This window comes from Lentzea sp. NPDC102401, from assembly GCF_044765805.1.
GTDB lineage: Bacteria > Actinomycetota > Actinomycetes > Mycobacteriales > Pseudonocardiaceae > Lentzea > Lentzea sokolovensis.
Genome location: NZ_JBIWKS010000021.1, coordinates 55,254 through 112,287, shown reverse-complemented (window position 1 = coordinate 112,287; position 57,034 = coordinate 55,254). Strand labels below are relative to the sequence as shown.

Sequence of the window (57,034 nt, the reverse complement as noted above, 5' to 3'; positions counted from 1 at the left end):
GGGTGACCGCGTCGTCGTACCGGCCGACCTTGCACAGGTTGATCATGCGCTGGCCGTGCACGTAGAACAGCAGACCGGGCACTTCGGGTTCCGGTTCACGGCGCCGCAGCCACCGCCACCCGAGAGCGACGACCACGACCAGCGCGATCAGCGTCGCGCCCCACAGCAGGATCCAGCCCCACGAGACGGACCACCAGAGCGTCCTATCGACATCCACGGATCTCTCTCACCGCCTCCAGCAACGACTTCGCGCCGGCCTCCACGAGACGGCCGCCGCTCGCCTGCGCCACCCGGTCCAGTTCCGCCGTCGAGGCCTCGCCGAACCGGATCGGGAACACCGGCACTTCCCCTCGCCCAACGCGAAGGAACTCGTTCACCGACGGCCCCGCGTTGTTCTCCCCGTCGGTCATCAGCACGACCGCCGTCTCCCCTCGCGCCAACCCCAAAGCGTGGTCCAGCGCGGCCCAGATCGCCGTGTTGTCCCGCAGGTCGTCGGACGCCACGACGGCCAGCAGCGCGTCGAGGTCCTGTTTTCCGCGCACGGTGACCGATCGCTCTTCCAGCACGGTGCCCGCGAACCGGACGATCGTGACCGTCTCGCCGACGTAGAAGCGGTCGAAGCCGTTGAGGGACGCGAACGCCTCCCGCAGCCCGGCGAGCCGCGGGCCTCGCATGGACGTCGAGTAGTCCAGCACGAAGATCACCTGACGGCCTTCGCCCGCGCGGTCGTGGAACAGCAGCAGCCGGTCGATCACCTCCTGGCTGTCCGGGAAGTACAGCGCGGTGCCGAGGTCGGCGCGCAGCTTCTCGTTGCGCACCACGGACGGTTCGACGGGCCGGCGCCAGGTGCGTTCGGCGATCATCCGCTGCGCGTCCGGCGACCGAAGCCATTCCACGACCCGGTCGTAGGCGGCCCGGTGCGCGGGCTCGACCAGCATCAGCGGGTAGTCCGACAGCACGATGCCGTCACGCGGATAGACGATCTCCAACGGTTCCGCCAGACGCCCGGAGGCGTTCAAGGACAACAACTCGGACTCGTGCGCGACCAGTCCGTCCACATCGGACCGACGAGCGAACTCGTCCACGGGGTCCGGTACGTCGAACACCCGCCCCGCGAGGAACCCCTGCAGGCGGTCGCAGCTCACGTCCTCCGGCCGCAACGGCGCTCCAGTGCCTGCGGCCGCCGTCGCGACGCCGATCAACGCGGCCATCCCACCGCCCGACACCCGCGGATCGGCCATGCCGTACCGGAACTGGCCCAGCGCGGCCCGGTCGGCGACGTCCGCCCACGTCGGCCGCTCGCCCAGCACGGCCCGGCTGCCGCGCTTCACGCCGAGCACCACCGGGGACGTCATGACGCTCGACGCCAGCTCGGGTTCGGCACCCCGCAACCGCAGGAACCTGGTGGTGGACAACCACGCCAGGTCGAAGCCCGCGAGCGACCTGCTGGCTTCGACCGTGCCGCGGTGCTCCACCGCCAGCTCGACCCCGGTGGCCTTCTTCAGCTCCGCCAGCACCGGACCGAGGTCGGCCAGTTCGGTGCTCGCCAGCATCTTCAGGCGCACCGGCTCAGGTGTGCTCGACGTGCACGCGGTCAGCAGAAGCAGCAGAATCGCTGCCAGCACCCTCATTTGCAGTCGCCGACGACGTCGAGCATGCGCTCGAAGAGCTCCGCCTTGGGCAGCTCCACCCTGCCCTTGTCACCCGCCGGTGGTTCCGGCAGACCACGGCCCGCGATGTAGGTGCCGAAGTCGTCGGCGGACTCCCCGTTCCAGCTCAGCGAGTGGAACCCCAGCTCGACCGCGCGCCGCCGCAGGTCCGGGTCGTTCATCATCAGTTCGCCGATCCGGTCGCCCTCCGGCGTGAACGAGATCAGCTCGGGCGTGCTCTGGTGCTGCTTCTCCGGGTAGAGCAGCACGCGTTCGGTGTCGAAGGTCTTCTGCCGCAACTGATAGGCGATGTACTGGTGCTCGTAGATCACCGCGATCACGGCGTGCGTCCGGCCCTCCGGCACGAAGTACTTCGGTGCCATGTCCTCGCCCGCCTGCCCCTGCGCGTCGACGAACGGCTTGACCTTCCGCGCCAGCTCCTCCGCGGCCTCGACGGTCTGCGGCGGTTCGTCACCGAAGGCGGTGGCGAAGAAACCGACGAGCGTCGCGCCGGAGTAGGCCTTGCAGGGGTCCGGCGACTGCGCGATGACCCGGTTGCCGTTGGTCAGACCGTATTCGCTCCACCTCTTGTCGGCGAGCTTCGTGAACTCGGCCATCTTGAGGTTGTAGTAGAGCGGTTGCGGACCTTGACCGGCTGGTGTCGCGGCACCCGCTCGCACGAGCGCCTCGGCATACTCGCGGAACGTGGCGAGCACGACCGGGGTGAAGAACGGCCGGTACGGCACCGCGTGCTTGCCCGCCCGGCGGGTCTTCACGTGCTCGTTCGCCACGTGCCCCGAGGGGAAGACGAAGTGGTACGAGTCGAGGTCGGGTTTGTCCGCGAGGTCGCGCGAGCCGATCGGCGTCACGTGCACCTGGTAGCCGCGCGCCATCAGGATGCGCTTGACCTGCTCGTCCTGGAAGAAGTCGCGCTTGGAGGCGAACAACGCCCGCACCACGGTGACAGAACGGAACGGGCCGGTGATGTGCCCTGAGATGAGCAGCACCACCAGCCCGGTCACGAACACCGCCAGCGGCGGGACGAACCACAGCAGGAACCGTCTTCGCGGGTCGACAACCTTGAACTCGGGCTCCCGCACGGCTCCCCCTGGAGTCAGACGATCACGGCACCACCGTCGACGACGAGCGTCTCACCGGTAACGTAACCGCCCGCCGGTGAGGCCAGGAACACAACGGCGGAAGCGAGCTCCTCCGGGTCACCGATTCGCCCGGATGGCAGAGTCGCCTGGATCTTCTCCAGGTATCCCGGCGGGTACTGGTCGGTCATCTCGGAGGCGAAGAAACCGGGGCAGATCGCGTTGACGCGGATGCCCTTGCGCCCGGTCCACTGCTGCGCCAGGTCGCGCGTCAGACCGAGCAGTCCCGCTTTCGACGCCGAGTACGCGGCCTGGGGGATACCGCCGGTCACGAGGCCGAGAACGCTGGAGATGTTGATGATCGAGCCGCCGGACTTCATGACGGCCGCGGCCGCCTGCGCCATCCAGTAGGCACCGTTGAGGTTCACGTCCATGACGCTGAGGAACTGCTCCGGCGTCTCCCGCGAAGCCGGCACCGCCGACGCGACACCGGCGTTGTTCACGAGCACCGCCACGGTGCCGAACTCCGCCGCCTGCCGCGCGACCTCACGGCAGTCGTCGGGCTGCGACACGTCGGCCTGCACGACCAGAGCGCGCCGGCCGGTGGCCTCGACCAGTGCGGCCGTGTCCTTCAGCTTGTCCGCGCGACGAGCCGCGAGAACGACGTCCGCGCCGGCCTCCGCGAGGCCCTTGGCGAACGCGACGCCGAGGCCGGAGGAGGCGCCGGTGACGATCGCGACCTTTCCGTCGAGGCGGAACTTGTCCAGGATTCCCATCTTCGCCAGAAGCCCTTCAGCTCAGTCTTTCCAGGATGATCGCCATGCCCTGGCCGCCGCCGACGCACATCGTCTCCAGGCCGAACTGGGCGTCGCGGGCCTGCATGCCGTTGATCAGCGTCGTCATGATCCGCGCGCCGGTCGAGCCGAACGGGTGGCCCAGCGCGATCGCGCCGCCGTGCACGTTGAGCTTGTCGATGTCGATGCCCAGCGCACGCTGGGAACCGAGCACCTGAACGGCGAAGGCCTCGTTGATCTCGACCAGGTCGATGTCCGAAATGGACAGACCGGCGTGGCCCAGCGCCTGCTTGGTCGCCTCGACGGGGCCGAGACCCATGATCTCCGGCGACAGACCCGAGACACCCGTGGACACGATGCGCGCCAACGGGGTCAGCCCGAGCTCACGTGCCCGCACGTCGCTCATGATCACGACAGCTGCCGCGCCGTCGTTCAACGGGCAGCAGTTGCCGGCAGTGATCGTGCCTTCCGGCCGGAAGACCGGCTTCAGCGACGAGACCGCCTCGTACGTCACCCCGGCACGCGGGCCGTCGTCGGTGGACACCACCGTGCCGTCAGGCAAGGTCACCGGCGTGATCTCGCGGGCGAAGAAGCCGTCCGCGATGGCCTTCTCCGCGAGGTTCTGCGACCGCACGCCGAACTCGTCCTGGTCGTGCCGCGAGATGCCCATCTGCGTCGCGACGTTCTCGGCCGTCTGACCCATCGAGATGTAGTAGTCGGGCAGTTCGCCGTCGAGCCGCGGGTCCGTCCACGGCGCGTTGGACGCAGCCGTGTCCAACGTCCGTTGCTGCGCCACGTCGAACAGCGGGTTGAACGACGGCGCGCCCGCGTGCATGTACCGCGAGACGCACTCGACGCCGGCCGAGATGAACCCGTGGCCCTCCCCCGCCTTGATGGCGTGGAAGGCCATCCGCGCGGTCTGCACGGACGACGCGCAGAACCGGTTGACGGTCGTGCCCGGCAGGTTGTCGTAGCCGAGCTGCACGGCCACGCGGCGCGCGATGTTCTGGCCGTGCTCGTCCTGCGGCTCGGCACACCCGAGGTGCAGGTCGGTGATCTCGGACGCCGGAATGTCGCCCAGCGCGGCCGAGATCACCTGCGTGGCCAGGTCGTCCGGGCGCAGCGAGACCAGAGAACCCTTGCGGGCACGGCCGATCGGCGACCGGGCGGTGGAGACGATGACTGCTTCAGCCATGGAAAACCTCCTACAGGCCCAGGTCGCGGCCGATGAGTTCCTTCATGATCTCGTTGGAACCGGCCCAGATCTTCGTGACGCGGGCGTCCATCCAGGCGCGGGCCACGCGGTACTCGGTCATGTAGCCGTAGCCGCCGTGCAGCTGCACGCAGGCGTCGATGACCTCGTTCTCGACGTCGGCACTCCAGTACTTCGCCTGCGCCGCCTCAACGGGGCTCAGTTCGCCACGCACGTGCTGCATGGTCAGCGTGTCGATGAACGCCTGCGAGACGTCCAGCTTGGTGCGCAGCTCGGCGAGCAGGAACTTGTTGTGCTGGAACTTGCCGATGGCCTGCCCGAACGCCTTGCGCTCCTTGACGTACTCCAGCGTCTCGTCGAAGACGCCCTGCGCGTGCGCCAGGTTCGAGATGGCGCCACCGATCCGCTCCTGCGGCAGGCGTTCCATCATGTAGATGAAGCCTTGGCCCTCCTCGCCGATCATGTGCTCCTGGGACAGGCGCACGTCGGAGAAGAACAGCTCCGCGGTGTCGGACGGGTGCTGGCCGACCTTGTCGAGCTTGCGGCCGCGCTCGAAGCCGGGCATGCCGGTCTCGACGGCGAACAGCGTGATGCCGCGCGCGCCCTTGGACGGGTCGGTGCGGGCCGCGACGACGATCATGTCGGCGGTGTAGCCGTTGGTGATGAACGTCTTGGAGCCGTTGAGGATCCAGTCGTCACCGTCGCGCACGGCGTTGGTCTTCAGCGCGGCGAGGTCGGAGCCGCCGGACGGCTCGGTCATCGCGATGCCGGTCTTGATCTCGCCGGTGCACATGCCGGGCAGCCAGCGCTGCTTCTGCGACTCGGTGCACAGGTCGACAAGGTAGGGCGCCACGACGTCGCCGTGGATGCCCAGCGACGAGGCCACCGCGGCGTTGACCCGGCACAGCTCCTCTGCGAACACCGTATTGAAGCGGTAGTCGTTCGCGCCGCTGCCGCCATACTCCTCGGGGATCTCGAGCCCGAGCAGGCCCTGGCGTCCGGCCTCCAGCCACACGTCCCGGTCGATCACCCGTTGCTCGATGAACTTCTCGACGTTCGGCGTGATCGTGCGCTCGACGAACGCTTTCGCCGACTCCCGGAACGCGGCGTGATCCTCGTTGAACAGCGTCCGCTGCACGACTACCTCCATACTAAGCGGTTGCTTAGCGCTAAGCGCCCGCTTAGCGTGCAGTACGATCCATCACCTGTCAACACGCGAGGAGCCGCCCGATGACGACGACCGGACTGGACGGGTTCTCGCTGCTCGACGAGACCTGGCGCACCGTCACCCCGGACGCCGCCCGCCGGATGCTCATCGCGGCCGTCCAGGCGTTCGCGAGCAAGGGATATCACGCCACGACGACCCGGGACATCGCCTCGTTGGCCGGAATGTCCCCCGCGGCCGTGTACATCCACTACCGGTCCAAAGAGGAGCTTCTGTTCAACATCTCGCTGGTCGGCCACGAGACGTCGCTCGCGCTGCTGTCGAGCATTCAGGGCGACAGTGCGGTCGAGCGGTTGAAGAACGCGGTGGCGGCGTTCGCGGGGTGGCACGCGGAGTTCCACACGACGGCGCGGGTGGTGCAGTACGAGCTCGGCGCGCTCTCTCCCGAACACCACGAGCAGGTGGCGGAGTTGCGCCGGCAGATCGAGCAGCAGATGCGGGCCTACATCGCGGACGGGATCGAAGAGGGCGTGTTCGACGTCCCCGACCTCAAGGGCGCGACCCTCGCGGTGCTGTCGCTGTGCATCGACGTCGCCCGCTGGTACCAGCCGGGCGGGAAGCGGACCCCGGACGAGATCGGCGCGATGTACGCCGACCTCGTCCTGAGGATGGTCCGACCTACCTGACCGACTTCCTGCCGTACACACCGGCCACGAGCGAAACACCGATCGCGGCGACGACGATCTGCACGATCACCTCGATCCAGTCGATGCCCGGCGTGTCCTCCACGCCCAGCAGCCGCGCGATCCACGACCCGATGAACGCGGCCGCGATGCCGACCAGAAGGGTCAGCCAGATCGGGATGGCCTGCTTGCCCGGTGCGAACAGCTTGCCGAGCAAGCCCAGGATCAGACCGATGATGAGCGCGCCGAGAATGCTCTCGATGGTCACGGACGCCTCCTCCCGCTACACCCCGATGCACTCGGGGATCTCGGGAAAATCATCCCGTCACCCGGCAAGATCCGCAGCTCGAGATCGGCGAGCGGTACACCCAGGTGCCGATGACTACCAGCGACTGCCGGAGACCTGGCTCATCCACTGGTTGATCGTGGCGGTCCAGTCCGTGCCGATCGCCTGCTGGTGCGACACGGCGAACCGGCCGTACGCGTCACCACCTGCGCGGAGCAGCCCGGCGCGCTTGTCGGCCTCCAGGATGACGTGCAGCTCGCCCGGCGTCGTGACGAACGTCAGCTCGACCTGCTTGACGCGGCCCGCGAACTGCGGCGGCGGGTAGAACTCGATCTCCTGGTAGAACGGCAGCTGCTGCGGCACGCCGTGGATGCGGCCCTGCTCGTTGTCCGCCTTGGTGAAGCGGAAGCCCATGTGCCCGAACGCCTGGAGCACGGCGTCCTGGGACTGCAGCGGGTGCACCCAGATCGGGTCGAGGTCACCGGGGTCGATGGCGCCGCGGACCTCGAGCTCCGTGCGCAGGCCGAGTTGCATGCCGTGCAACTGCTGGCCGCCCACGACGTTGATCGGGCACTCGAACGGCACCGGGATCTGGAACGGCAGCGAGAGGTTCTGGTGCGGCGCGATCATGATCCGCTGGCCCACGGAGAACTTGTGGAACTCCATGTTGGTGTTGTACTCGTTGTCGCCGCTCTCGACCTCGACGCGGGTGAGCAGCGCCAGCGTGACGTGGTCGACCTCGGCCGGGTGGTCGCCGCCGGCGATGCGCACCTCACCGGACAACACCTCGCCGGGCCTGACGTTGGGGTTCGTCAGCACCGTGTCGACAGTCGGCCCGCCCACGCCGAACGCGCGCATCATCCTCTTGAACACCACTGCGGCCTCCTGAAGCCCTTGCTGTTTGCGGGGAGTCTGCCAACTGGATCGCCCGTTTGCGGCGAAGTGTTCCGTTGACGCCTCAACCCCCCGATCGGTTCCGTGTGGACTTCCGTTCACTTCAGATGGCAACATGCGACCGCCGTCACATACTAAGCGGTCGCTCAGGAGGTTGTCTTGCTGCTCGTCGCCAACCGGGGTGAGGTCGCCGTGCGTGTCCTACGCGCGGCAGCTGACCTGGGGATACGCACTGTGGCGGTGTACGCGGAGGACGACGCTTCCTCGCTCCACGTGACCCTCGCGGACCGTGCCGTGGCACTGCACGGGCCCTCGCCGTACCTGGATGCGGATCAGCTCCTGGACGCGGCCGACGGGTGTGTCGCTGTGCATCCGGGGTGGGGATTCCTGTCGGAGAACGCCGCGTTCGCTCGGGCGTGTTCGGAGCGCGGACTGGCGTTCGTCGGGCCGTCCGCTGACGTTCTGGAACTGCTCGGTGACAAACGGCGAGCACGGGAGCTGGCCTCCTCGCTGGGGATCCCGGTGCTGGACGCGCTGCCCGGCGAGTTCCCGGTGATGGTGAAGGCGGTCGCCGGCGGTGGCGGCAAGGGCATGCGGGCGGTGTACTCCGCCGAGGAGTTGGATGCCGCGGTCGAGGCGTGCCAGGCGGAGGCACTGGCGGCGTTCGGGGTCGGGGACGTCTACTTCGAACGGTTGATGCCCTCCGCGCGGCACATCGAGGTGCAGCTCGTCGGGACGTCGGTGATCGGCGACCGCGACTGCTCGGTGCAGCTACGGCACCAGAAGGTCGTGGAGATCGCGCCCGCTCCCCTGCTGGACCCGTTGCTGCGCAAGGCACTGCACGAGGCTGCTGTCGCTCTGGCTGTCGCGGCGGGCTACACGGGTGTCGGCACCGTCGAGTTCCTGGTGTCCGGGGACTCGTTCGCGTTCCTGGAGGTCAACCCGCGGCTGCAGGTCGAGCACACCGTCACCGAGATGGTGTCCGGAGTGGACCTCGTGCGCACCCAGCTGTTGCTCGCCTGGGGCGGCGACGTGGACTTCACGCCTCGCGACCGCGGTGCGGCCGTGCAGGTGCGGCTGAACCAGACCTCGGGCGGTGTGCTGACGTCGTTCGGGCTGCCGGCCGGACCGGGCGTCCGCGTCGACACGCACGGGTACGTCGGCTACCGGGTCGGGACGCGCTACGACGGGTTGCTGGCGAAGCTCGTGGTGCACGGCGAGGACCTGGACGTGGCGCTGAACCGGGCGCGGCGGGCGTTGGGCGAGTTCCGGGTGGAGGGGGTCTCGACGAACCTGGAGTTCCTCCGCTCGTTGCTCGCGCGCGACATCGTCGGCGCTCCTACCGACTTCGTGGTCGAGGAGCCCGTTTCGGGCATGCGGGCTCCGTTGGCGGGCACGGTGGTGGCTGTTTCGGCGGACTCCGTGGTGCTGGAAGCGATGAAGATGCAGCACGTCGTGCGGGTGTCCGGCGACGTGCTGGTGTCGGTGGGCGACACCGTGTCCGAGGGCCAGGTGCTGGCTTCCGGCGTGGGCGAGTCCACTGAGGACGTCGCCGAGGTGGATCTGGAGTCGGTTCGGCCGGATCTGGCCGAGGTGCTGGCGCGTCACGACTTCGACCGCCCTGAGGCCGCCTCTCGGCGACACGCCCGGGGTGGCCGGACCGCGCGGGAGAACATCGCGGACCTGTGCACGTCGTTCGTCGAATACGGCGGACTCGCGATCGCCGCCCAACGCCAGCGCCGGTCGCTAGAAGACCTGATCGAACGCACGCCCGCCGACGGTCTTGTGGCAGGCATCGGCGTGGTCAACGGCGCACGGGTCGTGGCGATGTCCTACGACTACGCGGTGCTCGCCGGCACCCAAGGCCTGCGCAACCACCAGAAGAAGGACCGGCTGTTCGCACTGGCGCAGCAGGAGAACCTGCCGGTGGTGCTGTTCGCCGAGGGTGGCGGAGGACGTCCCGGCGACACCGACCACAGCATGGTCAGCGGACTCGACTGCGGCTCGTTCCACGCGTTCGCGCAGCTCAGCGGCCAGGTGCCGTTGATCGGCGTGGTGGCGGGCCGGTGTTTCGCGGGCAACGCGGTGCTGCTCGGCACGTGCGACGTGATCATCGCGGTCGAGGGCGCGAACATCGGCATGGGCGGGCCGGCGATGATCGAGGGCGGCGGCCTCGGCGCGTTCCGCCCGGAGGACATCGGCCCGTTGGACGTGCAGGTGCCCAACGGCGTCGTGGACATCGCGGTGGGGTCCGAAGAAGAAGCCGTGGCCGTGGCGAAGAAGTACCTCTCGTACTTCCAGGGCACGTCGGCCGATTGGTCCTGCGCGGACCAGCGCCTCCTCCGCCACGCCGTCCCCGAGAACCGCCTGCGCGCCTACGACATCCGCGCCCTCATCACCACCCTCGCCGACACCGACTCGGTCCTCGAACTCCGCAGCGGCTTCGGCAAGGCCATCGTCACCGCCTTCATCCGCGTCGAAGGCCGCCCGATCGCCCTGATCGCCAACGACCCCAAGATCCTCGGCGGCGCCATCGACGCCGACGCCGCCGACAAGTGCGCCCGCTTCCTCCAACTCGCCGACGCGTTCGACATCCCGGTCGTCTCCCTGTGCGACACCCCGGGGTTCATGGTCGGTCCCGACGCCGAACGCACCGCCACCGTCCGCCATCTCACCCGCATGGTCGTGACGGGCGCCAACCTCACCGTCCCCTTTGGACTCGTGATCCTCCGCAAGGCCTACGGTCTCGGCGCCCAGGCCATGGCGGCGGGCAGCCTCAAGGTCCCGCAGTTCGCGATCTCCTGGCCCACCGGCGAGTTCGGCCCGATGGGGCTCGAAGGCGCCATCAAACTCGGCTTCAAGAAAGAGCTCGAGGCGATCGCAGACCCTGACGAGCGCAAGCAGCGCTACGACCAGATGGTCGCGATGGCCTACGAGCACGGCAAAGCCCTCAACGTCGCCTCGGTCTTCGAGATCGACGACGTGATCGACCCGGCCGAGACCCGCCGCTGGATCACCACGGCGCTGGCCCCCGCAACTTCCCGTTCTCAAGGGAAGAAACGCCCGTTCATCGACACGTGGTGAGGAGAATCCGTGGTCAGCGTCGCCCCTGCGGAACAGAAGACCTTACGCCGGCTCATGGCAGCCGGACTCGTCGGTTCGAGTCTTGAGTGGTACGACTTCTTCATCTACGCGACCGCCGCGGCACTGGTTTTTCCGAAGCTGTTCTTCCCGGAGGCATCGCCGATCGTGGCGCTGCTCCTGTCGTTCAGCACGTTCTGGGCGGGCTTCGTCGCGCGCCCGCTCGGCGGCCTGGTCTTCGGCCACGTCGGCGACAGGGTCGGCCGCAAACCGGCCCTCGTCATCTGCCTCGGACTGATGGCGGCGGCCACGTTCCTCATCGGTCTGCTGCCCACCACGGCGTCCATCGGCGTCGGCGCGCCCCTGCTGCTGGTGCTGCTGCGGTTCCTGCAGGGCATCGCGGTCGGCGGTCAGTGGGGCGGCGTGGTCCTGCTGCTGACCGAGACGGCGGGCCCGCGCAAGCGCGGCTTCGCGGGCACGTTCGGTCAGGCCGGCGTCCCGATCGGTGTGCTGCTGGGCAACGTCGCCTTCATCAGCGCCACGACGTCCCTCTCACCGGAGGCGTTCGCGTCGTGGGGCTGGCGCGTGCCGTTCCTGGCGTCGGCACTGCTGTTCCCGGTAGTGCTGTTCATCCAGCTGAAGGTCGAGGACAGCCCGGTGTTCCGCGAGCTGAAGGAACGCCGTGCGACCGAGCCAGCCGTCGCCGCCGCCCCGCTGACGGAGGTCCTGCGCACCCACCGCAAGCCGATCCTGCTCGGCGCGGGCCTGATGTTCGCCTCCAACGCGATCTTCTACGTGTCGATCGCGGGCGTCCTGTCCTACGCGACCACCACGCTCGGCCTCGCCCGCGAGTCCGTGCTGATCGTCAGCCTGCTGTCGTCCATCGTGAGCATCCCGGTCATCCTCTGGGCCGGCCACGCCTCGGACCGCCTCGGGCGCCGTCCGCTGATCATCGCGGGCACCGTCGGCATGATCGTGTGGGCGTTCCCGTACTTCCTGCTCGTGGACACCGGCTCGCTGGTGTTGATGTTCGTCGCGTCCACGGTCGGAGGCATCGCGTCCTCTCTCGTGTACGGCCCCATCGCCGCCTACCTGGGTGAACTGTTCGAGCCGCACGTGCGGTACTCGGGTGCCTCTCTCGCGTACCAGCTGGCGTCGATCCTGGTCAGCGGCGGCACACCGTTCGTCATGACGGCACTGCTGGGCGCGACCGGGACTTCGATGTCCGTGTCGGCGTTCCTGCTGCTCATGGGCCTGTGCACGCTGGTGTCGGTGATCAAGCTGCCGGAGACGCACCAGCCGGAACGGGCCTGATCAGAGGCTGTGAAGGCCCGATCTAAGAGACAAATCGGGCCTTCACAGTCAAGACCTCTGCGGAACCTCCGGCCGATGCCGTACGTTGGCGCGTCGTGACCACTCTCATGGCGCGCTTCAAGCAGCGGATGCGCAGGTTCGCGCAGAAACCGGGGTCCGTCGACCTCGCCCCGTTCCAGGCCCTGCTCTCGGACGTGGACAAACACGCCGAGACGTTCAAGGCCTTCAGCGACGAGGAGCTGGCGGCACACGCCGAGAAGCTGCGCGAGGAGAGCACGGACACCGAGCTCGTGGCGCTGACCCGGGAGGCCGCCGAGCGCGCCATCGGGCAGCGGCCGTTCGACGTGCAGGTGCTGGGTGCGCTGGGGATGCTGAGCGGCCTCGTCGTCGAGATGGCCACCGGTGAGGGCAAGACGCTCGCGGGCGCCATGGCCGCGGCCGGGTTCGCGATCAAGGGCAAGCGCGTCCACGTGGTCAGCGTCAACGACTACCTCGCCCAGCGCGACGCGGAGTGGATGGGGCCGCTGTACGGGCTGCTCGGCGTCACCGTGGGCTGGATCAACGGCAGCTCGAAGGCCGAGGAGCGCCGCGAGGCCTACCAGTGCGAGATCACGTACGCGCCGGTCAGCGAGATCGGGTTCGACATCCTGCGCGACCGGATCGTCACGAGCCCCGACGACCTGATCGTGCCGGAGCCCGAGGTCGCGCTCATCGACGAGGCCGACTCGGTGCTCGTCGACGAGGCGCGCGTGCCGCTGGTGCTGGCCGGCTCCACCAGCGCGGAGGCGGCCGACCCCGTCATCGCGGACCTGGTGAAGCGGCTGCGGCAGGAGCTGCACTACGAGATCGACGACGAGGAGCGCAACGTCTTCCTCACGGGTGCGGGGTCCGAGGCCGTCGAGCGCGCGCTCGGCGAGATCGACCTGTACTCGCAGGAGCACGTCACCTCCACGCTGTCGAAGGTGAACGTCGCGCTGCACGCGCAGGTGCTGCTGCACCGCGACGTCGACTACATCGTGCGTGACGGCAAGGTGCACCTGATCAACGACACGCGGGGCCGTGTCGCGAAGCTGCAGCGGTGGCCGGACGGCCTGCAGGCCGCGGTCGAGGCCAAGGAGAACGTGCAGACGACCGAGTCGGGCGAGATCCTCGACTCGATGACGGTACAGGCGCTGCTGTCGCGCTACCCGACGCGCTGCGGCATGACCGGTACCGCCGTCGCCGTCGCCGAGACGCTGCGGGAGTTCTACGAGCTCGAGGTGCTCGTGATCCCGCCGAACAAGGAGAACATCCGCGAGGACGAGCACTTCCGCCTCTACGCGACGCTGGAGCAGAAGGAAGACGCGATCGTCGAGGAGATCAAGACCGCCCACGAGAGCGGGCGCCCGATCCTCGTCGGCACGCTGGACGTCGCCGAGTCGGAGCGGATCTCCTCGAAGCTGCGCGCCGCAGGCATCGAGTGCGTGGTGCTCAACGCGAAGAACGACGCCGAGGAGGCGTCGATCATCGCGGACGCCGGTTCGTACCAGCGCATCACGGTCTCCACGCAGATGGCCGGTCGCGGTACGGACATCCGCCTGGGTGGTCACGAGGGCGAGGACCACGACCGGATCGCCGAACTGGGCGGCCTGTACGTGATCGGTTCGGGACGCCACTCGTCGTCGCGCCTGGACGACCAGCTGCGCGGCCGCGCCGGACGTCAGGGCGACCCCGGCGGCTCGGTGTTCTTCTCGTCCATGCAGGACGACCTGATCACCCAGTACGCGCCGGACGCCGAGGATCCGTCCGAAGTGGACAACGACGGCCGGGTGCACGACAAGGGCCTGCTGCACACCTTCGAGCACGCGCAGCGCGTGGCCGAGGGCGTGAACCTGGAGATCCACCGCAACACGTGGCGCTACAACAAGCTGATCGAGCACCAGCGCGACCTGCTGCTCAAGCACCGCGACGTGGTGCTGCGCACGGACGCGGCGTTCGAGAAGCTCGGCGAGAAGGAAGGCGCTCCGGACGACATCGCCGCCGACGCCGCCCGCAAGATCACGCTGTTCTTCCTCGACGACCTGTGGACGCACCACCTGACGTTCCTGTCGGACCTGCGCGAGGGCATCCACCTGCGCGCGCTGGCCCGGCAGAACCCGCTGGACGAGTTCCACCGCGAGGCCATCCCGGCGTTCAACAAGATCGTGCCGGAGTCCTGGGAGCTCACCAGGGAGAAGTACGAGGCGGCCAAGATCACCGACGACGGCTACGACCTCGCCGACGCCGGAGTCAAGCGCCCGAGCTCGACGTGGACCTACCTGGTGCACGACAACCCGTTCGGCTCCGGACTGGAGGAGACGATGAAGGGTCTCGTGAAGATGGTGCGCGGCCAGCGCCGCTGACAGTCAGATCTTCCCCGGGACGACGAGGTCGTCCGCGGGTCTGGCGGGCCGGGGCAACGCCTCGGCCCGTCTGGCTGTTCTGGGCGTGGTCATCTCGTCGGTGAGTTTCCTGATCTCCGCGAGGATGTCCAGGTGCTCCTGCGACGGCGGTGGCCCAACGAGGTTGGACCGGTTGTGCGCCGTCCGTTGCGCGCGCTCGGCCAGAAGCCGGATGCGGCGCAGGTGTTCGTGCTCCCCGTCCGGGAGCAAGAAGTCCGTCTGCTCCATCACCCGTGCCAGCTTTCGCCGTGCACGGGTGAGCAGTCGATCCCCTAGTCGGCTGATTCCAGTTTCTGGACGAGCCACGCGTGGAATCCGCCGATGTGGTGCTCTGAGGGCACCAGCACTCCGCCCTGCGCGTAGGCGCGTGAGGCCATCGCGGGCTGGCATCGCTCGCAGGCTTCGAAGTCCTGCTCGTTCACCCGGTGGAACAGCTCGACCGAGCGAGAGACGTCACGGCCGGTGTCGACGACTTCCTTGGCGTAGAGCCAATCGCACTCGACGATCGTCCGGTCCGCCGCCAGCGGGTACATCCGGTGCAGGATCACGTGGTCCGGCACGAGGTTGATGAACACCTGCGGTTTGATGGTGATGGCGTAATACTTCCTGTCGCGTTCCTCTTCCAGCGCCGAGAGTTTCTCGAATCCCTCGCTGCCGTCGACGGTGAAACCCCTGATCTCGTCACCGAACTCGGCGCCGTGCCCGACGTAGTACTGCGCCGCGTAGCCGTCGGCGAACTCGGGCAGCACCTCGGTGAGCTCGGGGTGGATCGTCGCGCAGTGGTAGCACTCCATGAAGTTCTCGATGATGAGCTTCCAGTTGGCCTTGACGTCGTAGACGATTCGTTTGCCCACGGACAACTGGTCGATCTCGTACCCGTCGATGCCCTCCAGCGAGCCCAGGCGTTCGGTGACGGCACTCAGGACGTCGTCCTCGAAGCTCGGCGGGTCCTCGGCGAGGTTCACCCACACGTAGCCGAGCCATTCGCGCAGATGCACCTTCGTCAGTCCGTACGCAACGCGGTCGACGTCCGGCATTGAGGTGAGATTGGGTGCGGCGATCAGGTTGCCGTCCAACGCGTACGTCCAGGCGTGGTAAGGGCACTGGAACGCCCGTTTGACGCTCCCGGCCTCGTCGACGCAGATACGCGCGCCGCGGTGCCTGCAGACGTTCAGGAACGCGTTGAGGCCGCCTTTGCGGTCACGCGCGATGAGCACGCTCTCCCGCCCGACCTGCACCGTGCGGAAGTCGCCGGCGTTCGGCAGATCGCCCGACTTCACCGCGCAGAACCACATCTTCTCGAAGATGGCCGCCTGTTCCCGCGCGAAGATCGCGGGATCGGTGTAGTAGCGGCCCTCAAGGGTGGAGATCAGGCTGCCGGTCATTCTCTGCCTCTCAGGCGAGCAGGGTCGAAAAGGCCGATCGGGTGCCGCGTGGCCCCGTCGATCACGAGGTCGACGAGGATCTCGCCGACGACGGGCACGAACTTGAAGCCGTGCCCCGAGAAGCCGCACGCCACGGTCACGTCGCGCTCGCGGGCGATGACGAAGTGCCGGTCGGCGGTGTTGGTGTACATGCAGGTCGCGGCGCGCTGGAAGGTGCCGGCGAGGCCGGGCATCGGTGGCCTGGTCGCGGCGGCCATCGCCTCGACCTCGTGGGCGTGCACCGTGCGGTCGATGTTCTCGGGCGTGCAGATCCGCCCGCCGCTGTGGAACGCGACCTTCACCGCGCCGTCGTGCTCGGGGAAGCCGTAGAAGTTCGTGCCGTCCGCGCGGTCCCAGATGTAGATCGGGTGGTCGCGGAAGTCGCCGTCCGGGGTGAAGTAGAACTGCACCTGACGTTCGATCTCAAACGGGATTCCCAGATCCCCCACCAACTCCGGCGCCCACGGGCCGGGACACACGACGACGTGCTCGGCTTCGTACGCCGCACGAGTCGTGGTGACTCCGCCCTCCCCCCAGCTGATCACCGGCTCTTCGAAGTGCAGGTCGGCACCGGCCTGCTGGGCGAGCGCGAGGTGAGCCCGCACGGCCGCTTCCGGCACGACGAAGCCCGCGCCGGGTTCGTACAGCCCGATCTCGTCCGCCGCCGGACGCATCCCGGGGAAGCGCTCGCGGATTTGGGACGCGTCGAGCAGCTCGTGTTTCAGACCGAACTGCTCGACGCTCGCCCGGCTACCCGTGATGGCGCCGCTGGCCGGATCGCCGACGATGACTCCGCCGACGCGGTGGAAGACGTGCTCGCCGCTGTCCCGTTCGATCTGGTCCCACATCTCGTGGGCGCGCAGCAGCAACGGCACGTAGGCGGGGTCCTCGAAGTAGGCCTGCCGCGTGATGCGCGACCCGCCGTGGCTCGACCCGTGCGTGTGCACGGGCGTGAACTTCTCCAGCCCCAGCACCCGTTTCCCGCGCTGGGCGAGCCGGTACGCGGCGGCACTGCCCATGCCGCCGAGCCCGATGACGATGACGTCGTACGTCATCCTCGGAGCCGCTTCATCTCGGGATCGAACAACGGCTCAGGTGCCGGGCGGGCCTTGACCTTCTGGCCGAAGTACTCGATCTCGACCTCGTCGTCGATCTCGCTGGGCAGCCACGCGTAGGCGATGTTGAGGCCCGTCGTGTACCCGTAGGCGGCGCTGGTGACGTAACCGACCGGTTCTCCTTGGTGGAACACGGGTTCGTTGCCCAGCACGACGCTGTGCGGGTCGTCGATCGTGAGGCAGGTGAGCTTCTTGGTCGAGGTCAGGTTGTGCAGCGATCCCTTGCCGAGGAACTCCTTGTCCTGACGCACCGCGAACCCGAGCCCCGCCTCGAACGGGTCGTGCTCGGTCGTCATGTCAGTGCCCCACGACCGGTAGCCCTTCTCCAGGCGCAGGCTGTTGAACGCGCCGCGCCCGGCCGCGATGACCCCGTACCGCTGCCCGGCCTCCCACAGCGTGTCCCACAGCTTCGGGCCCATGTCCGCGGTGGTGTAGAGCTCCCAGCCGAGTTCGCCCACATAGGACAGTCGCAGCGCGGTCACCGGAACGTTCTTGATGAACGCCTTCTGCGCGGTGAAGTACCCCTTCCGCGTGTCCAGGGTGTGCGAGATGTCGTCGACGAGATCGCGGGCCAGCGGCCCCCACAGGCCGATGCAGCACGTTCCGGCCGTGATGTCCTTGACGTACACGTCCTCCGGCGCGTGCCGGGTGAGCCAGTCGAGGTCGAGGTTGCCGTTCGCGCCGACCTGGAACGTCGTCGCGTCGAGGCGCGCGATCGTGAGGTCGCTGCGCACACCGCCCTGTTCGTCCAGCAGCAGCGTGTAGACGACGGCACCGGGCTTGCGGTTGAGGTTGTTGGTCGTCATGTGCTGCAGGAACTCCAGCGCTCCCGGCCCGCTGACCTCCAGTCGTTTCAACGGGGTCATGTCGAACAGCGCGACCCGTTTGCGCGTCACCAACGCCTCGGCACCGCAGATCGGCGACCAGAACCGGCTCGCCCACTCACCCCGTGCGGGCACCTCGGCCACCTCGGGCAGATCGGCGTTGGCCTCGTACCAGTGCGGCCGCTCCCAGCCGGACGCCTCCAGGAAGAACGCGCCGAGCTCCTGCTGCCTGCCGTAGAACGGACTCGTGCGGAGCGGCCGCGGACTTTCCATGGGCTGCAACGGATGCAGCACGTCGTAGACCTCGACGAAGTTCTGGCAGCTGCGTTCCAGCACGTAGTCCGGCGCCAGCTGCACCTGCTCGAACCGGTTGAGGTCGCTCGAGTGCAGGTCCAGCTCGGGCTGCCCGTCGACGATCCACTCGGCCATCGACCGCGCAACCCCGGCGGAGTGCGTGATCCACACCGCCTCCGCGACCCAGAACCCCTTGAGGCCAGGATGTTCGCCCAGCAACGGCATCCCGTCGCTGGTGAACGAGAACAGCCCGTTGAACCCGCGCTCGACCCCTGCCTCGGCCAGCGCGGGAATCAGCTCGACGGCCGCTTCCCACGACGCCTTGAAGTCCTCCTCGGTGAACGGCAGTTCCGAGCCGGTGATGTCCTGGGCGGCGACGGGCATGGGCCGATGCCCGTACGCGCCGATACCCAGCGCCTGGCCGTGCGAGCGGAAGTACAGATCAGCTTCCTGATGCCGCAGGATCGGCTGCCGCGCAAGCGCTTCCGCGTCAGCGTTCACGTTGCCGGTGAACACGTACTGGTGCGCCATCGGCACGAGCGGGACGGTCAGCCCGACCATCTCCCCCAGCACCGGCCCCCACATGCCGGCGCACGACACCACGACGTCGGCCGGGAACACGTCCGACTCGGTCCGCACCCCGGTGACCCGGTCACCCGCGGTCTCGACGGCGACGACCTTCTGCCCGAACTCGAACTTCGCCCCGCGCTCGATCGCCCGCCGCGCCTGGATCTCGGCGGCCTGAACGGGCCTCGCGAGGCCGTCGCTCGGGATCAGGAACCCGCCGAGCAGCTGTTCCCGGTCCAGCAACGGGTGCAGGCGCGCGACCTCGTCGGCGTCGATCAGCCGGCTCCGCACGCCCCACGACGTGGCCCAGCCGTGCCTGCGCGAGAGGTCGGCGAGCCGTTCGGGGCTGGTGGCGATCTCCAGGCCGCCGATCTGGTCGAAGCAGCCCAGAGCGGTGTACTTCTCGACCGTGTAGCGGGCGAAGGCGGTCATGCTGCGGCACGAGTTGGTCTGAAAGACCAGGCCAGGGGCGTGGCTGCTGGACCCGCCGACCGCGAGGCCCGGAGCCTGGTCGAGGACCGTGACGTTGGTGAAGCCTCTGTCGGTGAGCTCGTCGGCCAGCGCGCATCCGACGATCCCCGCCCCCACGAGCACCACGCGAGGCACTTCACCAGGCATCAGGACACCCCTTCGCCGCAGTTGCGAGTGACAGAACTCGTTCCGCTATCTGCAACAAGTTGCGGCCAGCGGGTCCGGCTGTCAATACCGCCGTTCGCGCGATCGAGGAATCCGGGTGTGCGCGAACGGACATGCACCGCACAATCGGGCATGGAGTCGACGACCCTGCACACGATGGCGCGCAGGTACCTGATGAGCCGCAACGGGAAGCTGCACGCCGAGTACGACGCTCTCCCGCACGCCGACCGGAGCCGCTTCGGCAGCTACTCCGAGGAGGAGAAGCGGATCTTCCCCCGGTACAACGTGGTGGCCGCGATACTGCGAGAGGTCGAACGCCTGGACCCCGACGACCTGCCGCCGCCCGCCCGGCTCGCCGCCGCTCTCGCCGCCGCCACGTCGGCGCACTCGGTCTTCACCACCGATCTCGACTCGATCGAGGCGGAGGCGACAGCCGCGGAACGCGACCTGTTCCGCTCGTCGGTCAAGAGCTGGCTGGCCGCGAAGGACCTCGTGGTCGAACCGCTGCCCTACCGGCGCGTGTTCAGCGACGAGGAGGTGGAGGGGTGGCGCCGCAGGCTGGCTGACCGGTGGGGCACGCAGCGGACCATGTGGCATCCGCTGATCACCCAGGACGTGCCGCGGGACGTGCTCGTGGTCGACTCGGCCGCGATGTGGGACGGCAACGGGTTCGAACTGGTCCGCGAGGCCCTCCAGGACGTGGGCCTGCGCCGGGTCGTCGAGATCCGGGAGCACGGCGACCCCGGCTGTCTGCTGGACCTCGACGAGTTCACACCGGCCTACACCGGCGCCGAGGGCATCTGGACCGACGACACGCTCGACTGGATCGCGTACGCCTCGCACGAGTCGACGGTGGCGTTCGGCGGCACGCTCGCCGAACGCCTCCGCACCTCCTGGCCGGACGTCGCCGACTGGACCTGGACCCCCTGGTGGGATCAGCCCGCGAAGTAGCCCAGCTGGGCCGAGAGATCCGCCGCCGCCGACGACATCGTCGTCACGATCTGATCGACCCGTTCCCGCGACAACCGGTACGACGGACCGGAAGCACTCATCGCCGCGACTACCTCGCCGCGATGCCCGCGCACCGGGACGGCCACCGCGTGCAGACCGAGTTCGAGTTCCTCGAAGCACGCCGCGTACCCCTGCGACGCGACCTCCTCCAGTTCCGAGAGCAGTCGTGCGGCATCCACGAGCGTGTTCTCGGTGTAGGCGTCGAGCGGCAACGACGCCAGCCGCTTGCGTTCGTCGTCCGGCAGGTACGCGAGCAGGATCTTGCCGGACGAGGTGGCGTGCAGAGGTGTGCGCTGGCCGATCCAGTTCACGGCTGAGACGGCCGCGGAGCCGCGGGCCTGGGTGATGTTGATGGCGACGCCGGCGTCGTGCACGGCGATGTTGACGGTCTCGCCGAACGTGTCCGCGAGGGTCTGGCAGACGGGCTGGCCGAGCTTGGTGAGGTCCATCCGTCCGGTGGCGGCTCCGGCCAGGCGGACGACCCCGAAACCGATGGCGTATTTGCCTCTTTCACCGAGCTGCTCCACAAGGCCACGCGACTCCAGCACGGAGACGAGTCTGGACACCGTGGACTTGTGCACACCGAGCTCACCAGCGATTTCGGTGATACCGGCCTCACCTTGGGCCAGTAGTTCGAGCACGCTGATGGCTCTGTCCACGGACTGCACCTGAGCTGCCGAGTCGGAGTTGCTCATCGCGCAACAGTAACCGGCAGGCAAAACAACCGGCTGGACTCTTGACGGCGGGTCTCACGAGGCTCACATTGTGTTGCGTCATTCGGAACATGTGCCGCGTCACGCAACGGAGGCCGACGATGATCCGCGCCTGCGCTCTCATGGACCTGCCCCCAGGGGAGGCGGTTCGCATCGTCGGCCCTCATGCGCCGATCGCGGTCTTCAACGCCGAGGGCGCCATCTACGCCATCGACGACACCTGCACCCACCAGGACGCCTCGCTCAGCGAGGGGTGGCTGGAGGGATGCTTCGTGGAGTGCCCTCTGCACGCCGCGAGCTTCGACCTTCGCACCGGCGAGGCGTCTTGTCTGCCCGCCAAAAGACCGGTGAAGACCTATTCCGTCCACGTGAATGATGGAGAGGTCTATGTCGATGTCGAAGTGAACAAGGACGTGGCGTGAAGACGATCGCGATCATCGGCGCCTCACTCGCCGGTTTGAGGTCGGCGCAGGCACTGCGCCAGCAGGGGTTCGACGGACGGCTCGTCATCATCGGCGACGAGATCCATCTGCCCTATGACCGGCCTCCTCTCTCGAAGGACTTCCTCCTCGGCAAGGTCGAGGCGGTGCCTCTCGCGGACCAGGAGGACATCGACGCGCTCAGCGCGGAGTGGCGTCTCGGCGTGCGGGCGACGGGGCTGCTCTCCACCCAGGAGATCGCGCTCAGCGACGACACCACCGTCGAGGCCGACGGCATCGTCATCGCGACGGGCGGCCTGCCGCGCACGATCCCCGGCACGCACGTCCTGCGCACGCTGGACGACGCGATCAAGCTCCGTGAGGCGTTCGGCACCGCGCAGCACATCGGTGTCATCGGCGCCGGGTTCATCGGGGCTGAGATCGCCTCCAGCGCGCGTGCGCTCGGCAAGGACGTCACCGTCGTCGAGGCGCTGCCCACGCCGCTCACGCGCGTGCTGGGGGCCGAGATGGGCACCGCGTGCGGACATCTGCACAGCGACCACGGATCAACGTTGATCACGGGAATCAATGTTGATTCGGTCAACGTTGACGGCGGAATCAACCTCGCGGACGGCCGGATCGTCAACGCCGACGTCGTCGTCGCGGGCATCGGCACGCGCCCCGCGACGGACTGGCTCACCGGTGGGCCGGTCAACCTCGGCAACGGCGTCGTGTGCGACGCGGGCGGCGTGACGAACGTGAAGAACATCGTCGCGGTCGGCGACGTCGCGAACTGCGCGGGGCATCGCGCCGAGCACTGGACGTCGGCGACCGAGCAGGCGCAGATCGCCACCCGCAACCTGCTCGCGGGCGAGACCGTCGCGACGCACACCAACGGCGGCTACGTCTGGTCGGACCAGTACGGCGTGCGGATCCAGTTCATCGGACGGGCGACGGACGACGTTCGAGTGGAAGATGGGTCCATCGAGGACAGGAAGTTCGTCGCGACCTATCGAGACGGTGAGCACCCGGACGACATCGTTGGCATTGTGGCCATGAGCAACGCACGACTTTTCACCCGGCTCCGCAGGAGTCTCAAGTAGGAGACGGTCGTCACGGTTTACGCCCACCGGCGACCGGCTAAACCCCAGTGTCCTTCGTGGACACACGAATCAGGGAGGCAGTCCGTGTCGCCGGTGCGGCAGATCATCAACCCCTTCGACCAGAGCGTCATCACCGAGGTCGAGGAGCAGACCCGCGACCAGGCGATCGCAGCGATCGCCAAGGCACGCCACGCCTTCGACGACGGCGACTGGCAGCACTCCAGCCCCGAACACCGCGCCGCCGTGCTGAACCGCGTCGCGGACCTCCTGGAACGCGACAAGGAGGACATCGCCCGCACCGAGACGCTCGACACCGGCAAGACGCTGGTCGAGAGCCGCATCGACGTGGACGACGTCGCCGCCGTGTTCCGCTACTACGGCAACCTCGCCGGGCTGTTGCACCCGAAGATCGTCCAGGGTGCCCCGGCGGACGTCATCAGCCGCATCGACTACGAACCCGTCGGCGTGTGCGGCCTGATCGCGCCGTGGAACTACCCGCTGCTGCAGGTCTCCTGGAAGATCGCGCCCGCGCTGCTGGCGGGCAACACCCTGGTGGCCAAGCCCAGCGAGATCACTCCACTCACGACGATCAAGTTGTTCGAACTGCTGGCCGAGGCCGGACTGCCGGACGGGGTCGCGAACCTCGTGCTCGGCACCGGTCCCGAGGTCGGCGCTCCGCTGTCGGAGCACCCCGACGTCGACCTGGTCTCGTTCACCGGCAGTCTCGCGACCGGCCAGCGGATCATGGCGTCGGCGGCGAAGACCGTGAAGAAGGTCGCGCTCGAACTCGGCGGCAAGAACCCGAACATCGTCTTCGCGGACGCCGACATCGACGTCGCCGTCGACTACGCGCTCACGGCGGCGTTCTTCCACGCGGGCCAGGTCTGCTCGTCCGGCACGAGGCTCATCGTGCACAGCAGCGTCTACGACGACTTCGTGAACGAGGTCGCGCGCCGGGCGGACCTCATCAAGCTGGGCAACGGTTTCGACGAGGACACCGAGTCCGGGCCGCTCGTCTCCGCCGAGCACCGCGCCAAGGTCGAGAGCTACGTCGAGATCGCGAAGCAGGAGGGCGCGACCCTCAAGGCCGGCGGCAGGCGTCCCGACGAACCCGAGCTGCAGAACGGTTTCTTCTTCCGTCCCACCGTCTACGCGGACTGCACCAGGGACATGAAGCTCGTCCAGGACGAGACGTTCGGCCCGATCATCACGGCCGAGCGCTTCGAGACCGAGGAGGACGCGATCAGGCTCGGCAACGACACCGAGTACGGCCTCGCGGGCGGTGTCTGGAGCCAGGACCTCGACAAGGCGCAGCGCGTCGCGAAGAAGCTCCGGCACGGCACGGTCTGGATCAACGAGTTCGGCCCGTACCTGCCGCAGGCCGAGTGGGGCGGCTTCAAGCGTTCCGGCGTCGGCCGCGAGCTCGGCACCGCGGGCCTGCACGAGTACACCGAGCCCAAGCACGTGTACCAGAACCTCAAGCCTGAAGCCCAGAACTGGTTCGCGCGAAAGGACTCCAGCCAGTGACCGCATATGACTACGTGATCGTCGGCGGCGGAACGGCGGGCTGTGTGCTCGCGGCAAGGCTCACCGAAGACGAGAACGTCACGGTCGCGGTCATCGAGGGCGGTCCCTCCGACGTCGGCGACGAGAAGATCCTGAACCTGCGCAACTGGATCAACCTGCTGGAGACCGAGTACGACTACGACTACCCGACGGTCGAGCAGCCGCGCGGCAACTCGCACATCCGGCACAGCCGCGCGAAGGTGCTCGGCGGGTGTTCCAGCCACAACACGCTGATCTGCTTCAAGCCGCTGCCGCAGGACCTCGACGACTGGGGCCACGGCTGGACGTGGGACGCGGTCGGCCCGTACTACGACAAGGTCCAGCTCAACATCATCCCGGTGGTCGAGAAGGACAGGAACCCGATCGCCAAGGACTTCGTGGCCGCCGCGCGGAAGGCCGTCGACGTCCCGGAGATCGACAACTTCAACGCCGCGCCCTTCGAGGACGGCGTCGGCTTCTTCTCCATCGCCTACCACCCGGAGAAGAACAACCAGCGTTCGTCGGCGTCGACCGCCTACGTGCACCCGATCCTGGACCGCAGGAACCTGACCCTGCTGCTCAACACCTGGGCCGGCCGGATCGAGTTCGACGGCGACCGGGCGATCGGCGTGCACACCGACAAGGGCTACGTCGAGGCGAACAAAGAGGTCCTGCTCTGTGCGGGCGCGATCGACACGCCCCGCCTCATGATGCTCTCGGGCATCGGCGACGCCGAGCACCTGAGCAGCATCGGCATCGAGCCGAAGCACGACCTGCCCGGTGTCGGCGAGAACCTGCTCGACCACCCGGAGTCGGTCATCGTCTGGGAGACCACGAAGCCGTTGCCGGAGAACTCGGTGATGGACTCCGACGCCGGGCTGTTCGTCCGGCGGGACTCCTCCGACCCGCGGCCGGACCTGATGTTCCACTTCTACCAGATCCCGTTCACCACCAACACGGAACGCCTCGGCTACCCGGCGGTGGAGCACGGGGTCTGCATGACGCCGAACATCCCGAGGCCGCACAGCAAGGGCAGGCTGTGGCTGAAGTCCAGTGACCCCATGGAGAAGCCGCAACTCGACTTCGGCTATTTCATGAACCCCGACGGCTACGACGAGCAGACTCTCGTCGACGGCTTCCGGATCGCCCGCCAGATCGCCGAGCAGGAGCCGCTCAAGTCGTGGCTCAAGCGGGAGATCGCACCCGGCCCGGACGTCACGAGCGACGAGGCCCTGTCGGAGTACGGCCGGAAAGCGGCCCACACCGTCTACCACCCGGCGGGCACCTGCGCCATCGGGTCCGTTGTGGACGGTGACCTGAAAGTCATCGGACTCGAAGGCCTCCGGGTCGTCGACGCGTCCGTGTTCCCCACCATGCCCACCGTGAACCCCATGGTCACGGTGCTCATGATTGGAGAACGCGCCGCGGACCTGATCAAGGAGGCGTGAGTGACGGCATCAGCGGAAGACAGGCTCAGGGATCTCGGTTACACCTCGGAGTTCAAACGGGACATGAGTCCCTGGGCGAACTTCTCGCTGGGCTTCACCTACCTCTCCCCCGTGGTCAGCACGTACACGTTGTTCGGCGTCGCCCTCGCCCTGGGCGGCCCGCCGATGATCTGGAGCTTCGTCGTCGCGGGCATCGGCCAGTTCCTGGTCGCGCTCATCTTCGGCGAGCTCGTGGCGCAGTACCCGGTGGCGGGCGGCGTGTACCCCTGGGCACGCCGCCTGTGGGGCAAGCGCTGGGCGTGGATGACCGGCTGGATCTACATGATCGCCCTGCTGGTCACCATCGCGTCCGTCAGTTACGGCGCCGGCCCTTATCTGGCAACGCTTCTCGGCTACACCGCCAACGTCGGCAACACGGTGCTGTGCGCGATCGCGATCATCGTGGTCTCGACGCTCATCAACTACGCGGGCACGAAGGTGCTGTCGTGGGCCGCGATCTTCGGGTTCGCCGCGGAGATCGTCGGGGCGCTCGTGGTCGGCATCTGGCTGCTCGTCGACAACCGCGTCCACGGCCTGGGCGTGCTGTTCGACAGCTTCGGCGCGGGCGGTTCGGGCAGCTACCTGCCGGCGTTCTTCGCGGCGGGCATCATCGGCCTCTACCAGTACTATGGCTTCGAGGCGTGCGGTGACACCGCGGAAGAGGTCAAGGACCCCGGCCGCGTCATCCCGAAGGCCATGCGCCGCACCATCTACATCGGCGGCGCGGCGGCCACGTTCGCGTGCCTGTCGCTGCTGCTGGCGGTGCCGGACTTCGGCAGGGTCATCAGCGGCGAGGACGCGGACCCGGTCACGAACATCCTGACCAACGCGTTCGGCCCGGTCGGCTACAAGATCGTGATCGGTGTCGTGCTGATCTCGTTCCTGTCCTGCACGATGTCGCTGCAGGCGGCCGCGTCGCGCCTGACCTACTCCTACGCCCGCGACAAGATGATCTTCGGGCACAAGGCGCTCGCGAAGTTCAACCCGAAGCGCCACATCCCGCCCTACGCCCTCGCGCTGGCCGGCATCATCCCGGTGGTCATCGTGTTCGCGTCGATGCTGTCCACGAACGCGCTGGACAAGATCGTGTCGTTCGCGACGCTCGGCATCTACCTGGGCTTCCAGATGGTCGTGTTCGCGGCGCTGCGGGCGAGGCTCAAGGGCTGGACGCCGTCCGGCGAGTTCACGCTCGGCCGGTGGGGCCTGATCGTCAACGTCCTGGCGCTCGCGTACGGCGTCGCGGCGATGGTGAACATGGTCTGGCCGCGCACCCCGGACGGCCCCTGGTACGACAACTACGTCGTCATCCTGAGCGGCACGCTCGTGGTCGGCATCGGCCTGGTCTACATGCTGATCGCCAAGCCGTTCGGCCACTCCGACGCGGCGGCGGGCGACGCGGTACCGGTCGCGGAACCGCTAACCCTGCAGGCGAAGTAGGCGCAGGGCGAGCTGCACCTCCAGCACGCGGTCCGGCGACTGCCAGTCGCCGAGCAGCGACGTGACCCGGTCGAGCCGTTGGGTGACCGTGTTGACGTGGAGGTGCAGCTCCGCCTTGGCACGACTCAGGTTCGCGCCGCAGCGGAAGTAGATCTCCAGGGTGTGGACCAGTTCCGTGCCGCGCTCGGAGTCGTAGTCCAGCACCGGGCCGAGCACCGACCGCACGTACCCGGACACGTCCGCGCGATCGCCCAGCAGCACGCCGACGAACCCGAGGTCGTCCATCGTCGCGGCATCCTTCTCCCGGCCCAGCTGCCGCAACGCCTTCAGGCACCGCCGCGCCTCCTCGTAGGCCGCCGCGATGGCCACCGGACCCGCGACCGGCCCGCACGCACCCACGGTCGCGTCCAGCGCCTTCGCCACTTCGTGAGCGATGTCCGTGGAGCGCGACGGCAACGCCAGCACGACGTCCCGGTCACGTGATCCAGCAAGTCCTCTGTGGACTGACGCGTAATGCGTTGCGCCGGAAAGGTTTCCATCCGCGACCAGCACGACGTGCGGATCGGACAGCTCGACACCCACCCGGCGAGCGCGCGCCAGCAGCCCGGCGGCGTCCCTGCCGTCCAGGACGTCGGTGATCAGCTCGCCGCGGACCTTGTTCTCCGCCTCGGCCACGGTTCGGCGCAGCAGCAACAACAACGCCGTCACCACCGCCGACCGCTCGAACAGCCGCCGATCGACGTTCGGCAGGTCCGGGCACCCGGTCAGCGCGATGCCGCCCAGCAGTTCCGAGCCCGCCAGCACCGCGCACACCCAGACGTCGTCGAGCAGCACGGCCCGTCCGTTGGCCCGCACCGCCGGCGTCGGCACGGTGTCGAGCACCTCGACCTGCCCGCCGAGCAACTCCCCCACCGCCGCGGCGACCTCGGCCGAGGAACCGCCGCGCAGCACCAGGTCCGTGAGCCGGTCGTGGGCCTCCTCGGCCCGTTTCATGGCCTCGTTGTGCGACTGGATCGTCGCGAACAACGACGCCGTGTCGATCGCGATGGCCGCGTGGTCGGCCAGTGACTGCAGCAACGCGACTTCCTCGGCCGGGAACTCGCGCGAGGTCCGGTCGGCCGCGTACAGCACGCCGATGACCTTCGAGTCGAGCTTCAGCGGCACGCCCAGGATCGCCGTCAGTCCCTCGTCCCGCACCGCCGAGTCGATCGGCCGGGTGTGGTTGAACCGTGCGTCGGCGAAGTAGTCGGCGGTCGCGTACGGCCGTGCGGTCTGCGCGACGAGCCCGCCCAGGCCTTCGCCGAGGCCGAGGCGGACCTTCTGGAACAACGGGGAGAACGACCCGTCCGTCACCCTCATGTAGGTGCCGGCCGGGTCGTTCATCGACAGGTAGGAGACGTCCGTCCCGAGCAGCGTCCTGGCTCTGCGCACGATCGAGCGGAGAACCGCGTCCGGGTCGCGCATACCCGCGAGCTCGGACGCGGTCTCGAACAACGCCGCCAGTTCGGCCTCACGCCGTCGTGTCACACCCCAACCCTGTCACGATCCTCCAGATCCGCACCACGGGTCTCACGGGACAGAAGGATCGCGACCACCGTGATCACGCACGTGATCACCACGTAGATCGAGATGGGGAACGAGGTGCCGTAGGCCTTCAGCAGCGCCGTCGCGATCAGCGGTGCCAGCGCGCCCGCCGCGATCGACGCCAGCTGGTAGCCGATCGACGCGCCGGAGTACCGCACCCGCGTCCCGAACAGCTCCGAGAAGAACGCCGCCTGCGGCCCGTACATCGCGCCGTGCAGCACGAGTCCGACCGTCGCAGCCACCGTGATCAGCAGCGGGTCCTTGGTGTCGAGCATCGGGAAGAACACGAAGATCCACACACCGATGCCGACCGCGCCCACGAGGTAGATCGACCGCCGCCCGAACCTGTCGGACAGATGGCCCCAGATCGGGATCGCGACCAGGTGCACCGCCGACGCGATCAGCACGGCGTTGAGCCCCACCGACTTCGACAGCCCGAGCCCGGTCGTCAGGTACACCAGGATGAACGCGGTGATCACGTAGTACGACACGTTCTCGGCGAACCGCGCGCCCATCGCGATCAGCACCTCGCGCCAGTTGTGCTTGAGCAGCACGAGCACCGGCGCCTTCTCCCGCACGGGCTCCTTCGCGCGCTTCTCCTGCGCCGCCAGGAAGATCGGCGACTCCGACACCGTCAGCCTGATCCACAGCCCGATCACCACGAGCACACCGGAGAGCAGGAACGGGATGCGCCAGCCCCACGAGAGGAAGTCCGCGTCCGACTGCACAGCCGCGAGGATCGCCAGCACGGCCGTCGCCAGCAGGTTTCCGCACGGCACACCGGCCTGCGGCCAGGACGCCCAGAACCCGCGCCGTTTCGCGTCACCGTGCTCGGAGACGATCAGCACGGCGCCGCCCCACTCACCACCGAGCGCGAAGCCCTGCACGAGTCGCAGCAGTGTGAGCAGGATCGGCGCCAGGATGCCCACCGACGCGTAGGTCGGCAGCACACCCATGAGCATCGTCGCGCCACCCATCAGCAGCAACGACAGCACCAGCAACTTCTTGCGTCCCACCCGGTCACCGAAGTGGCCGAAGACCACGCCGCCCAACGGCCGCGCCAGGAAGCCGATCGCGTACGTCGTGAACGCGAGCAGCGTGCCGTTCAACGGATCCGCGGTCGGGAAGAAGAACTTGTTGAACACCAGGGCGGCTGCCGAGCCGTAGAGGAAGAAGTCGTACCACTCGACAGTTGTTCCGATGAGCGAAGCGCCTACCACTTTTTTGATCATCGACAACTCCTCATTGAGCTGACCAGCCGCCATCGACGGCCAACGACGTACCGGTGACAAAACTGTTGTCGCACAACCACAGCACTGCCGAGGCCACCTCGGAAGGCTCCATCATCCGTTTGACTGCGCTGCGCTGGAGGAAGATCTTCTCCGGAACTTCCGACTCGGGAATCCCGTGCGCTTTCGCCTGGTCCGCGATCTGCTTCTCCACCAACGGAGTCCGCACATAGCCGGGGGCCACGCAGTTGGACGTCACGCCGTGTGGGGCGCCTTCGAGCGCGGCGACCTTGGAGAACCCCTCAAGGCCGTGTTTCGCCGCGGTGTAGGCGGATTTGAACGCGGAGGCGCGAATGCCGTGCACGCTGGTGATGTGGACCAACCGGCCCCAGCCGCGCGCGTACATGTGCGGCAGCACGTGCTTGGTGAGCCGGAAGGCCGCCCCCACCATCAGTTCGAGCATCGCCGAGAAGCGCTCGGCGGGGAACTCGTGGATGGGCGCGACGTGCTGCACGCCGGCGTTGTTGACGAGAACGTCGATCTCGGCGGGCAGGGCGTCGACCGGGTCCATCAGGTCGAGCACGTGACCGGCGCCGCCGAGTTCCTCGGCGAGGGCGAGGACCTTCGGATCTCGATCCACCAGATGGACTTCGGCGCCGGCGGCGGCCAGTGCGCGAGCGCAGGCAAGGCCGATGCCGCTCGCGGCGCCGGTGACCAGCGCGCTGTGACCCGTGACACTCGACATGCCTGGAAACGGTAGGCGTCACGCGGCGTGATCAACATGTGGCGGGCCCACACAACGCCTGGTCACAGGGTGGCTTTAGCCAACATTTAGCGTCTCACTGGCATATCTGGCCGAACGACTGGGTACAGGGGCGTAAGCTCCCGTCACCTGAACGGGGGAAGATCAGCAACAGGGGGCCGCACCATGTCCACAACACCCATTTACGACGACCTCCTGCGCGAGCTCGAGGGCATCGCACAGGAGGCCGGTTCGACCAGCTCGGAGCCCACTCCCGAGCCCGTCAAGTCGTAGGGGGAACCACTACTTCGGAGGGGCGATCAGCTCGGCGGGCACCGGCTGGTCCTTGCTGATCAGGTCGAACAACTCGGACGCCTTCTCCTTGTTCCACTGCACGACCGAGCCCGCACCGGGCACCGTCGGCGTGGATCCGACCGGCACCGTCCCGCTCGTCGCCTCGCTCATGTTGAGCGCGACACTGGCCAGGTGCCACACGTGGTCGTCGTCGTTGACCGACACCGATCCGGACGCCGCGTTCATCAGCGGGATGACGCGGAACGGGTTCGCGAGCGTCGCCGGGCTCTTCACCTTCTCGAAGAGCGCCGACAGGAACTTGCGCTGGTTCTGCACGCGCTGCAGGTCGGCGGTCGCGAAGGCACGGGTCCGCACGAACCCGAGCGCCTGCGGCCCGTCGAGCTCCTGGCAGCCCGCGGGCAGGTCGATGCCGGCCAGCGGGTCCTTGATCGGCTCGTCGAGGCAGATGTCCACGCCACCGACCGCGTCGACCATGTCGGAGAACCCGCCGAAGCCGATCTCCATGTAGTGGTCGATGCGCACGCCGGTCGCACCCTCGACGGTCTGCACGAGCATCTGCGGCCCGCCGAACGCGTACGCCGCGTTGATCTTGTTGCGGCCGTTCTCCGGGATCGCGACGTAGGAGTCGCGCGGAATCGACACCAGCACCGGCTTCGCGGCGCTGTTGTCCGGCAGGTGCAGCATCATGATGGTGTCGGTCCGCCGTCCGGCGGCGTCACCGGTGGCCAGCGCGTCCTTCTGCTCCTGCGTCAGGCCGTCCCGCGCGTCCGATCCGACGAGCAGCCAGGTGGTGCCCGGCGTCTCGGCAGGACGGCCCTCGTAGTCCGGCAGCGCGTTGATCCGCGTCAGCGTCGAGTCGACGTAGAAACCGAATCCGACGGTGCCCAGAACCAGGACGAGCAGCAGCACCAGAATGACGCGTCCCGGACGCCTCTTCTTCTTCATCGGCCGCTGCGGCGGCATGGGACGCCGCGGCTGCTGGTAGCCGTGGTGATACCCAGCGCTCATGTGTCGCCAACCCCGATCCGCTTTAGTTTCGCTTTGCACCTATGGACGCCGTTCGTCCGTTCAGGTTGCGAGGAAACCTACCGGGGTGGCAGCACCAACGCCCGGAAAAGGCGGTCGACCTCGGCAGACGGGTCGTCGGTCCAGCCCGTATGAGCAGGTGAGGTCTGCACGATCGTGCTGCGGGGGGCGGTGAGCCAGCGGAAGCGCTGACCGACCGTCGTGCGGCTGACCGGACCGGCCTCGGGAGTGCCGTCGCACGAGTTGGTGAGGTGCTTCAGCGACGATTCGAGCGTCTCGACGTCGAGGTGCGGGTCCAGCACCCGCAGCCGCTCACCGTCCACATAGGTCTTCGCGCACAAGAAGCCCAGCGGCGCGCAGTAGACGATGACGCCGACGTTCATGAACTCGCCCCGCTCCTGCCGCGGCACCGCCCGCAGCAGCGCGTACTCAAACACGTGCGGCACGCGCGGCCTCCAGCGAGTCGACCCAGCCGCGGTTGTTCAGGCGGTAGGTGAAGAAGTCCTTGTAGCGCTGACGGAGTTCGGCCGGATCGCCTTCCAGCCACTCGTCGGGAACGAGCGCGAGCACCTCGTCGAGCAGTTCCGGCGTGACCTTCGCGGCCAGTTCGGCATCGACTTCGGACAGCGAGCCCGCGTTCGGCAGCATCGCGTGGTCCGACGAGTCGTAGCGGTAGTCCTTGGTCGCTGGACGTTCCTCGCTCCACGAGTAGTGGAAGTACAGCGCGGCGCCGTGGTCGATGAGCCACGGTTCGCGGTGCCACAGCAGCATGTTCGGGTTACGCCAGCTGCGGTCCACGTTGAGCACCAGCGCGTCGAACCACAGCAGCTTCGTCGCGAGCTCGGTTCCGGGGTCGCGCACGATCGGGTTGAAGTCGAACGAGCCGGGCAGGTAGTCGAGGCCGAGGTTGAGGCCGCCGCTGGCCCGCAGCAGCTCCTGGACCTCCTGGTCCGGTTCCGCGCGCGCCAGCTCCGGGTCGAGGTGCACCAGGACGATCTCGGGTATCCGGAAGCCCAGCCGGCGGGCGAGCTCGCCGACGACGATCTCGGCGACCAGGACCTTCACGCCCTGTCCCGCGCCGCGGAACTTCACCACGTACATACCCAGGTCGTCGGCCTCGACCAGCCCCGGCATCGACCCGCCCTCGCGGAACGGCGTCACATAGCGGGTGGCCGTGACCTCCCTCAGAAGACTCACCCGCGCATGATCACACGAACGCCTGCCCGAAGCCGACCCGAATACGGCCGGTTACGAGGTCAACGCCTCGAAGTAGGCGGTCTGACCTGCCTTGTTCGGGTGGTAGGAGTCGGCGGTCGGGTTGGTCAGCGCGTTGATCCACGGCTCGCGCGAGCAGACGCCGTGGTCCGCAAACGCTTCCCTCACGTCCACGTACCGCGCTCCCGCCCGCGCGGCGGCCTCGGCGATCACCCCGGACAGCTCGTCGGCGGCGTCGTTGAGGTCCTGACGCTTCGTCGTGGAGAGCGTGCGGCACCCGTCGACCTGCGTGAACAGCCGCGGATAGCCGAGCACCACCAGTTCGGCGTTCGGCGCGGCGGTTCTGACCGCGGAGTAGGTGGCATCGAGCCTCGCGGGCAGTTCGTCGCGGGCGAACTCCCGGGCCTTCTCCACCCGCTTGGCGCACGCGTTGTCGCTGCCGAGCGTGCAGGTCGTCAGCACGTCGACGAACCCGAGGTCGTTGCCGCCGATGGTGATCGTGACCAGCGTCGTGGCCGGGGTCAGTGCCCGCAGCTGCGACTTGAGCGACTTCGCGGTCGCGCCGCTGCACGCCACGAACTTGAACGACGGGAACTCCTCGCCCCGCAACGCCGGGTAGGCGTTCGCGCTCCGGCGACAGGCCCCGTCCACATAGGAACCGGCGCCCGCCCCGGACGCGTAGGAGTCGCCGAGTGCGACGTACTCCGGTGCGAACGGCGCGGGCGCCAGCAGAGCGACAGCGAGGACTCCAGCCATAAGACCCATGAGAGCCGGAGTACCACTGTGGACGATCGACTAGAAGGGCATTAACCCAGTCGGGTGGGCAGCACGCAGACCGGGATCGCGGTCTGCAGCGCCGTGCCGGACGAGGTGATCTTGCCGGTCGCCTTGTCCACTGTGAACGACGTGACGTTGTTCGAGTTCTGGTTGGCCGCGAACAGCAGCGACCCGGTCGGGTCGAACGTGATGTGCCGCGGGTACTTGCCGCCGACCGCGGTGGTGCCGAGCATCGTCAGCCCGGAACCGCCGACCGCGAAGTGCGCGATGCTGTCATGCCCGCGGTTCGACAGGTAGACGTTCCTGCCGTCCGCGGAGACCAGCACCTCGGCCGGGTAGTTCGTCGGGCTTCCGGACGGCACGGTCCTGAGCACCTGGCCCGGCGTGAGCGTCCCGTTCGCGTAGGCGCAGGTCACGATCGTCGAATCCAGCTCGTTCGCCACGTAGGCCGTCCTGCCGTCCGGGTGGAACGCGATGTGACGCGGTCCGGCTCCCGGCTTGACCTTCGCCTGCGAGACCTGGGTCAGCTTCCCGCCGGTGAACGAGTAGACGAACACCGAGTCCGCGCCGAGGTCGACCGCCGCCGCGTACCTGCCGGCGGGGTCGAACACGATGTGGTGCGCGTGCGGGCCTTCCTGACGTTCCTTGTTCGGCCCGGACCCCTTGTGCTGGACCTTCTGCGTGCGCGGGCCGAGACTGCCGTCGGCGCCCACCGGGAAGACGCTCAGGGACCCCGACGAGTAGTCGGCCGTGATCAGAAACTTCCCGGACGGGTCGAGCGTCAGGTGGCACGGGTCCGCGCCGCCGGTCGCCTGCTTGTTGATCACCTTGAGAGTGGCCGCGTTGATCGCGGTGACCTCGCCCTTGGTGTTCTCGTTGACGGCGTAGAGGAACCTGCCGTCCCGCGACTCGATCACGAACGACGGGTTGACCACGCCCGTGATCACGCCGGTCGTCTTCAGCTGCCCGGTCACGGTGTCGTAGGTGCCGATGCCGATGCCCTTGGCGCCACCGCTCCACGTCGTGTAGGCGCCGAAGAACACTCTCCGGGTGGCGGCAGCCGCCTCAGCGGTTCCTCCGGTCATCAGCAGTCCAGCTCCTACGCCCATGGCTCCGAGAAAACGTCGCCGATCAACACCCACGTCCGCACCTCCGGAATGAACTTTGCGGCGGCGGCGCAGCCCACACTGGCCCAGACCACTACGGCCAGGCAATAGGTGCAATCAAGATTGCGTCTAGCGCAACGGGTCGGCGGAGATCAGCCGGGCCTTCTCGGCCTCGATGTCGTAGGCGGGCGGCGGGAACTTCGGGTCCATCTCGCGCATGGTCTCCAGCAGCAACTGGCTGATCGCCCAGTTCCGGTACCACTTCCGGTCCGACGGGACGGCGTACCAGGGCGTGGCGGAGCAGTTCCTCAACGCCTGCGTGTACGCGTCCTGGTACTTGGACCACTTCGACCGCGAGTCGATGTCGGCCGGGTTGTACTTCCAGTGCTTCTGCGGGTCGTCCAGGCGCGCGAGCAATCGGTCCTTCTGCACCTCAGGCGAGATGTTGAGGAAGCACTTGACGACGGTGATGCCGCCGTCCGCGAGTTCCCGCTCGAACGCGTTGATCTCCTTGTAACGCCCGCGAATCTCCGCGGCCGTCAGCAGGCGTTCTACTTTGGGCACCAGGACGTCCTCGTAGTGGGAGCGGTCGAACGCCCCGATGCGGCCCTTCTCGGGCAGGACCTTCCTGACGCGCACCAGGAAGTGCTGGCGCCGTTCGGCGGGAGTCGGTTTCTTGAACGACGCGATGCGCACGCCCTGCGGGTTCACCAGGCCGACGACGTGGCGGACGACGCCGCCCTTGCCGGCGGTGTCCATGCCCTGCAGGACGAGGAGGACCGCGCGAGAATTCTCCGCGTAGAGCGCTTCCTGCAGACCGTCCAGCTCGGCCCCGGTGGCGACCAGGTCCTCGGCCGCCTCCTTCTTGCTCTGGGGACCGACCGGGCGCCCCGCCGGGTCGAGGGTGGAGAGATCCACCTCATCGAGCCGCAGGGCTTCACGAACCGACTTCTTCGCCATCACCAGACCGTAGCGATTCACCGCCGATTCCGCCTGCTGTGCAAAGTTCCGCCACTGATTGATGAATCTACGCAACGAACTGAGGCAGTGCGCAACGCTTCACGGTCGATATCGCTTGTCCGGGACCCTAGCCTTGGAGGATGACCGCCATCGCTGACCACCACACCGCAGAGACCACTCATTTGGCTAGCGCTGACTTCGTCGCCCTGGACGAGGAGTGGAGCACGCACAACTACCACCCGCTGCCGGTGGTCATCTCGCACGGCGAGGGTTCGTGGGTCACCGACGTCGAGGGCCGCCGCTACCTGGACTTCCTGTCCGGCTACTCGTCGCTGAACTTCGGGCACCGCCACCCCGCCCTGGTGGCCGCCGCCGTCGAGCAGCTCGGCCGCGTCACGCTGACCAGCCGCGCGTTCCACCACGACCAGTTCGGCCTGTTCTGCCGCGAGCTCGCCGCACTGACCGGCACCGAGATGGTGCTCGCGATGAACTCCGGCGCGGAGGCCGTCGAGTCCGCGATCAAGGTCGCGCGCAAGTGGGCGTACCAGGTCAAGGGCGTGCCGGAGGGCACGGCCGAGATCATCGTCGCCGGGTCCAACTTCCACGGCCGCACCACGACGATCGTGTCGTTCTCGACCGACGAGACCGCTCGCAACGACTTCGGGCCGTTCACGCCCGGCTTCAAGGTCGTCAAGTACGGCAACCTGGACGAGATCGAGTCCGCGATCTCCTCGCGCACGGCCGCCGTGCTGCTGGAGCCGATCCAGGGCGAGGCCGGCGTCGTCGTGCCGCCCGCCGGGTACCTGGCCGGGATCCGCCGCCTGTGCGACGAGAACAACGTCCTGATGATCGCCGACGAGATCCAGTCGGGCCTCGGCCGCACGGGTGAGCTGTTCGCACTGGACCACGAGGGCGTGCGCGCCGACCTCTACACGCTCGGCAAGGCACTGGGCGGCGGCATCCTGCCCGTGTCCGCCGTGGTCGGTTCACGGGCCGTGCTGGGCGTGCTGAAGCCCGGCGAGCACGGGTCGACGTTCGGCGGCAACCCGCTCGCCTGCGCCGTGGGCCGCGCGGTCGTGGGGCTGCTCGCGACCGGCGAGTTCCAGCAGCGCTCGCGAGACATGGGCGCGTACCTGCACGCCGAACTGAACAAGCTGGTCGGTCACGGGGTGGCCGAGGTGCGCGGGCGCGGGCTGTGGGCAGGTGTCGAGATCGCGCCCGGCGGGCCGGTCGGCAGGGCCGCGTCCGAGGCGCTCGCCACGCGTGGGGTGCTGTGCAAGGAGACGCACGCGTCGACGTTGCGCATCGCGCCGCCGTTGGTGATCACTCGTGACGAGATCGACTTGGGCGTGCAGGCGATCGCCGAGGTCGTTCGTCCCGTTTAGGGTGATTTTCGTTCGTAGCTAGGTCACAAAAGCGGCGGACGGGCCACGTTGCCCGTCCGCCGCGGGCATCATGACTCATATGGGTGAACGGGTGCGAGCCGAGGCCGCTGCCGCTTTGGGCAGATGGGTTGAGCCAGAAGAGGTCTACGCCGAGGGGCGCGCACTGCGGTCCTCAGTGGACTTCAAGGCGCACCGCGCGATGTCGCTGGCCGCCTCGCGCCCGTCCGTGCTGGAGTTCCTGCGTGCCAGCAACAAGGGCCGATTGGAAAACCTGATCCCGCTGCGGATCGGTCGAATGCTGGAGAACCCGTTCGCGTTCTTCCGCGGTTCGGCCGGACTCCAGGCGGGCGATCTCGCCGCCGGGTGCGCGACAGGCCTTCACGCTCAGTTGTGCGGTGATGCACACGCAGCGAACTTCGGCCTCTACGGCACGCCCGAGGGCCAGATCGTCATGGACATCAACGACTTCGACGAGACGCTGCCCGGCCCGTGGGAATGGGACCTCAAGCGGCTCGTGGCATCCCTGGTGCTGGCGGGCCGGGTCGGTGGCGTGTCGGACAAGGGCTGCCGTGACGCCGCGGAGGACGCGGTGCGCGCGTACCGGGGTTCGATCAAGCACCTCTCGGAGCTCCCGTTCCTGGACTCGTGGAGCGCGCTGGGCGACGAGTCCTCGCTGTCGAAGGTCAAGGCGGACGACCTGATCAACGACTTCTCCAAGGCCGCCGAGAAGTCGCGCAAGAACACCAGCGCCCGGTTCGCCGCGAAGTGGACCGCGCACGACGGCGAGAAGTGGCGGTTCATCACGAACCCGCCGACGTTCACCGAGGCCACTCCCCCGACCGCGGAGGCCGTGATCGCCGCACTGCCGTCCTACGTGGACAGTCTGCGCGAGTCCCGCCGGAACCTGATCATGCGGTACGGCGTGTCGGACGTGGCGTTCCGCGTCGTCGGCACCGGCAGCGTCGGCCTGCGCAACTACCTGATCCTGTTGCACGGCAACGGGTCCGAGGCTCTGGTGTTGCAGGCCAAGGAAGCCAGGCCGTCCGCCCTGCAGCCGTTCCTGGACGTCGATCCCGCCAAGCACGAGGGCAAGCGGATCGTGCACGGCGCGCGGCTCGTGCAGGCGGAGACGGACATCCTGCTGGGCTGGACGACGATCGAGGGCCGGCACTTCATCGTGCGGCAGTTCCGCAACCGCAAGGGCGAGATCGACGCGACCACGCTGAAGCGCGACGACCTGGACGACTACGGCCGTCTCGCCGGTGCCCTGCTGGCCCGCGCGCACACGCGTTCACTCGACCCGCGGCTGCTCGCCGGGTACTTCCAGAACGGCGGCGGCGACGACCTCGACGAGGCGTTCGCGAAGTACGCGTTCGACTACGCCGACCAGACCGAGGCGGACCACGCCGAGCTGGCCGGGCTGGTCAAGAACGGGAAGCTGCCCGCCGCCGTCGAAGACCGGTGACGCGCCTTCGGGCCCTCGCGCGAGAGTTGACCTAGCCTGGCGGTATGAAGATCCGTCGCGCCGCCTCCCCCGACGACGTGTTCGCCGCCGCGCACCTGTTCGACGCGCCGCCGCGGCCGGACGCGACCGCTCGGTTCCTGGCGCAGGATCACAGCCATCTGCTGATCGCCTACGTCGGCGACCAGCCGGCCGGGTTCGTGTCCGGGGTGGAGACGACGCACCCGGACAAGGGCACCGAGATGTTCCTGTACGAGCTGGGCGTGGACGACTCGTTCCTGCGCCGCGGCATCGGCACGGCGCTCGTCGAGGCGCTGAAAGCCCTTGCGCTGAAACGGGGTTGCTACGCGATGTGGACCGGCACCGCCGCGGGCGACACGGCGGCGCAGGCCACGTACGAGAAGGCGGGCGGGTCGATCGACGACGGCGCCTTCGTCAGCTGGGAACTGGGCTAGGTCCAGACCGGCTCGTCCACTTCGGACACCTTGCCGTCCGCCCGGAAGTGCAGGAACCGGTCGAACGACTTGGCGAACCACCGATCGTGCGTGACGGCGACGACCGTGCCCTCGAAGTCGTTCAGGGCGTTCTGCAACGCCTCCGCCGACGCGAGGTCGAGGTTGTCCGTCGGCTCGTCGAGCAGCAGCAACGTCGCCCCGGACAGCTCCAGCAGCAGGATCTGGAACCGCGCCTGCTGACCGCCCGACAGGTTCTCGAACCGCTGGTCGCCCGCCTGATGCAGGCCGTAGCGCTGCAACACCGACATCGCGGCGCCCCGGTCCTTGCCGCGCCGCTGGCCCTCGCCGTGCCAGAGGATGTCCACGAGCGTGCGGCCCAGCCACTCCGGGTGCTCGTGCGTCTGCGCGAACAGGCCCGCCACGACCCGTGCGCCGAGCTTCCACTTGCCGGTCGTGCGGACGTCGTCCCCGCCGAGCAGCCGCAGGAAGTGGCTCTTGCCGGAGCCGTTCGAGCCCAGCACCGCCACCCGGTCGCCGAAGAAGATCTCCTGCGAGAACGGCTTCATCAGCCCGCTCAGTTCGAGCTGTTCGCACGTGATCGCGCGAACGCCCGTGCGGCCGCCCTTGAGCCTCGGCGTGACCTTCTCGTCCTGAGGGATCTCCGGCGGCGGCCCCGCCTGCTCGTACCGTTCGAGGCGCGCGGCCATGACCCGATACTTCTGAGCCATCACCTCGGAGGACTTGGCCAGCTGCTGGAGCGTGCGGACGAGATCCTTGAGCCGCTCGTGCTCCTCGTTCCAGCGCCGGTGATCTTCCAGCAGCCTGTCGATGCGTTTCGCTCGGGCGCCGTGCCACGTCCCGAACGAGCCCGCGTGCGTCCACGTGGAATGCGCCTCGACCGTGACCACGTGCGTCGCGGCAGTGGACAGCAGCTCACGGTCGTGGCTGACGACGAGAACGGCCTTGTCGGTGGCCTTCAGCCGTTCTTCGAGCCAGCGCTTGCCGGGAACGTCGAGGTAGTTGTCGGGCTCGTCGAGCAGCAGCACCTGCTCGTGGCCGCGCAACAACGTTTCGAGGACCAGCCGCTTCTGCTCACCGCCGGACAACGTGCGCACCTCGCGGAACCGGGCCCGGTCGTACGGCACGCCGAGCGCGGCGACGGTGACGGTGTCCCAGAGGACCTCGATGTCGTACCCGCCGGCCTCGCCGTAGTTGGTGAGGGCGTTCGCGTACCGCATCTGGGCGGCTTCGTCGTCGGTGTCCATCAGCGCGAGCTCGGCGTCGTCGAGCTCCCTGGCGGCCTTCTGCAACGCCACGGGCGCCACGGACAGCAACAGGTCCCGCACCAGGCTGTCGTCGCGGACCGACCCGATGAACTGCGGCATCACCGCGAGCCCGCCCTGCACGTGCACGCTGCCCTGCTTCGGGGTGAGCTCACCCGACAGGATCCTTTGCAGCGTCGTCTTGCCGGCGCCGTTGGCGCCGACGAGCGCGACCACGGTCCCGCCGCTCACCTTGAACGAGACGTCGCGGAACAGCTCCCTGCCGTCAGGCAAGGCGTACGCGAGCCCGTTCGCTTCCAGATAACCCACGCGGAGATGGTCCGGGTTGTGCTGTTCCCGGCGCCAGCGAGTTTCCGCTACCGGAGGCGAAGCGGGTACCTGCGAAGCACCAGCACACCGGCTGTGACCAGCAGGCACTGGAAGGCGGGGCCGAACGCGCCGATCACCGTCAGCAGCACCGTGAGGCCACCGAAGACGACCAGGAGGGAGTAGAACAACCAGGGCCGGACCTGGCGGTTCATGGTGCGGGCGAGTCTGGGCTCGTCCGCGAGCAACCGCTGCTCGATCTCTTCGAGCGAGCGGCGTTCGGCTTCACTCAGCATGGGTGCCTCCGGAAGACGTCGGGACGTCATCATTCCCGCTCGTCACCCAGTGGATACTCGAACGCCGCCGGAGTCAAACTCGCCTCAGCCAGATCTCACGCCATTGCCGCACCACAGGGCCTGATCAGCGACTCAGCGCGACCAGCCGGCTGACCGCGCGCAGGTACTTCTTGCGGTAGCCGCCCTTGAGCATCTCCTCGGTGAACAGCTCCGACAGCGGCTGCCCCGACACCGCCACCGGGATGTCGCGGTCGTAGAGCCGGTCGCCGAACGCCACGAGCCTCAGTCCGACGCTCTGGTCGGGCGCCGGCTTGACGTCCTTGAGGTGCACGGCGGTGACGCCGTCGAGCAACCGCCCGTACTTCGACGGGTGGATGCGGGCGAGCGCCTTGCACAGGTCGTCGAAGTCGTCCAGCGTCGAACCCTCGGTGTTGGAGGCTCTGACGATCAGTTCGGTGTCCGACATCGGTGAGGGGGCCTCGGGCAGGCCGCGGTGGCGGTAGTCGGGGCCGTCGACGCGGACGACGTCGAACTTCGAGGACATCGACTGGATCTCGCGCAGGAAGTCGGCGGCGGCGAACCGGCCCTCGCCGAGCTTGTCCGGCAGGGTGTTCGAGGTGGCGGCGACGTGCACGCCGGCCGCGATCAGTTCCTTGATCAGGCGCGTGACGAGCATGGTGTCGCCGGGGTCGTCGAGCTCGAACTCGTCGATGGCGAGCAGCTTGTGGCCGCTCAGGCGCCTGACCGCCTCGGGGAAGGTCAGGACGCCGACCATGTTGGTCAGCTCGACGAACGTGCCGTACGCCTTCGGGCCCGGCACGGCGTGCCAGAGCGAGGCGAGCAGGTGGGTCTTGCCGACGCCGAAGCCGCCGTCGAGGTAGAGGCCGAGCTTGCCCTCCTCTTCGTCGCGAGAGCCGAACAGCGACCACTTCCTGCGGCGGACGCTGACCCGCGCGGCGAACACGCGGCCGGCCTCGACCGCGGCGGCCTGCGAGGGCTCGTCCGGGTTGGGGATGTAGGTGTCGAAGCTGACCGAGTCGAACATCGGCGGCGGCACCAGGTTCTCGATCAGTTCGTCGGGACTGATCTGGGGATCCCGGTCGGACAAGCGCATGCCCGCAGCTTATCGGCGTGATGGGATGGCCAGGTGGAGATGTTGTGGCCCTCACCGGGCGTTGAGATGACCGACACAGCCCTCGAGTCCCTGTACGCCTATCCCGCCGACCGGACGTGGGTCACCGCGAACTTCGTGTCCAGCGTGGACGGTGCGGTGTCGGTCGACGGGCGCTCCGCGGGGCTGGGGTCGCCCGCGGACCGGAAGATCTACCTGCTCGGGCGCGAGCTCGCCGACGTCGTGGTGGTGGGGGCGGCGACCGTGCTGATCGAGGGGTACCGGGGTGCGAAGCGCGCCAGGCCGTTGCCGATCGCGGTCGTGACCACGCGAGGATCCCTGACGCCGGACCTGCCGCTGTTCACCGACACCGCCGTGCCACCGATCGTGATCACCACCGAGGCCGCGCGCATGCCCACGCTGCCCGCCGAGGTGATCATCGCCGGGGACACGGAGGTCGACCTGAAGGTCGCGGTCGCCGAGCTCGCGGCGCGGGGGCTGCACCGGATCAACCTCGAGGGCGGGCCGCGGCTGTTCGGGTCGATGGTGGCCGAGGGGCTGGTGGACGCGCTGAACCTGACCGTGGCGCCGGTGCTCGCGGCGGGTGACGCGTCGCGGATCGCGCACGGTGCGGTCATCCCGCCCGTGGATCTCGCGCTGGCGTCGGTGCTGCGCGCGGACGACGTCCTGTTGCTGCGGTATCAGCGGCGGAATTCCACCTGAAGAGGCAGGATGTGCGCGTGGACCTACCGCTGACGCCACCTCTGCAGCCGATGCTCGCCACCGCGGTGGACGGGATCCCGGACGACGCGAACCTGTTCTTCGAGCCGAAGTGGGACGGGTTCCGCTGCGTGGTGTTCCGCTCCGGCGACGAGGTGCTGCTGCAGTCGCGCAGCGGAAAGCCGCTCAACCGCTACTTCCCCGAGGTCGTCGCCTCGATGCTCGACGTGCTGCCCGGCAAGGTGGTCGTCGACGGCGAGCTGGTGGTCGCGAAGAACGACGAGCTGGACTTCGACGCGTTGTCCGAGCGCATCCACCCGGCGGCCTCGCGGGTGACGATGCTGTCGGAGGCGACGCCGGCCACGTTCGTCGCGTTCGACCTGCTCGCGCTGGGGTCCGAGGTGCTGCTGGAGCAGCCGACGATCGCGCGGCGCGAAGCGTTGCTGAAGCTGCCGGGGTTGAACGTGACGCCCGCGACCACGTCCGTCGAGACGGCGCGGCAGTGGTTCACGCTGTTCGAGGGCGCGGGGCTGGACGGCGTGATGGGCAAGCCGTCGGACGGCCCGTACACGCCGGGCAAGCGTTCGATGATCAAGGTGAAGCACGCGCGCACCGCGGACGTCGTGCTCGCGGGCCTGCGCTGGCACAAGGACACCGAACCCGGCACAGCGGTCGGCTCGCTGCTGCTCGGTGTCTACGACTCGAACGACCTGCTGCACCACATCGGCGTCTGCGGCTCGTTCAAGGCGGCCGAACGCCGTGAGCTGGCCGTCGAACTGGCGCCGTTGATCACCTCGGGTGACCACCCGTGGGCGAATCCCGTTCCCGGTCAGCGGATCCCCGGCGAAATCAACCGGTGGCGCGGCAAGCAGGCCGAGTACGTGGCGCTGCGGCCCGAGCGGGTGCTGGAGATCCACTACACGCAGACCGAGGGCGAGCAGCCCGTGCGGCTGCGGCACAACGGCCAGTTCGCGCGGTGGCGCCCGGACCGCGAACCGCTGTCGTGCCGCTACGACCAGCTGGAGATCCCGGCCCGCTACGACGTGGCGTCGGTGCTGAAAGGCGAGCTCCGAGCCCGTTAGACGTCGGGCTTCGCCGATCTCGTCGCCCCGACCGACGCGATCACGACACAGCCGACGGCGACCCACTGCGCCGGTGCGAGGTGTTCCCCGAGCAGCACCAGGCCCGCGACCGCGGCCACCGCCGGTTCCAGCGACATCAGGATCCCGAACACGCGCGGCGGCATGCGGCGCAACGCCTCCAGCTCCAGCGAGTACGGGACGACAGACGACATCAGCGCGACCACGATCGCCACCGCCAGCACCATCGGGTCGAGCATCGCGGTGCCGGCCGAGCCGATGCCGAACGGCAGCGCGATCACCGTGCCGACCACCATCGCGAGCGCGAGGCCCTTGCCGTCGTTCGTCTGGCTGCCGAGCTTGGCCGTCACCAGGATGTACGCCGCCCAGCACGCGCCCGCGGCCAACGCGAACAGCACGCCCGTCCACAACAGACCGCCCTGCACGCGCGTGAGCAGCACGACACCCGTGCCCGCCAACAACACCCACACGCCGTCGAGCCAGCGCCGTGAGCCGGCGACCGCCACCGCGAGCGGCCCGAGGAACTCGATCGTGACGGCCGCGCCGAGCGGGATGCGGGCCAGCGCCGCGTAGAAGCAGAGGTTCATCACGGCGAGCACGGCGCCGTAGGTGACGACCGTGACGAGCGTTCTGCGGTCGAGCCTGAGCGACGGACGCCAGATCAGGACCAGCACCAGTGCGGCCATGAGCAGCCGCAACGTGACCATGCCCGCCGCGCCCGCGACCGTGAACAACTGCTTCGCGAACGCCGCGCCGACCTGCACGCTGACGATGCCCAGCAGCACGAGCGCCGTCGGCGGGATGCCGCCCACGAGGCGAGCCACGGGGAGCCGATCGGCGTGATCCATGTCCCCCATCCTGACTCACCTCGCATTTACCTGTGCCGTGCGAGGCTCAGCTTCCCGGAGTGTGAACGAGAGTGAGGGAATCTGTGCGTGGCGCTGCCTTGGCCCTACTGGCAGTGAGCGTGCTGACGGCGTGCAGCGCGGGTCCCTCCAGCCGGCCGGTGATCGCGGTCAAGGGCGAGGAGAACCAGCCCGTCGACCAGAGCGCGCTCGCCGGGCCGCAGCCAGTGCCCCCGCTCAGCGAGTACAAGAAGGACTCGCTGCAGTGGTCGCCGTGCAACGAGCAGATGAAAGATCGCTTCGGCGCGGACGCTCCCCAAGGCGAGCAGGCCTACGAATGCGCGCGCATGCCCGTGGTGCTCGACCCGCCGGGACGCCCTGGCCGCGGCCAGCTCGGCATCGCGCTGACGCGCGTCGGCACGGGCAAGAGCGCGCTGGTCGTCGTCAACGATCCCGGCGGCGAGCCCGGCACGCTGAAGGCCGCGCGGCTCGCGGCGGCGTTGCCCAAGGACATCCTCAGCACCTACACGATCATCGGCGTGGACCGGCGAGGCACGGGCCGTTCGGACGGCATGTCGTGCGTACCGCAGGCCACGCGCGCCCAGCTCGTCGAGTACGACCCGGCCGAGACCGAGCAGTCGAACCTCGTGGTCGCCGCGGGCGAGGCCTCGCAGGAGTGCGTCCTCGACCTGGAAGGCAGGCTGACCGCGTTCGACTCGTGGCGCGCCGCCGCCGACCTCGAACGTCTCCGCGACTTCCTGGGCACCGACCGCCTCAACGCCATCGGCCTCGGCGAGGGCTCGCGCGTCATCACGACCTACGCGCAGCGCTATCCGAACCGCATCGGCCGCACCGTCCTCGACGGCGCCCCGGACCCGACGCTCGACCAGGTGGGCGTCCTCGAGTCCCGTGCAGTCGCGGCCGAGGCGACGTTCGACGCGTTCGCCCGCGACTGCAAGACCCGCGGCTGCGCTCTCGCGAACCCGCGCGAGGACGTGCAGGCGCTTCTGACCCAACTGCGTTCCGGACGCGTGCGCGGCGACTACGTCGATCTGACCCCGGGCTCGGCCCTGAACGCGATCGCCGCGGGCCTGGCCGATCGCGGGCGGTGGCCTGCTCTGGCCGACGCACTGGTGAAGGCCCGCGCCGGCGACAGCACGGGCCTGTTCGCCCTGCTCGACCCGCTGGTCAACGACCTGGACGAGAACCCGCCGCGCTTCGACGCAGGCCTGATCATCGGCTGCAACGACACCGCCACCCGCATCCCGCCGGACCGCGTGAAGGCCCTCACGGCCGACTGGCAGTCGAAGCACGCGATGTTCGGCGCCCTGTTCGCCCGACAGCTGCTGCACTGCAACCCGTTCCCGCCGCCCAAGGCCGAGAAGGTCGACGCCCTGAAGAGCGCGCCCCCGATCGTCGTTTTGAGCACGGCCAACGACCTCTCCACGCCCGCGCCGGGTACCGAGCACACGGCGCAGCGGCTGCCCGGGTCGTCGTTGATCGGGTGGCAGGGCAGCGGACATGGCGCCCTGACCCTGTCGGGGTGCGCGACCACGGCCGTCCGGGACTACCTGATCGACGCGAAGGTGCCGTCGAACGGGACCGTCTGCCCGCCCTGATGGGGTTTCAGTCCTCGTCCACGACCAGCGTGATGAGAACTCCAGGGCCCCAGTACTGGATGGCGTGCGAAGTCACTCTGCCTCGTCCGATCGCCTGCGCGATGGCCGGGTGAGTTCTCGCGAGTGACGCGGGATCGAGGTCGATGACACCCGGAGCCTCGGGCGTCCCTCTGAAGTCGTGGGTGTTCCAGTGAACGATCTTCTGAGCCATGCGGTCCACATCGGCGGAACCGTGCCGCGGGTTACCCCGGACGTGGCGCGGGGAGCCTTTCGCGTGACCACGACGCGATGAAGGCTCCCCCGCCCGAATCCTGTGTCAGCAGCTCGAACAGCAGCCGCAGCCGGGACCCGTGCACCCGGAACAGCACCCACACGTACCCATCAGGGCCTCCCCGTACTCCAAGCCGGACCTGCGCGGGACCTCCGCGCATCCCACGGTCCGCCCCGGTACAAGCCCTGGGAACCCCTCTCACCCGAACGCGTGGGGACAACCACCGGGGAGTCGCAGCCCGTGATGGCGCTATGCGCCCAGGTCGTCCAGAGCCTTCTGGGCTGCTTCCAGTTCGGCGCGCAGTTGCTCCACGCGGGCGAGCTGCTGAGCACGCGCCGCGTTCAGCACGCCCTCGACGATCTCGGCGACCTCGGGCGTGAGCAGCTTCGCGGCCTGGGCCACGGAGGCGGGCGGCACCGGCGTGGGCCGGACCGTCTTGCGGGTGCCCTGCAGCACCTCGACGGTCCACTCGCCCTCGCCCACCGACACCAGCGTGACGGTGACCTCGGGGACGGCGTTCTTCGCGGACGGCTTGCGCGCGGCAGGCTTCGCGGGCGCCTGCTCGGCGGGAGCGGCTGCGGGTTTCGGCTTGGGGGCCGCGGGCTTCACCGGCGCCTCCGGGACGTAGGGGTGAATGATCTCAGTGTGGCGCGGCGGCTCCGGTGGCGCAGGAGGCGGGGTCGCCGGCTTCTTGCGCGGCGGGGGCTTCTCCAGCGTCAGCTCGGCCGGGGAGAACGACATCTCGTCCTTCGAACCCGTGGGCCGGACCTGGATGAAGTCGCCCTCCGGGGGATCGGTGACGGCCAGCAGCTTCGCCGACCTGCCCTCCTCCATGCCCACGGCGGCCGCCGTGAACCACACCATCGGCACGGTGCCTTCGTCCAACTGCGAGCGCAGGCTGTCGACGTCCTCCGCCGACAGCCCGCTCTTCTTCGCCATCGCGCTGCCTCCCCAACCATTCGAACACCTGTGCCCAAAGCATGCCCTACACCCCTGACATTTCTGAGCACCGGGTCGGCAGCAAGATCGTTAAGGGTTTCCGCCGACTCCGCAGATGTAACCGGCGTTGATGCAGTTGGAAACACGCCGTTGCAGTTCAACGGGATCCCACGCGTTCATGAAGTCACCGTGGAACGTGTAGCCGGGCGCGCTCGTGACGTTCGCGCCGTTGAGCGTGCCTCCCAACGACAACCCGGCACCGTTCACCGGATAGGTGATCAGGAACTCCAGCCGCGGCACCACCACCTGGTGCGAGGCCGGGCAGGCCAGCCCTGCCGCGAACGCCATGTGGTCGCGGTGGTTCGCCGAGTCGAGGTCGCGGCCGTTCCAGCACGTCGGGAAGTCGAGGTAGGTCTCCACCTTCGTGCCGGGCGGACAGTTCAGGAAGTCGCGGCTCGACGGTGACTGCGTGGTGCACGACCACCGCGCCGCCGGGTTCTCGGTGGGCGAGGCGGCCTTCGCGTTGCCCACCACGTACCGCAGCCCCTGCGGAGGTGCGACCGCCCGTGTGTGGTCGTGAATGCCCTGGTAGTAGATGGTCACGCTCTCGGGCGCGACCGGCTGACCGTTCTTGTACAACGTCGGCACCCAGTACGCCGACTTGTCCGAGATCGGGTTGCAGTTCGTCGTCCCCGCACGCAACGACGTCAGCGTGGAGAACGCGTCCGTCGTCCGGTTGCCGAAGAACTCGTGCATGTGTGAGACACCGGACTGGTTCTGGAACACGATCGGGTCATCTTGACGACGATGACTCGACGCGCAGGTCACCCGGAACTCGGACCCGGCCACCGCCTGCTGCTCCACCATCGCCCGCGCCTGCTCGGCGCTGTACAGGTAGCCGTGCCCCGCGTGGGAGACCGGTTGCCCCACCACGAAGCCCGTTGCCACGACCGCCATCGCCACCGCCGCGACGCCGATCGCTCCTCGAATCCGCACGTGCATGGAATCTCCTCTCGCACCACAGTGTGTGAGAGCGCTCTCATGACAAGACGGTAAACCCAGATGCCTCTACATGTCCACGTGAGGCTTGCTCAGGCTTCGTCGCCTTCACCGGCGCGCAGCCGGTACTCACATCCGTACTCGACCGCGTACTCGAGGTCGTAGACGTGCACGATCTTGGGACCGCCGTGCAGGTGCACGTACGTCACGGTCTGCTTCGGGTCCTCCGGCGTGGACGGCAGCGAGTCGACCCTGCCGTCGAGGGGACCGCCGACGTACCGCACGACATAAGGCTGGGACATCACGACCTCCTCTCGCGTTTCGTCCATTCTACGAGGTCGCCGACTAGATCCGTTCCCGATACAGCCGGTTGGCGCACTCAGCGATCGGGATCGACCAGCGCCACTTCCCCACGGCCCCACCGCTCCAGCAGCTCACGAAACGATCGCGTCTCGTCGGACGGCTGACAGCGCTCGATCAGCCGTCGACCGACCTCCGGGCTGGGATCGGACGATGCCGCTTCGATCATCAAGAAGAACGCGGACGTCTTCGACGCGGAGAAACCGCCCATGTTCAACTGGCGCAACTCCTCGACGACCACCCGCAGGGCCGAAGCGGGGATCGGCAGCACCGCCTCCCAAAAGACCAGCAGGTGCTTGAACACCAGGCTGTCCAGCCGGCCATCACGGATCGCCTTGATCGCGGGACCTGACACGTACCCGTCCGCGCCGGGCAGCCGGGCGTACAGCAAGGCCGCGTCGCCGTGCGACCGCGCGAACACCATCGGGTGCTCGATCCCGTGCCGCACCTCGCCCAGCGCCACCTCGTACGCGACAGAAGGCACGCGGACCACCATCCCGGCGCCCAGCCTGAGATCGCAGCCGGGTGTGCTTTTGGCCAGCACCGCACGCGCGACACTGGCGGTGCGCGTCCGCTTCACCCGCCGCACCGCTTTGAGCGCGTCGAACAGAACCGGGTCCCCGGTCCGCCCCAGGAGTTCGAACGCCTGCTCCAGCAGGGCTTCGGTCGTGGCCCGCCGAAGCCTGTTGTGCTCCAGGAAGGTCACGCAGAAGGTGATGACCGGGACTTCGTCCTTCGCGTTCTCGAGAAGCAATCGGACACACGTGTCACCTCCGTCCGCGCGGTGCACGTCGTACAGCTGCAAAGCGATCTGAGGAACCACCAGGCTCCTGCCGGAGATGATCATCGGCAGCAGGCACTCGACGATCTCCTCCGCGGTCTCCCGAGTGCGCAGCACGTAGCAGGCCGTGTAGTACTCCATGAACGTCCGATGCGTGAAGCCGAACCGCCGCTCGCCCTCCGGCGACGTGTCGACCTGGGTCAGCACCCAGGCCCGCTCGGCGCAGTAGTCCAAGAACTCGCGCGCCTGCTGGTGATACGACTGCGCGCCCTCTTCCTCGCGCTCGCTCAGGTGAGCGACGACCAGGCGTTCCAGTGCCTGCTCGCCTTCGTCACCCTGCCCGGCGAGGCCGAAGAAGAAGTGCTGCGCCAACTCCTGCACCAGGAACTTCGCAAGCTTCACCGACCGGATCACCGACGGCACCTGGCTCAGGGCGTCCCACCGCACCAACATCAGCTCGGAACACTCGCGGTAGACGTCCGCGGTGTTCTCCGGGATGTAGCCCTCGCTCTGATAGAGCATGCACAGCAAGGAAAGCATCAGCGGGTTCGACCTGAGGTCGGTCAGGTGCTCGCTGTCGCGCAGGAACACCTCCGCCCGTGCCGCCGCACCCATCAGACCGAACCAGGTGTGCACGTACCGCGCGACCTGATCAGGATCGAAGTCGGGCAGCCAGTGCACAGGAAAGACCGTGTCGTCGAACTTCGCGACCGGATAGCTCTCCTGACGGCACGTCACCACGATGCGCGCCAACGGAAACCGCGCCGCGAACGCCTCGATCGCCACCACCGCCGCCCGCCGGGCCTGGATGTCGCCGACCTCGTCCAGCCCGTCGAACACCACCACCGCCTCGCCTGCGTCCAGCAGGTCCGCGACATGCCGGGGATCCTCCACCCGCTGCGTCAGCGTCCGCAGCTCCTGGGTGATGATCGTGACGAAGTCGCCCGCCAGCTTCTGGTGTTGCTTGAGCTGCACCAGCAATGGCACCAGCGCGGCGCGGTGCAACAGCCGCCGGATGAACGTGCTCTTGCCGGCGCCGGGATTGCCCACCACCACGAACCGCCGGTCGGTGACCTCGTCCTCGCCGATCAGGTCGTGACCGCACCGGAGCTTGCGCGGCACGTAGATCCGGTCGACGGAAATGCGGAAGTCGGGCTTCGAATGCGGCATGACCAGCCGGTCGTGCGCGCGGGCCGTCGCGGCACGGATCACCTCGCCCGTGGCCCGCGCCGCCGCCCGCCTGGCGGTGTCGACGGCGAGGCCGAGGCGTTCCGCGATCGGCCGGTCGGGACCGGCGACCTTGATCTGGATCCGACCACTGGCGCCGGCGGTGCGCAGCGGCACGACCCGCTCGATCATGGCCCACACGGACGATGCGAACTCCGCGGACTCCGGATCCTCCCGGCGCACCGCCCGCTGGAGCTCCCGGCGGAAAGCCTCGGCGAGCTCTCCCCGATCCGCCACCCGGTGGAACTCGCCCTCCTCGGTGTGGTCGAGCTGGCACAGCAGTTCCAGCAGCGAGGCGCAGTCGGGCCCGCGCAGATACCCCTCGACGCGCCGCCGCACGAGTCCGGACATCGGCACGGCGGAACCGCCCACCCAGCGCACGGCAATCTCGGCCAGGTCGGCGACGACGGTCGCGATCGCTGTCACGCAAGCATGATCGGCTCCAAACGGCCGGCTGTTACTCCTGCCTGCGAGCCCGCGACGGCTGCACGCGCAGCGGTTCTCCCGGCATCTTCGGGTAGTCCGGCGGATAGGGCATCTCCCCGCGCGGATCCGCCGCGTACCACTCCAGCAGCGTCTCGATCCCGAACGCCTCGGAGTCCAGCGAGGCGTGGAGATCTCCCCGCTCCTCCAGGTACTTCGGCACGGTCAGCACGTCGAAATCATCAGGGTCCACAGTGGACAACTCGTCCCACAGCACAGGTGTGGACACGGTCGCGCGAGGAGTGCCCCGCACCGACCAGGCCGAGGCGATCGTGCGGTCGCGGGCGGCCTGGTTGAAGTCGATGAAGACGCGCTCGCCGCGTTCTTCCTTCCACCAGGCCGAAGTCGCCAGCTTTGGTGCCCGCTTCTCCACCTCGCGCGCCAGGGCGATCACGGCGTGCCGGACGTCGACGAAGTCCCACTCCGGCCGGATCCGCACGGCGACGTGGATGCCTCGGCCGCCGGAGGTCTTCGGGTAGCCGGTCAGGCCGGCGTCGGCGAGCACCTCGCGCAGCACCAGCGCGACGCGGGCGGCGTCGGAGAAGTCGGTGCCCGGTTGCGGGTCCAGGTCGATGCGCAGCTCGTCCGGGTGGTCGACGTCGGAACGCCGCACCGGCCACGGGTGGAAGTCGAACGTGCCGAGGTTCGCGGCCCAGACGATCACGGCTTCCGAGGTCGGGCAGATCTCGTCGGCCGGGCGGCCGGACGGGAACTTCACCTGCACGGTCTCGACGTAGTCGGGAGCGCCTTTGGGAACGCGCTTCTGGTAGAACGCCTCGCCTTCGACGCCGTCCACGTAGCGCTTCAGGACCACCGGGCGGTCGCGCAGCACCGACAGCAGCACGGGTGCGACGGTGCGGTAGTACTCGACCACCTGCCGCTTGGTGATGCCCCGCGCGGGGAAGTACGGCTTGTCCGGGTTGGACACCCGCACCAGCTGGTCACCGACCTCGAGCTCGATCGCCTTGGAAGCCACGCCAGCACACTAAAGGCCGCGCACGAACGCCGCGAGCGCCAGCTCGAAGCTGTCGCGATCGAGTTCCCGTGCCACACCCGGTAGCAGGTGGGCGCGGTCGAGGTGGGGATAACGGTCGGTGTAGTCGGCGGGGTCTGCGGAGAAGCCGCTGGAGAACGAGCTCAGCGCGGAGCCGAACACGATGTACATCAGGCCCGCGGCGATCATCGTGGCCTCACGGCGTGACCAGCCGGCGTCGACCAACGCGCCGTGCAGCAGGTCGAGGCGTTGGAGCGACTCCTCACGACCGGCCGGGCCGTACGCGAGAAAAGGCACGATGTTCGGGTGCGACGACAAAGCCGCACGGTATGAGCGCGCGCATCGGATCAGGCCTTCGCGCCAGTCGACCTCGAAACCCGACACGTCGACCGTCGACAGGATCGACGACGCGATGTCGTTCAGCAGCTGGTCCTTCGTGCGGACGTGCCCGTACAGCGACGCGGCCTGCACTCCCAGCTCGGCGGCGAGCTTGCGCATGGACAGGCCGTCGAGGCCGTCGCGGTCGATGATGGCCAGAGCCACCGACCTGATGCGATCGGGGCTCAGCAGAGGGGTGCTCGGCCGGGGCATGTGAGTTAACCTAACACTGTTCGGTTAGTCGGGAGGGCCTGTGGATCTAACGCTTTCGGACGAACACCGGCAGCTCAGGGAGCTGGCCCGGCGCTTCGCCGACGAACGCATCGTCCCGCACGCCACGCGCTGGGACCGCGACGAGGCGATCGACAGGGACCTGGTCCCGGCGCTCGGCGAGGTCGGGTTCCTCGGGCTCGGCATCGACGAGCGCTACGGCGGCAGTGGCGGCGACAACCTCGCCTACTGCCTGGTGCTCGAAGAGATCGCGCGCGGCGACAGCGCGGTCAGGGGGATCATCTCCGTCTCGCTCGGGCTGGTCGCGAAGTCGATCGCCAAGCACGGCACCGAGGAGCAGAAACAACGCTGGTTGCCGGGCCTCACCGCGGGCACGCAACTCGGCTGCTTCGCCCTCACCGAACCCGGCACCGGCAGCGACGCGGGCAGTCTGACGACCAAAGCCACGAAGACCGAGAACGGCTACCGGATCAACGGCCGCAAGGTCTTCATCACCAACGGCACGTGGGCCGACGTCGCGCTCGTGCTCGCCCGCACCGGAGGCCCTGGCCCGAAGGGCATCTCGGCGTTCCTCGTGCCCACGGACACCGAAGGCTTCGACGCCACCGAGATCAAGGGCAAGCTCGGCATGCGCGGCCAGGCCACCGCCGAGATCACCCTCGACGACGTCGAGGTGCCCGACGACGCCCTGCTCAGCGACGAGGGCTTCAAACTCGCGATGGGCTCGCTCGACAAGGGCCGCATGTCCGTCGCGGCGGGCTGCGTCGGCGCCGCGCGAGGTGCCCTCGAAGCCGCGCTCAAGTACGCCAAGGAGCGCGAGCAGTTCGGCAAGCCCATCGCGGGCTTCCAGCTCGTCCAGGAACTGCTCGCGGACATGGCCGTGGAGACCGACGCCGCCAGGCTCCTGACGTGGCGCGTCGCCGACCTGGCCGACCGGGGCGAACCGTTCGGCACCGAGGCGAGCATGGCGAAGCTCTACGCCAGCGAAGCCGCGGTCAGGGTCGCCAACAACGCCATCCAGGTCTTCGGCGGCTACGGCTACATCGACGAGTACCCGGTGGGCAAGTACCTGCGGGACACCCGGGTCACCACCCTCTACGAGGGCACCAGCCAGATCCAGAAACTGCTCATCGGCCGGGCGCTGACCGGCATCAACGCGTTCGTCTGAAAGGAAAGCCATGGACTTCACGCTCGACGAGGAGCAGAAGGAGATCCGCGACTGGGTGCGGACCTTCGTGCGCAAGGAGATCATCCCGCTGGAGCCCGAGGTGCTGCGCCGCGAACGCGCGGGCCAGCCGGGTCTGCCGAAGGAGGAGCTCAAGGCGCTGCAGGACAAGGCCAAGCAGGCCGGGTTCTTCGGTGTCCTCACGCCGCAGGAGTACGGCGGCATGGGTCTCGGCGCGGTGATGACCGCACTCCTCGAAGCCGAACTGGGCCGGAGCTTCGTCCCGTTCCGCTTCGGTGGCTACGCGGACAACATCCTGTTCCACGGCAACGAGGAGCAGAAGCAGCGCTACCTGCTGCCGACGATCTCCGGCGAACGCGTCTCGTGCTTCGCGATCACCGAACCCGGCGCAGGCAGTGACGCCAAGGCCATCCGCACGTCCGCTGTGAGGGACGGCGACGAGTGGGTCATCAACGGCGAGAAGACCTTCATCACGCAGGGCAACGAGGCCGACTTCGTGATGGTGTTCGCGGTGACGGACAAGGAGAAGGGCGCCGACGGCGGCGTCACGTGCTTCCTCGTCGACCGCGACATGGGCTGGAAGTCCGAACCCATCCCGACCATGGGCCAGTGGGGTCCCGCGGCGCTGGTGTTCGACAACGTCCGCGTGCCGCACGAGAACATCCTCGGAGAGGAGGGCAAGGGCTTCCACCTCGCCATGCAGTGGATCGGCCAGGGCCGCTACCTGCTCCCCGCCCGCGCACTCGGCAGCGTCGAGCGCCTGGTCGAGATGGCGATCGACCAGGCCAAGAACCGCGTCACGTTCGGCCAGCCCATCGCCGAGTACCAGGCCATCCAGTGGATGATCGCCGACTCCGCGGTCGAGATCGAGGCGCTGCGCTGGCTCGTGCTGCACGCCGCGTGGCTCGTCGACCAGAAGCAGGACTCGCGGCAGGCGCAGTCGATCGCGAAGCTCTACGGCGGCATCAAGGCCAACGAGATCGTCGACCGCGTCCTGCAGATCCACGGCGGCATGGGCTACACCCGCGAACTGCCGATCGAGCGCTGGTACCGCGAACTGCGGCTGCTGCGCATCTACGAGGGCACCGACGAGATCCAGCGCCGCACGATCGCCCGCAACCTGCTCAAGGGCCACGCCAACATCCGAGGCACGCTCGGCTAGCCCTATCTTGGGGGAATGCTTCAACGAGACATCCTCGGCGTCGTCGAACGACAGGTCCGCACCTGGTCGGCCGGCGACGCCGAGGTGTACGCGGCGGCGACCGGCGGCCACTCCCCCGCGTTCGCCATTCCGTTGCTGCAGCACGGCGGCCCGCAGCTCGGGCTGACCGGCGCCGACATGACCCAGGTCCTGCACGCCGAACAGTCGTTGTGGCTGCACGGCAAGTTGCCGAGGCAAGGCTCGACGGTCGTCACCAAGACCGTCACGAACATCTACGACAAGGGTTCGGGCGCTCTCGTCGTCAGCACGTGGGAGTCCGAGTACGCGACAACGCGGTCGTCCTGCTTCATCAAGGGCGAAGGCGGTTTCGGCGGCGAACGTGGTGAGACGCGCGAGTTCACCGTCCCCGAGAAGCGCCACGAGATCAGCTTCTTCCAGACGACGGAAGACCAGGCGATGCGCTACCGCGAGACCGGCGACGTGAACCCGATGCACCACGACCCCGAGTTCGCGCGGCGGGCGGGGTTCGCGAAACCCGTCCTGCACGGCCTGTGCACGCTCGGAATCACCGTGGGCGGCCTGGACTTCACCGAGCTGCACGCCCGGTTCACCGCGCCCGTGACGCCCGGCGACGAGCTCCGGATCGAACGCTGGCCGACCGGCGAGTTCCGCACGTTCGCGAAAGATCAGCAGGTTCTCGTCGGATCGGTTCGGTTTTCCGAAGTGGACGGCCGCTGAAACCTCGCACGATCGTGTCATGAGTAGTGCCCTGGCAACCGTGGACTCCGGAATCGAACCGGTGCGCGTGGCGGTGGAGTCCCGTGACCTGATCAGCGCGGCCGGCGTGACGCACCTGTTGAAGACCACACCGCGGGTGCGCGTGGTGCAGGACCGTTCGGACGCGCATGTGCTGCTGGCCCTGGTGAACGAGCTGTGCGCGCAGCAGGCCGCACGACTGAGGGCCTGCGGTTCCGCCAGGATCGTGGTGATCGCGGCCCGCGTGCACGACCTCACACCGTCGATCGCGGCCCAGGCCGGGCTGGCGCTTCCGTTGCGGCGAGCCGACGTCAACGCCGAACGCCTCGTCAAACTGCTCGTCGGCGGCCAGCCCGTGCAGGACCGCTCCCCGGTGCTGAACGACCGCGACCTGCACCTGCTCAAGCTGCTGGCGGACGGCGCGACGATCGCGGAGGTCGCCGCGCGGCTGTTCTGCTCGGAGCGGACCGTGAAGTACGCGCTGCACCAGCTGCTCGAACGGTTCGGGCTGCGCAACCGGGTGCACGCGGTGGCGTGGGCGCTGCGCTCCGGCCTTCTCT

Annotated in this window: 54 protein-coding genes (3 of these 54 cut by a window edge); 20 read left to right on the top strand and 34 right to left on the bottom strand. The window is 68.4% G+C overall.

Going from position 1 to position 57,034, the window contains the following annotated elements; all coding sequences use genetic code 11:
- The 6 genes in view from ACIRG5_RS45190 to ACIRG5_RS45165 are tightly spaced (at most 16 nt apart) and all read right to left on the bottom strand, a layout consistent with a single transcriptional unit that may run on beyond the window.
- Positions 1 to 217, bottom strand: the beginning of a protein-coding gene (locus ACIRG5_RS45190) for a hypothetical protein (protein ID WP_402917078.1). The gene continues 491 nt to the left of window position 1, outside the view; 217 of the gene's 708 nt are visible here — the first part of the coding sequence; its start codon is at positions 215 to 217; its stop codon lies off the left edge, out of view.
- Positions 204 to 1,631, bottom strand: coding sequence for a substrate-binding domain-containing protein (locus tag ACIRG5_RS45185; RefSeq protein WP_402917076.1), 1,428 nt, complete (start codon positions 1,629 to 1,631; stop codon positions 204 to 206). The genes ACIRG5_RS45190 and ACIRG5_RS45185 overlap by 14 nt, the downstream gene beginning before the upstream one ends.
- Entirely contained in the window at positions 1,628 to 2,749 is a 1,122-nt protein-coding gene (locus ACIRG5_RS45180) for a hypothetical protein (RefSeq protein WP_402917074.1), read from the bottom strand. The genes ACIRG5_RS45185 and ACIRG5_RS45180 overlap by 4 nt, the downstream gene beginning before the upstream one ends.
- 14 nt (positions 2,750 to 2,763) lie before the next feature.
- Entirely contained in the window at positions 2,764 to 3,522 is a 759-nt protein-coding gene (locus ACIRG5_RS45175; protein WP_402917072.1) for an SDR family NAD(P)-dependent oxidoreductase, read from the bottom strand.
- Positions 3,523 to 3,538: 16 nt separating this feature from the next.
- The gene (locus ACIRG5_RS45170) at positions 3,539 to 4,735 is read right to left on the bottom strand and encodes an acetyl-CoA C-acetyltransferase (RefSeq protein ID WP_402917070.1); all 1,197 of its coding nucleotides are present in this window, start codon (positions 4,733 to 4,735) and stop codon (positions 3,539 to 3,541) included.
- A gap of 10 nt (positions 4,736 to 4,745) precedes the next feature.
- Complete coding sequence (locus ACIRG5_RS45165) at positions 4,746 to 5,891, bottom strand: acyl-CoA dehydrogenase family protein (protein ID WP_402917068.1); 1,146 nt, start codon at positions 5,889 to 5,891, stop codon at positions 4,746 to 4,748.
- A 92-nt stretch (positions 5,892 to 5,983) separates the two neighbouring features.
- Between ACIRG5_RS45165 and ACIRG5_RS45160 the strand changes: the two genes are divergently transcribed.
- Positions 5,984 to 6,604 carry a TetR/AcrR family transcriptional regulator gene (locus ACIRG5_RS45160; RefSeq protein WP_402917066.1) on the top strand — a complete coding sequence of 207 codons (621 nt, stop codon included), beginning with the start codon at positions 5,984 to 5,986 and terminating at the stop codon, positions 6,602 to 6,604.
- Here the strand turns inward: ACIRG5_RS45160 and ACIRG5_RS45155 are convergent.
- Positions 6,597 to 6,869 (bottom strand): GlsB/YeaQ/YmgE family stress response membrane protein, encoded by a 273-nt coding sequence (locus ACIRG5_RS45155; RefSeq protein WP_402917064.1) that lies wholly within the window; start codon positions 6,867 to 6,869, stop codon positions 6,597 to 6,599. The two genes, ACIRG5_RS45160 and ACIRG5_RS45155, sit on opposite strands and share 8 nt — an antisense overlap.
- Positions 6,870 to 6,983: 114 nt before the next feature.
- Positions 6,984 to 7,763 (bottom strand): sporulation protein, encoded by a 780-nt coding sequence (locus ACIRG5_RS45150; protein WP_402917062.1) that lies wholly within the window; start codon positions 7,761 to 7,763, stop codon positions 6,984 to 6,986.
- A gap of 177 nt (positions 7,764 to 7,940) precedes the next feature.
- Here ACIRG5_RS45150 and ACIRG5_RS45145 point away from each other — a divergent pair, with 177 nt between their 5' ends.
- From ACIRG5_RS45145 to secA2, 3 genes are all read left to right on the top strand, one after another.
- Positions 7,941 to 10,865, top strand: coding sequence for a carboxyl transferase domain-containing protein (locus ACIRG5_RS45145; RefSeq protein WP_402917060.1), 2,925 nt, complete (start codon positions 7,941 to 7,943; stop codon positions 10,863 to 10,865).
- Between the two features lie 9 nt (positions 10,866 to 10,874).
- A complete protein-coding gene (locus ACIRG5_RS45140) occupies positions 10,875 to 12,176 on the top strand; it encodes an MFS transporter (protein ID WP_402917058.1) in 1,302 nt (433 codons plus the stop codon).
- Positions 12,177 to 12,271: 95 nt separating this feature from the next.
- Positions 12,272 to 14,557 (top strand): accessory Sec system translocase SecA2, encoded by a 2,286-nt coding sequence (secA2, locus tag ACIRG5_RS45135; RefSeq protein WP_402917056.1) that lies wholly within the window; start codon positions 12,272 to 12,274, stop codon positions 14,555 to 14,557.
- A gap of 3 nt (positions 14,558 to 14,560) precedes the next feature.
- On the opposite strand, the gene ACIRG5_RS45130 is transcribed toward secA2, so the two are convergent.
- The 4 genes from ACIRG5_RS45130 to ACIRG5_RS45115 are packed head-to-tail and all read right to left on the bottom strand — an operon-like array spanning position 14,561 to position 19,438.
- Positions 14,561 to 14,824, bottom strand: coding sequence for a hypothetical protein (locus ACIRG5_RS45130; protein ID WP_330278198.1), 264 nt, complete (start codon positions 14,822 to 14,824; stop codon positions 14,561 to 14,563).
- A 44-nt stretch (positions 14,825 to 14,868) separates the two neighbouring features.
- Positions 14,869 to 15,981, bottom strand: a complete 1,113-nt coding sequence (locus tag ACIRG5_RS45125) for an aromatic ring-hydroxylating dioxygenase subunit alpha (protein ID WP_402917054.1) — start codon at positions 15,979 to 15,981, stop codon at positions 14,869 to 14,871.
- Entirely contained in the window at positions 15,978 to 17,075 is a 1,098-nt protein-coding gene (solA, locus tag ACIRG5_RS45120; RefSeq protein ID WP_402917052.1) for an N-methyl-L-tryptophan oxidase, read from the bottom strand. The genes ACIRG5_RS45125 and solA overlap by 4 nt, the downstream gene beginning before the upstream one ends.
- Entirely contained in the window at positions 17,072 to 19,438 is a 2,367-nt protein-coding gene (locus tag ACIRG5_RS45115; protein WP_402917051.1) for an FAD-dependent oxidoreductase, read from the bottom strand. Before ACIRG5_RS45115 ends, solA begins: the two co-directional genes overlap by 4 nt.
- A gap of 117 nt (positions 19,439 to 19,555) precedes the next feature.
- Here ACIRG5_RS45115 and ACIRG5_RS45110 point away from each other — a divergent pair, with 117 nt between their 5' ends.
- Positions 19,556 to 20,407 carry a hypothetical protein gene (locus ACIRG5_RS45110; RefSeq protein ID WP_402917049.1) on the top strand — a complete coding sequence of 284 codons (852 nt, stop codon included), beginning with the start codon at positions 19,556 to 19,558 and terminating at the stop codon, positions 20,405 to 20,407.
- On the opposite strand, the gene ACIRG5_RS45105 is transcribed toward ACIRG5_RS45110, so the two are convergent.
- A complete protein-coding gene (locus ACIRG5_RS45105; RefSeq protein ID WP_402917047.1) occupies positions 20,392 to 21,162 on the bottom strand; it encodes an IclR family transcriptional regulator in 771 nt (256 codons plus the stop codon). The genes ACIRG5_RS45110 and ACIRG5_RS45105 overlap by 16 nt on opposite strands.
- 119 nt (positions 21,163 to 21,281) lie before the next feature.
- Between ACIRG5_RS45105 and ACIRG5_RS45100 the strand changes: the two genes are divergently transcribed.
- The 5 genes from ACIRG5_RS45100 (at position 21,282) to ACIRG5_RS45080 (ending at position 27,171) form a co-directional block, all read left to right on the top strand.
- Positions 21,282 to 21,602, top strand: coding sequence for a bifunctional 3-phenylpropionate/cinnamic acid dioxygenase ferredoxin subunit (locus ACIRG5_RS45100; RefSeq protein WP_402917045.1), 321 nt, complete (start codon positions 21,282 to 21,284; stop codon positions 21,600 to 21,602).
- Positions 21,599 to 22,702 (top strand): NAD(P)/FAD-dependent oxidoreductase, encoded by a 1,104-nt coding sequence (locus ACIRG5_RS45095; protein ID WP_402917043.1) that lies wholly within the window; start codon positions 21,599 to 21,601, stop codon positions 22,700 to 22,702. Before ACIRG5_RS45100 ends, ACIRG5_RS45095 begins: the two co-directional genes overlap by 4 nt.
- Positions 22,703 to 22,786: 84 nt before the next feature.
- Complete coding sequence (locus ACIRG5_RS45090) at positions 22,787 to 24,229, top strand: aldehyde dehydrogenase family protein (protein ID WP_402917041.1); 1,443 nt, start codon at positions 22,787 to 22,789, stop codon at positions 24,227 to 24,229.
- The gene (locus ACIRG5_RS45085) at positions 24,226 to 25,695 is read left to right on the top strand and encodes a GMC family oxidoreductase (RefSeq protein ID WP_402917039.1); all 1,470 of its coding nucleotides are present in this window, start codon (positions 24,226 to 24,228) and stop codon (positions 25,693 to 25,695) included. Before ACIRG5_RS45090 ends, ACIRG5_RS45085 begins: the two co-directional genes overlap by 4 nt.
- Complete coding sequence (locus tag ACIRG5_RS45080) at positions 25,696 to 27,171, top strand: APC family permease (protein ID WP_402917037.1); 1,476 nt, start codon at positions 25,696 to 25,698, stop codon at positions 27,169 to 27,171. It abuts the gene before it with no gap.
- Here the strand turns inward: ACIRG5_RS45080 and ACIRG5_RS45075 are convergent.
- The 9 genes from ACIRG5_RS45075 to ACIRG5_RS45035 all read right to left on the bottom strand — a co-directional run bounded on the left by ACIRG5_RS45075 (position 27,151) and on the right by ACIRG5_RS45035 (position 36,125).
- The gene (locus ACIRG5_RS45075; protein ID WP_402917035.1) at positions 27,151 to 28,698 is read right to left on the bottom strand and encodes a helix-turn-helix domain-containing protein; all 1,548 of its coding nucleotides are present in this window, start codon (positions 28,696 to 28,698) and stop codon (positions 27,151 to 27,153) included. The genes ACIRG5_RS45080 and ACIRG5_RS45075 overlap by 21 nt on opposite strands.
- Positions 28,695 to 29,987 carry an MFS transporter gene (locus tag ACIRG5_RS45070; protein WP_402917033.1) on the bottom strand — a complete coding sequence of 431 codons (1,293 nt, stop codon included), beginning with the start codon at positions 29,985 to 29,987 and terminating at the stop codon, positions 28,695 to 28,697. The genes ACIRG5_RS45075 and ACIRG5_RS45070 overlap by 4 nt, the downstream gene beginning before the upstream one ends.
- Before the next feature lie 10 nt (positions 29,988 to 29,997).
- Positions 29,998 to 30,729, bottom strand: a complete 732-nt coding sequence (locus ACIRG5_RS45065) for an SDR family NAD(P)-dependent oxidoreductase (protein WP_402917031.1) — start codon at positions 30,727 to 30,729, stop codon at positions 29,998 to 30,000.
- 300 nt (positions 30,730 to 31,029) lie between these two features.
- A complete protein-coding gene (locus tag ACIRG5_RS45060; protein ID WP_402917029.1) occupies positions 31,030 to 32,049 on the bottom strand; it encodes an LCP family protein in 1,020 nt (339 codons plus the stop codon).
- Between the two features lie 77 nt (positions 32,050 to 32,126).
- A complete protein-coding gene (locus tag ACIRG5_RS45055) occupies positions 32,127 to 32,513 on the bottom strand; it encodes a DUF3037 domain-containing protein (protein WP_402917027.1) in 387 nt (128 codons plus the stop codon).
- Positions 32,497 to 33,264, bottom strand: coding sequence for a HipA family kinase (locus ACIRG5_RS45050; RefSeq protein WP_402917025.1), 768 nt, complete (start codon positions 33,262 to 33,264; stop codon positions 32,497 to 32,499). The genes ACIRG5_RS45055 and ACIRG5_RS45050 overlap by 17 nt, the downstream gene beginning before the upstream one ends.
- Positions 33,265 to 33,315: 51 nt before the next feature.
- On the bottom strand, positions 33,316 to 34,038 hold the full coding sequence (locus ACIRG5_RS45045; protein ID WP_402917023.1) for an SGNH/GDSL hydrolase family protein: 723 nt from the start codon (positions 34,036 to 34,038) through the stop codon (positions 33,316 to 33,318).
- 50 nt (positions 34,039 to 34,088) lie between these two features.
- Positions 34,089 to 35,144: a lactonase family protein gene (locus ACIRG5_RS45040; RefSeq protein ID WP_402917021.1), complete on the bottom strand. Its 1,056-nt coding sequence runs from the start codon at positions 35,142 to 35,144 to the stop codon at positions 34,089 to 34,091.
- A gap of 150 nt (positions 35,145 to 35,294) precedes the next feature.
- Positions 35,295 to 36,125 carry a PPK2 family polyphosphate kinase gene (locus tag ACIRG5_RS45035; RefSeq protein WP_402917019.1) on the bottom strand — a complete coding sequence of 277 codons (831 nt, stop codon included), beginning with the start codon at positions 36,123 to 36,125 and terminating at the stop codon, positions 35,295 to 35,297.
- A gap of 140 nt (positions 36,126 to 36,265) precedes the next feature.
- Here ACIRG5_RS45035 and rocD point away from each other — a divergent pair, with 140 nt between their 5' ends.
- The 3 genes from rocD (at position 36,266) to ACIRG5_RS45020 (ending at position 39,427) form a co-directional block, all read left to right on the top strand.
- On the top strand, positions 36,266 to 37,510 hold the full coding sequence (gene rocD / locus ACIRG5_RS45030; RefSeq protein ID WP_402917017.1) for an ornithine--oxo-acid transaminase: 1,245 nt from the start codon (positions 36,266 to 36,268) through the stop codon (positions 37,508 to 37,510).
- 79 nt (positions 37,511 to 37,589) lie between these two features.
- Entirely contained in the window at positions 37,590 to 38,975 is a 1,386-nt protein-coding gene (locus ACIRG5_RS45025) for a DUF2252 domain-containing protein (protein WP_402917015.1), read from the top strand.
- Between the two features lie 44 nt (positions 38,976 to 39,019).
- Complete coding sequence (locus ACIRG5_RS45020) at positions 39,020 to 39,427, top strand: GNAT family N-acetyltransferase (protein WP_402917013.1); 408 nt, start codon at positions 39,020 to 39,022, stop codon at positions 39,425 to 39,427.
- On the opposite strand, the gene ACIRG5_RS45015 is transcribed toward ACIRG5_RS45020, so the two are convergent.
- From ACIRG5_RS45015 to zapE, 3 genes are all read right to left on the bottom strand, one after another.
- On the bottom strand, positions 39,424 to 41,019 hold the full coding sequence (locus tag ACIRG5_RS45015; protein WP_402917012.1) for an ABC-F family ATP-binding cassette domain-containing protein: 1,596 nt from the start codon (positions 41,017 to 41,019) through the stop codon (positions 39,424 to 39,426). The genes ACIRG5_RS45020 and ACIRG5_RS45015 overlap by 4 nt on opposite strands.
- A 47-nt stretch (positions 41,020 to 41,066) precedes the next feature.
- Entirely contained in the window at positions 41,067 to 41,312 is a 246-nt protein-coding gene (locus ACIRG5_RS45010) for a DUF3040 domain-containing protein (protein WP_402917010.1), read from the bottom strand.
- A 124-nt stretch (positions 41,313 to 41,436) separates the two neighbouring features.
- Entirely contained in the window at positions 41,437 to 42,426 is a 990-nt protein-coding gene (gene zapE, locus ACIRG5_RS45005; RefSeq protein WP_402917008.1) for a cell division protein ZapE, read from the bottom strand.
- 66 nt (positions 42,427 to 42,492) lie between these two features.
- Here zapE and ACIRG5_RS45000 point away from each other — a divergent pair, with 66 nt between their 5' ends.
- Both ACIRG5_RS45000 and ACIRG5_RS44995 read left to right on the top strand, forming a co-directional pair.
- Positions 42,493 to 43,146: a dihydrofolate reductase family protein gene (locus ACIRG5_RS45000; protein WP_402917006.1), complete on the top strand. Its 654-nt coding sequence runs from the start codon at positions 42,493 to 42,495 to the stop codon at positions 43,144 to 43,146.
- A 17-nt stretch (positions 43,147 to 43,163) separates the two neighbouring features.
- A complete protein-coding gene (locus tag ACIRG5_RS44995) occupies positions 43,164 to 44,225 on the top strand; it encodes an ATP-dependent DNA ligase (RefSeq protein WP_402917004.1) in 1,062 nt (353 codons plus the stop codon).
- Here ACIRG5_RS44995 and ACIRG5_RS44990 read toward each other — a convergent pair.
- Positions 44,222 to 45,091 carry an EamA family transporter gene (locus ACIRG5_RS44990; RefSeq protein WP_402917002.1) on the bottom strand — a complete coding sequence of 290 codons (870 nt, stop codon included), beginning with the start codon at positions 45,089 to 45,091 and terminating at the stop codon, positions 44,222 to 44,224. The two genes, ACIRG5_RS44995 and ACIRG5_RS44990, sit on opposite strands and share 4 nt — an antisense overlap.
- Positions 45,092 to 45,204: 113 nt before the next feature.
- On the opposite strand from ACIRG5_RS44990, the gene ACIRG5_RS44985 reads away from it, so the two are divergent.
- A complete protein-coding gene (locus ACIRG5_RS44985) occupies positions 45,205 to 46,707 on the top strand; it encodes an alpha/beta fold hydrolase (RefSeq protein ID WP_402917000.1) in 1,503 nt (500 codons plus the stop codon).
- Positions 46,708 to 46,714: 7 nt separating this feature from the next.
- On the opposite strand, the gene ACIRG5_RS44980 is transcribed toward ACIRG5_RS44985, so the two are convergent.
- From ACIRG5_RS44980 to ACIRG5_RS44950, 7 genes are all read right to left on the bottom strand, one after another.
- Positions 46,715 to 46,918 carry a hypothetical protein gene (locus ACIRG5_RS44980; RefSeq protein WP_402916998.1) on the bottom strand — a complete coding sequence of 68 codons (204 nt, stop codon included), beginning with the start codon at positions 46,916 to 46,918 and terminating at the stop codon, positions 46,715 to 46,717.
- Positions 46,919 to 47,227: 309 nt separating this feature from the next.
- Positions 47,228 to 47,917 (bottom strand): DUF6319 family protein, encoded by a 690-nt coding sequence (locus tag ACIRG5_RS44975; RefSeq protein ID WP_402916996.1) that lies wholly within the window; start codon positions 47,915 to 47,917, stop codon positions 47,228 to 47,230.
- 90 nt (positions 47,918 to 48,007) lie between these two features.
- Positions 48,008 to 48,919 carry a DUF1996 domain-containing protein gene (locus tag ACIRG5_RS44970; RefSeq protein WP_402916994.1) on the bottom strand — a complete coding sequence of 304 codons (912 nt, stop codon included), beginning with the start codon at positions 48,917 to 48,919 and terminating at the stop codon, positions 48,008 to 48,010.
- Positions 48,920 to 49,008: 89 nt separating this feature from the next.
- The gene (locus ACIRG5_RS44965) at positions 49,009 to 49,218 is read right to left on the bottom strand and encodes a hypothetical protein (protein ID WP_093605216.1); all 210 of its coding nucleotides are present in this window, start codon (positions 49,216 to 49,218) and stop codon (positions 49,009 to 49,011) included.
- Positions 49,219 to 49,295: 77 nt separating this feature from the next.
- Positions 49,296 to 51,710, bottom strand: coding sequence for an NACHT domain-containing protein (locus ACIRG5_RS44960; RefSeq protein WP_402916991.1), 2,415 nt, complete (start codon positions 51,708 to 51,710; stop codon positions 49,296 to 49,298).
- 31 nt (positions 51,711 to 51,741) lie between these two features.
- The gene (ligD, locus tag ACIRG5_RS44955; RefSeq protein ID WP_402916990.1) at positions 51,742 to 52,743 is read right to left on the bottom strand and encodes a non-homologous end-joining DNA ligase; all 1,002 of its coding nucleotides are present in this window, start codon (positions 52,741 to 52,743) and stop codon (positions 51,742 to 51,744) included.
- Positions 52,744 to 52,752: 9 nt separating this feature from the next.
- The gene (locus ACIRG5_RS44950) at positions 52,753 to 53,304 is read right to left on the bottom strand and encodes a TetR family transcriptional regulator (protein WP_401023147.1); all 552 of its coding nucleotides are present in this window, start codon (positions 53,302 to 53,304) and stop codon (positions 52,753 to 52,755) included.
- A gap of 88 nt (positions 53,305 to 53,392) precedes the next feature.
- Between ACIRG5_RS44950 and ACIRG5_RS44945 the strand changes: the two genes are divergently transcribed.
- The 4 genes in view from ACIRG5_RS44945 to ACIRG5_RS44930 are tightly spaced (at most 19 nt apart) and all read left to right on the top strand, a layout consistent with a single transcriptional unit that may run on beyond the window.
- The gene (locus ACIRG5_RS44945; protein ID WP_402916988.1) at positions 53,393 to 54,538 is read left to right on the top strand and encodes an acyl-CoA dehydrogenase family protein; all 1,146 of its coding nucleotides are present in this window, start codon (positions 53,393 to 53,395) and stop codon (positions 54,536 to 54,538) included.
- Positions 54,539 to 54,548: 10 nt separating this feature from the next.
- Positions 54,549 to 55,718, top strand: coding sequence for an acyl-CoA dehydrogenase family protein (locus ACIRG5_RS44940; RefSeq protein WP_319981584.1), 1,170 nt, complete (start codon positions 54,549 to 54,551; stop codon positions 55,716 to 55,718).
- Between the two features lie 15 nt (positions 55,719 to 55,733).
- Positions 55,734 to 56,456 carry a MaoC/PaaZ C-terminal domain-containing protein gene (locus ACIRG5_RS44935; protein ID WP_402916986.1) on the top strand — a complete coding sequence of 241 codons (723 nt, stop codon included), beginning with the start codon at positions 55,734 to 55,736 and terminating at the stop codon, positions 56,454 to 56,456.
- Between the two features lie 19 nt (positions 56,457 to 56,475).
- Positions 56,476 to 57,034, top strand: the 5' portion of a protein-coding gene (locus ACIRG5_RS44930; protein WP_402916985.1) for a LuxR C-terminal-related transcriptional regulator. The gene runs 2 nt beyond the window's last position; only the first 559 of its 561 coding nucleotides appear in the window; the start codon lies at positions 56,476 to 56,478; the stop codon is cut by the window's right edge — 1 of its three bases falls inside, at position 57,034.
- Positions 57,033 to 57,034: a 2-nt sliver of a LuxR C-terminal-related transcriptional regulator gene (locus ACIRG5_RS44925; protein ID WP_402916983.1), read on the bottom strand. It continues 1,780 nt past the right edge of the window; just 2 of its 1,782 coding nucleotides fall inside the window; its start codon lies off the right edge, out of view; the stop codon is cut by the window's right edge — 2 of its three bases fall inside, at positions 57,033 to 57,034. The genes ACIRG5_RS44930 and ACIRG5_RS44925 overlap by 4 nt on opposite strands.

Coding starts and splice junctions, on each gene's coding strand:
- ACIRG5_RS45185 (WP_402917076.1), bottom strand. CDS start 1,631: ATGAGGGTGCTGGCAGCGATTCTGCTGCTTCTGCTGACCGCGTGCACG.
- ACIRG5_RS45175 (WP_402917072.1), bottom strand. CDS start 3,522: ATGGGAATCCTGGACAAGTTCCGCCTCGACGGAAAGGTCGCGATCGTC.
- ACIRG5_RS45170 (WP_402917070.1), bottom strand. CDS start 4,735: ATGGCTGAAGCAGTCATCGTCTCCACCGCCCGGTCGCCGATCGGCCGT.
- ACIRG5_RS45160 (WP_402917066.1), top strand. CDS start 5,984: ATGACGACGACCGGACTGGACGGGTTCTCGCTGCTCGACGAGACCTGG.
- ACIRG5_RS45130 (WP_330278198.1), bottom strand. CDS start 14,824: ATGGAGCAGACGGACTTCTTGCTCCCGGACGGGGAGCACGAACACCTG.
- ACIRG5_RS45125 (WP_402917054.1), bottom strand. CDS start 15,981: ATGACCGGCAGCCTGATCTCCACCCTTGAGGGCCGCTACTACACCGAT.
- solA (WP_402917052.1), bottom strand. CDS start 17,075: ATGACGTACGACGTCATCGTCATCGGGCTCGGCGGCATGGGCAGTGCC.
- ACIRG5_RS45115 (WP_402917051.1), bottom strand. CDS start 19,438: ATGCCTGGTGAAGTGCCTCGCGTGGTGCTCGTGGGGGCGGGGATCGTC.
- ACIRG5_RS45105 (WP_402917047.1), bottom strand. CDS start 21,162: ATGAGCAACTCCGACTCGGCAGCTCAGGTGCAGTCCGTGGACAGAGCC.
- ACIRG5_RS45100 (WP_402917045.1), top strand. CDS start 21,282: ATGATCCGCGCCTGCGCTCTCATGGACCTGCCCCCAGGGGAGGCGGTT.
- ACIRG5_RS45070 (WP_402917033.1), bottom strand. CDS start 29,987: ATGATCAAAAAAGTGGTAGGCGCTTCGCTCATCGGAACAACTGTCGAG.
- ACIRG5_RS45065 (WP_402917031.1), bottom strand. CDS start 30,729: ATGTCGAGTGTCACGGGTCACAGCGCGCTGGTCACCGGCGCCGCGAGC.
- ACIRG5_RS45060 (WP_402917029.1), bottom strand. CDS start 32,049: ATGAGCGCTGGGTATCACCACGGCTACCAGCAGCCGCGGCGTCCCATG.
- ACIRG5_RS45045 (WP_402917023.1), bottom strand. CDS start 34,038: ATGGCTGGAGTCCTCGCTGTCGCTCTGCTGGCGCCCGCGCCGTTCGCA.
- ACIRG5_RS45040 (WP_402917021.1), bottom strand. CDS start 35,144: ATGACCGGAGGAACCGCTGAGGCGGCTGCCGCCACCCGGAGAGTGTTC.
- ACIRG5_RS45035 (WP_402917019.1), bottom strand. CDS start 36,125: ATGGCGAAGAAGTCGGTTCGTGAAGCCCTGCGGCTCGATGAGGTGGAT.
- rocD (WP_402917017.1), top strand. CDS start 36,266: ATGACCGCCATCGCTGACCACCACACCGCAGAGACCACTCATTTGGCT.
- ACIRG5_RS45025 (WP_402917015.1), top strand. CDS start 37,590: ATGGGTGAACGGGTGCGAGCCGAGGCCGCTGCCGCTTTGGGCAGATGG.
- ACIRG5_RS45020 (WP_402917013.1), top strand. CDS start 39,020: ATGAAGATCCGTCGCGCCGCCTCCCCCGACGACGTGTTCGCCGCCGCG.
- ACIRG5_RS45010 (WP_402917010.1), bottom strand. CDS start 41,312: ATGCTGAGTGAAGCCGAACGCCGCTCGCTCGAAGAGATCGAGCAGCGG.
- zapE (WP_402917008.1), bottom strand. CDS start 42,426: ATGCGCTTGTCCGACCGGGATCCCCAGATCAGTCCCGACGAACTGATC.
- ACIRG5_RS45000 (WP_402917006.1), top strand. CDS start 42,493: ATGACCGACACAGCCCTCGAGTCCCTGTACGCCTATCCCGCCGACCGG.
- ACIRG5_RS44990 (WP_402917002.1), bottom strand. CDS start 45,091: ATGGATCACGCCGATCGGCTCCCCGTGGCTCGCCTCGTGGGCGGCATC.
- ACIRG5_RS44980 (WP_402916998.1), bottom strand. CDS start 46,918: ATGGCTCAGAAGATCGTTCACTGGAACACCCACGACTTCAGAGGGACG.
- ACIRG5_RS44975 (WP_402916996.1), bottom strand. CDS start 47,917: ATGGCGAAGAAGAGCGGGCTGTCGGCGGAGGACGTCGACAGCCTGCGC.
- ACIRG5_RS44970 (WP_402916994.1), bottom strand. CDS start 48,919: ATGCACGTGCGGATTCGAGGAGCGATCGGCGTCGCGGCGGTGGCGATG.
- ACIRG5_RS44965 (WP_093605216.1), bottom strand. CDS start 49,218: ATGTCCCAGCCTTATGTCGTGCGGTACGTCGGCGGTCCCCTCGACGGC.
- ACIRG5_RS44940 (WP_319981584.1), top strand. CDS start 54,549: ATGGACTTCACGCTCGACGAGGAGCAGAAGGAGATCCGCGACTGGGTG.
- ACIRG5_RS44935 (WP_402916986.1), top strand. CDS start 55,734: ATGCTTCAACGAGACATCCTCGGCGTCGTCGAACGACAGGTCCGCACC.